General features: G+C 43.3%; 53 protein-coding genes and 1 other annotated feature (1 of these 54 running past the window's edge). Of the genes, 37 read left to right on the top strand and 16 right to left on the bottom strand.

All coding sequences use genetic code 11. From position 1 onward, the window contains the following. A protein-coding gene (locus CES82_RS08270) for an LCP family protein (RefSeq protein WP_098825316.1) crosses the window boundary here: on the bottom strand, positions 1-610 show its 5' portion. Its footprint begins 452 nt before the window's first position; only the first 610 of its 1,062 coding nucleotides appear in the window; it begins with the start codon at positions 608-610; its stop codon lies beyond the left edge, outside the window. Positions 611-860: 250 nt separating this feature from the next. On the opposite strand from CES82_RS08270, the gene CES82_RS08265 reads away from it, so the two are divergent. Continuing rightward, the gene (locus CES82_RS08265) at positions 861-2,255 is read left to right on the top strand and encodes an FAD-binding oxidoreductase (RefSeq protein ID WP_098825314.1); all 1,395 of its coding nucleotides are present in this window, start codon (positions 861-863) and stop codon (positions 2,253-2,255) included. 310 nt (positions 2,256-2,565) lie between these two features. Here CES82_RS08265 and CES82_RS08260 read toward each other — a convergent pair whose 3' ends face one another. The 3 genes from CES82_RS08260 to CES82_RS08250 all read right to left on the bottom strand — a co-directional run bounded on the left by CES82_RS08260 (position 2,566) and on the right by CES82_RS08250 (position 5,088). After that, positions 2,566-2,976 (bottom strand): peptide deformylase, encoded by a 411-nt coding sequence (locus tag CES82_RS08260; protein ID WP_098825312.1) that lies wholly within the window; start codon positions 2,974-2,976, stop codon positions 2,566-2,568. Between the two features lie 17 nt (positions 2,977-2,993). After that, positions 2,994-3,911 carry an NAD(P)H-dependent flavin oxidoreductase gene (locus tag CES82_RS08255; protein ID WP_098825311.1) on the bottom strand — a complete coding sequence of 306 codons (918 nt, stop codon included), beginning with the start codon at positions 3,909-3,911 and terminating at the stop codon, positions 2,994-2,996. Positions 3,912-4,071: 160 nt separating this feature from the next. Continuing rightward, positions 4,072-5,088: a ketopantoate reductase family protein gene (locus tag CES82_RS08250; protein WP_098825309.1), complete on the bottom strand. Its 1,017-nt coding sequence runs from the start codon at positions 5,086-5,088 to the stop codon at positions 4,072-4,074. 172 nt (positions 5,089-5,260) lie between these two features. Between CES82_RS08250 and CES82_RS12490 the strand changes: the two genes are divergently transcribed. Together CES82_RS12490 and CES82_RS08245 are read left to right on the top strand one after the other, a co-directional pair. Further along, positions 5,261-5,401, top strand: a complete 141-nt coding sequence (locus CES82_RS12490; protein WP_180245703.1) for a hypothetical protein — start codon at positions 5,261-5,263, stop codon at positions 5,399-5,401. 174 nt (positions 5,402-5,575) lie between these two features. Then, complete coding sequence (locus tag CES82_RS08245; RefSeq protein WP_098825307.1) at positions 5,576-6,307, top strand: hypothetical protein; 732 nt, start codon at positions 5,576-5,578, stop codon at positions 6,305-6,307. 87 nt (positions 6,308-6,394) lie between these two features. Here the strand turns inward: CES82_RS08245 and CES82_RS08240 are convergent, their stop codons facing one another. Together CES82_RS08240 and CES82_RS08235 are read right to left on the bottom strand one after the other, a co-directional pair. Beyond that, positions 6,395-7,012 carry a hydrolase gene (locus tag CES82_RS08240; RefSeq protein WP_098825305.1) on the bottom strand — a complete coding sequence of 206 codons (618 nt, stop codon included), beginning with the start codon at positions 7,010-7,012 and terminating at the stop codon, positions 6,395-6,397. A 148-nt stretch (positions 7,013-7,160) separates the two neighbouring features. Further along, positions 7,161-7,847, bottom strand: coding sequence for a DUF554 domain-containing protein (locus CES82_RS08235; protein ID WP_098825304.1), 687 nt, complete (start codon positions 7,845-7,847; stop codon positions 7,161-7,163). Between the two features lie 204 nt (positions 7,848-8,051). Between CES82_RS08235 and CES82_RS08230 the strand changes: the two genes are divergently transcribed. The 3 genes from CES82_RS08230 (at position 8,052) to CES82_RS08220 (ending at position 9,679) form a co-directional block, all read left to right on the top strand. After that, a complete protein-coding gene (locus tag CES82_RS08230) occupies positions 8,052-8,519 on the top strand; it encodes a Dps family protein (RefSeq protein WP_098825302.1) in 468 nt (155 codons plus the stop codon). A 102-nt stretch (positions 8,520-8,621) separates the two neighbouring features. Next, the gene (locus tag CES82_RS08225; RefSeq protein ID WP_098825300.1) at positions 8,622-9,278 is read left to right on the top strand and encodes a DNA alkylation repair protein; all 657 of its coding nucleotides are present in this window, start codon (positions 8,622-8,624) and stop codon (positions 9,276-9,278) included. Positions 9,279-9,388: 110 nt separating this feature from the next. Beyond that, positions 9,389-9,679 carry a hypothetical protein gene (locus CES82_RS08220; RefSeq protein ID WP_098825299.1) on the top strand — a complete coding sequence of 97 codons (291 nt, stop codon included), beginning with the start codon at positions 9,389-9,391 and terminating at the stop codon, positions 9,677-9,679. Positions 9,680-9,737: 58 nt separating this feature from the next. Here the strand turns inward: CES82_RS08220 and CES82_RS08215 are convergent, their stop codons facing one another. Together CES82_RS08215 and CES82_RS08210 are read right to left on the bottom strand one after the other, a co-directional pair. Beyond that, the gene (locus tag CES82_RS08215; protein ID WP_098825297.1) at positions 9,738-10,661 is read right to left on the bottom strand and encodes an AEC family transporter; all 924 of its coding nucleotides are present in this window, start codon (positions 10,659-10,661) and stop codon (positions 9,738-9,740) included. Between the two features lie 91 nt (positions 10,662-10,752). Next, complete coding sequence (locus tag CES82_RS08210; RefSeq protein WP_098825295.1) at positions 10,753-11,178, bottom strand: EamA family transporter; 426 nt, start codon at positions 11,176-11,178, stop codon at positions 10,753-10,755. Positions 11,179-11,436: 258 nt separating this feature from the next. Between CES82_RS08210 and CES82_RS08205 the strand changes: the two genes are divergently transcribed. The 9 genes from CES82_RS08205 (at position 11,437) to CES82_RS08165 (ending at position 26,048) form a co-directional block, all read left to right on the top strand. Continuing rightward, the gene (locus tag CES82_RS08205) at positions 11,437-13,332 is read left to right on the top strand and encodes a glycoside hydrolase family 2 TIM barrel-domain containing protein (RefSeq protein ID WP_098825293.1); all 1,896 of its coding nucleotides are present in this window, start codon (positions 11,437-11,439) and stop codon (positions 13,330-13,332) included. Further along, entirely contained in the window at positions 13,313-14,275 is a 963-nt protein-coding gene (locus tag CES82_RS08200) for a beta-galactosidase small subunit (protein WP_098825291.1), read from the top strand. The genes CES82_RS08205 and CES82_RS08200 overlap by 20 nt, the downstream gene beginning before the upstream one ends. 89 nt (positions 14,276-14,364) lie before the next feature. Next, positions 14,365-15,318, top strand: a complete 954-nt coding sequence (locus tag CES82_RS08195) for an aldo/keto reductase (protein ID WP_098825289.1) — start codon at positions 14,365-14,367, stop codon at positions 15,316-15,318. A gap of 550 nt (positions 15,319-15,868) precedes the next feature. Next, positions 15,869-16,369 carry an AP2 domain-containing protein gene (locus CES82_RS08190; protein WP_098825287.1) on the top strand — a complete coding sequence of 167 codons (501 nt, stop codon included), beginning with the start codon at positions 15,869-15,871 and terminating at the stop codon, positions 16,367-16,369. Between the two features lie 201 nt (positions 16,370-16,570). Beyond that, on the top strand, positions 16,571-17,548 hold the full coding sequence (locus tag CES82_RS08185; protein ID WP_180245702.1) for an aldo/keto reductase: 978 nt from the start codon (positions 16,571-16,573) through the stop codon (positions 17,546-17,548). 186 nt (positions 17,549-17,734) lie between these two features. Next, positions 17,735-18,346: a helix-turn-helix transcriptional regulator gene (locus CES82_RS08180; protein WP_098825283.1), complete on the top strand. Its 612-nt coding sequence runs from the start codon at positions 17,735-17,737 to the stop codon at positions 18,344-18,346. Positions 18,347-18,625: 279 nt separating this feature from the next. Further along, a complete protein-coding gene (gene ppdK / locus CES82_RS08175; protein WP_098825281.1) occupies positions 18,626-21,244 on the top strand; it encodes a pyruvate, phosphate dikinase in 2,619 nt (872 codons plus the stop codon). 145 nt (positions 21,245-21,389) lie between these two features. Further along, positions 21,390-23,321, top strand: a complete 1,932-nt coding sequence (locus CES82_RS08170; protein ID WP_098825280.1) for a sugar MFS transporter — start codon at positions 21,390-21,392, stop codon at positions 23,319-23,321. Positions 23,322-23,822: 501 nt separating this feature from the next. Further along, on the top strand, positions 23,823-26,048 hold the full coding sequence (locus tag CES82_RS08165) for an alpha-galactosidase (RefSeq protein ID WP_180245701.1): 2,226 nt from the start codon (positions 23,823-23,825) through the stop codon (positions 26,046-26,048). A gap of 65 nt (positions 26,049-26,113) precedes the next feature. On the opposite strand, the gene CES82_RS08160 is transcribed toward CES82_RS08165, so the two are convergent. Beyond that, on the bottom strand, positions 26,114-27,124 hold the full coding sequence (locus CES82_RS08160; RefSeq protein WP_098825278.1) for an aldo/keto reductase: 1,011 nt from the start codon (positions 27,122-27,124) through the stop codon (positions 26,114-26,116). Between the two features lie 167 nt (positions 27,125-27,291). Here CES82_RS08160 and CES82_RS08155 point away from each other — a divergent pair, with 167 nt between their 5' ends. From CES82_RS08155 to CES82_RS08110, 10 genes are all read left to right on the top strand, one after another. After that, positions 27,292-27,999, top strand: a complete 708-nt coding sequence (locus CES82_RS08155; RefSeq protein ID WP_098825276.1) for an AzlC family ABC transporter permease — start codon at positions 27,292-27,294, stop codon at positions 27,997-27,999. After that, the gene (locus CES82_RS08150; protein ID WP_098825274.1) at positions 27,986-28,312 is read left to right on the top strand and encodes an AzlD domain-containing protein; all 327 of its coding nucleotides are present in this window, start codon (positions 27,986-27,988) and stop codon (positions 28,310-28,312) included. Before CES82_RS08155 ends, CES82_RS08150 begins: the two co-directional genes overlap by 14 nt. Positions 28,313-28,446: 134 nt before the next feature. Beyond that, positions 28,447-29,232, top strand: a complete 786-nt coding sequence (locus CES82_RS08145; protein WP_225364874.1) for a DUF975 family protein — start codon at positions 28,447-28,449, stop codon at positions 29,230-29,232. 102 nt (positions 29,233-29,334) lie between these two features. Further along, positions 29,335-30,555, top strand: a complete 1,221-nt coding sequence (locus CES82_RS08140; protein ID WP_098825272.1) for an MFS transporter — start codon at positions 29,335-29,337, stop codon at positions 30,553-30,555. Positions 30,556-30,656: 101 nt separating this feature from the next. Continuing rightward, positions 30,657-31,205, top strand: coding sequence for a TetR/AcrR family transcriptional regulator (locus CES82_RS08135; RefSeq protein WP_098825270.1), 549 nt, complete (start codon positions 30,657-30,659; stop codon positions 31,203-31,205). Between the two features lie 185 nt (positions 31,206-31,390). Then, positions 31,391-32,041 (top strand): deoxyribose-phosphate aldolase, encoded by a 651-nt coding sequence (gene deoC, locus CES82_RS08130; RefSeq protein WP_098825269.1) that lies wholly within the window; start codon positions 31,391-31,393, stop codon positions 32,039-32,041. A gap of 13 nt (positions 32,042-32,054) precedes the next feature. Beyond that, positions 32,055-33,245 carry a phosphopentomutase gene (locus tag CES82_RS08125; protein ID WP_098825268.1) on the top strand — a complete coding sequence of 397 codons (1,191 nt, stop codon included), beginning with the start codon at positions 32,055-32,057 and terminating at the stop codon, positions 33,243-33,245. 11 nt (positions 33,246-33,256) lie between these two features. Then, entirely contained in the window at positions 33,257-33,964 is a 708-nt protein-coding gene (deoD, locus tag CES82_RS08120) for a purine-nucleoside phosphorylase (protein ID WP_098825266.1), read from the top strand. 100 nt (positions 33,965-34,064) lie between these two features. Further along, positions 34,065-35,363, top strand: a complete 1,299-nt coding sequence (locus CES82_RS08115) for a pyrimidine-nucleoside phosphorylase (protein WP_098825264.1) — start codon at positions 34,065-34,067, stop codon at positions 35,361-35,363. Positions 35,364-35,514: 151 nt separating this feature from the next. Then, positions 35,515-36,624: a VanZ family protein gene (locus CES82_RS08110; protein ID WP_098825262.1), complete on the top strand. Its 1,110-nt coding sequence runs from the start codon at positions 35,515-35,517 to the stop codon at positions 36,622-36,624. Between the two features lie 59 nt (positions 36,625-36,683). On the opposite strand, the gene CES82_RS08105 is transcribed toward CES82_RS08110, so the two are convergent. After that, positions 36,684-37,325, bottom strand: coding sequence for an SDR family oxidoreductase (locus CES82_RS08105; RefSeq protein ID WP_098825260.1), 642 nt, complete (start codon positions 37,323-37,325; stop codon positions 36,684-36,686). 187 nt (positions 37,326-37,512) lie between these two features. Between CES82_RS08105 and fabI the strand changes: the two genes are divergently transcribed. Both fabI and CES82_RS08095 read left to right on the top strand, forming a co-directional pair. Continuing rightward, entirely contained in the window at positions 37,513-38,271 is a 759-nt protein-coding gene (fabI, locus tag CES82_RS08100; protein WP_098825259.1) for an enoyl-ACP reductase FabI, read from the top strand. A gap of 402 nt (positions 38,272-38,673) precedes the next feature. Further along, positions 38,674-39,528 (top strand): SPFH domain-containing protein, encoded by an 855-nt coding sequence (locus CES82_RS08095; protein WP_098825257.1) that lies wholly within the window; start codon positions 38,674-38,676, stop codon positions 39,526-39,528. A 130-nt stretch (positions 39,529-39,658) separates the two neighbouring features. On the opposite strand, the gene CES82_RS08090 is transcribed toward CES82_RS08095, so the two are convergent. Continuing rightward, a complete protein-coding gene (locus CES82_RS08090; protein ID WP_098825255.1) occupies positions 39,659-40,507 on the bottom strand; it encodes an aldo/keto reductase in 849 nt (282 codons plus the stop codon). Positions 40,508-40,570: 63 nt separating this feature from the next. Beyond that, complete coding sequence (locus CES82_RS08085) at positions 40,571-41,017, bottom strand: NUDIX hydrolase (RefSeq protein WP_098825253.1); 447 nt, start codon at positions 41,015-41,017, stop codon at positions 40,571-40,573. Positions 41,018-41,244: 227 nt separating this feature from the next. Here CES82_RS08085 and CES82_RS08080 point away from each other — a divergent pair, with 227 nt between their 5' ends. From CES82_RS08080 to CES82_RS08040, 9 genes are all read left to right on the top strand, one after another. After that, on the top strand, positions 41,245-42,687 hold the full coding sequence (locus tag CES82_RS08080; protein ID WP_098825252.1) for an APC family permease: 1,443 nt from the start codon (positions 41,245-41,247) through the stop codon (positions 42,685-42,687). 69 nt (positions 42,688-42,756) lie between these two features. After that, positions 42,757-44,094 carry an aspartate aminotransferase family protein gene (locus tag CES82_RS08075; protein WP_098825250.1) on the top strand — a complete coding sequence of 446 codons (1,338 nt, stop codon included), beginning with the start codon at positions 42,757-42,759 and terminating at the stop codon, positions 44,092-44,094. 438 nt (positions 44,095-44,532) lie between these two features. Next, positions 44,533-44,799 carry a hypothetical protein gene (locus CES82_RS08070; RefSeq protein ID WP_098825249.1) on the top strand — a complete coding sequence of 89 codons (267 nt, stop codon included), beginning with the start codon at positions 44,533-44,535 and terminating at the stop codon, positions 44,797-44,799. Between the two features lie 2 nt (positions 44,800-44,801). After that, a complete protein-coding gene (locus CES82_RS08065) occupies positions 44,802-46,268 on the top strand; it encodes a glycoside-pentoside-hexuronide (GPH):cation symporter (RefSeq protein ID WP_098825247.1) in 1,467 nt (488 codons plus the stop codon). 227 nt (positions 46,269-46,495) lie between these two features. Next, a complete protein-coding gene (locus tag CES82_RS08060; RefSeq protein WP_098825245.1) occupies positions 46,496-47,002 on the top strand; it encodes an ECF transporter S component in 507 nt (168 codons plus the stop codon). Between the two features lie 3 nt (positions 47,003-47,005). After that, positions 47,006-47,872, top strand: coding sequence for a PfkB family carbohydrate kinase (locus CES82_RS08055; protein ID WP_098825243.1), 867 nt, complete (start codon positions 47,006-47,008; stop codon positions 47,870-47,872). 51 nt (positions 47,873-47,923) lie between these two features. Then, positions 47,924-49,096 carry a MalY/PatB family protein gene (locus CES82_RS08050; protein WP_098825240.1) on the top strand — a complete coding sequence of 391 codons (1,173 nt, stop codon included), beginning with the start codon at positions 47,924-47,926 and terminating at the stop codon, positions 49,094-49,096. A gap of 197 nt (positions 49,097-49,293) precedes the next feature. Beyond that, positions 49,294-49,530, top strand: a complete 237-nt coding sequence (locus CES82_RS08045) for a hypothetical protein (RefSeq protein ID WP_098825238.1) — start codon at positions 49,294-49,296, stop codon at positions 49,528-49,530. Positions 49,531-49,535: 5 nt separating this feature from the next. Continuing rightward, positions 49,536-49,766, top strand: coding sequence for a hypothetical protein (locus CES82_RS08040; protein ID WP_143466299.1), 231 nt, complete (start codon positions 49,536-49,538; stop codon positions 49,764-49,766). 64 nt (positions 49,767-49,830) lie between these two features. Here the strand turns inward: CES82_RS08040 and CES82_RS08035 are convergent, their stop codons facing one another. The 4 genes from CES82_RS08035 to CES82_RS08020 form a co-directional block, all read right to left on the bottom strand. Beyond that, the gene (locus CES82_RS08035; RefSeq protein ID WP_098825234.1) at positions 49,831-50,496 is read right to left on the bottom strand and encodes a histidine phosphatase family protein; all 666 of its coding nucleotides are present in this window, start codon (positions 50,494-50,496) and stop codon (positions 49,831-49,833) included. Positions 50,497-50,593: 97 nt separating this feature from the next. Continuing rightward, positions 50,594-53,662 carry a YfhO family protein gene (locus tag CES82_RS08030; RefSeq protein WP_180245700.1) on the bottom strand — a complete coding sequence of 1,023 codons (3,069 nt, stop codon included), beginning with the start codon at positions 53,660-53,662 and terminating at the stop codon, positions 50,594-50,596. 102 nt (positions 53,663-53,764) lie between these two features. Further along, complete coding sequence (gene gnd / locus CES82_RS08025) at positions 53,765-54,664, bottom strand: phosphogluconate dehydrogenase (NAD(+)-dependent, decarboxylating) (protein ID WP_098825230.1); 900 nt, start codon at positions 54,662-54,664, stop codon at positions 53,765-53,767. Positions 54,665-54,796: 132 nt separating this feature from the next. Beyond that, complete coding sequence (locus CES82_RS08020) at positions 54,797-55,555, bottom strand: YdcF family protein (protein WP_143466298.1); 759 nt, start codon at positions 55,553-55,555, stop codon at positions 54,797-54,799. Between the two features lie 128 nt (positions 55,556-55,683). Continuing rightward, positions 55,684-55,890, top strand: a binding site (T-box leader). 46 nt (positions 55,891-55,936) lie between these two features. Here CES82_RS08020 and tyrS point away from each other — a divergent pair. Continuing rightward, entirely contained in the window at positions 55,937-57,193 is a 1,257-nt protein-coding gene (tyrS, locus tag CES82_RS08015) for a tyrosine--tRNA ligase (protein WP_098825226.1), read from the top strand. Positions 57,194-57,671: the final 478 nt, after the last annotated feature.

The following is a 57,671-nucleotide window of genomic DNA, read 5'->3' as shown; positions in this document are numbered from 1 at the left end:
GGGCAAAGGCTAAGGCCTGTTTGCCATTTAAATGGGCATTACCCTTTTTAAACGACATATGCGTGTGTGAATCGTTCCATGAGAACGGTACCTTGACATCGATCCCACCGATGGCATTAACGACCTTTTCAAGGCCGCCCATGTTGATCAAAACGTAGTAGTTGATTGGAACGTTTAGGAGGTTTTCAACGGTCTTCATAGAAGTTGAAGCCCCGCCAACGGTGTAAGCAGCGTTAATTTTTTCGGTATCATTTGTGCCCGAAATTTTAACCAACGTGTCCCGAGGGATACTGACCATGGTTGCTTTTTTGGTTTTTGGATTAATAGTTACGACCATGATGGTATCCGTTCGGCCCTTATCTGTACGTCCTAAAGCACCCGTATCAGTTCCCATTAATAAAATACTAACGGGTTTTGAATTGGAAACCTTAGTCTTACTTGCGCCATGGGCAGCAGAATAAGTTTTATCGAGGCTTGCTTTAGTTTGATAGGCCACATAGGTGCCACCAGCACCGATCATGATAATTAATGCGAAGAGTATCCAAGTAAAGACGCGGCGTTTCTTGGAACGCTTTTTTGGCGTCAGGTGTTTAGGTTCTTGATTTGGCATAAATGACTCCTTAGTTAAGTATAATTAGTAAGTTGAGTATAAGGTTAATAACTATCTTTTACAAACGTAATTATTAAGAATATAGGATAAAAGCACTATTTTGAAGTAAAAACGCTGAATGTTAATAAAATTTAAAAGATGTAACCCTCAGAAAATTTAATGTTGTGATTAAGTGTAATTAATTCCAACCCGCTAACCATTGCATTATACTAATCTTCGAAGAACTCAGCTTAGAAAGGAATTGATCATATTGACAGTTTTTAGTGCCTTTAGTAATGAGCAAATCATTGAATTTTTAAAATCACAAGTCACTGACGGTGAAGTTTTTACCGACCCAGAGACTTTAAACAAGCAGTCATTTAGTTCGAAGATGACTAGTGATGATAGCGGGTTAGCATTGGCGTATATTGAAGCTAAGTCAACAAAAGACATCCAAGGCGTGATGCGCGCCGCCCGGAAGTTTCATATTCCAGTCATTCCTCAAGATCAGTACACGAGTACCGTGGTTGGCGCCGATGGTCTGACAGGGAGTTTCGTACTTTCAACTAAGCAGATGAATCATATCAAGGAGATCAGTAAGGCTGATTCCTTAGCTGTAGTGGAACCAGGTGTTATCAACGGCGATTTGGATAAAGCCGCTCGTGAGCAAGGAATGTTTTATGCGCCAGATCCAGGTTCTAAACCAATCTCTGGTATTGGCGGCAACGTGGCGACGAACGCTGGTGGAATGAGCACGGTGAAGTATGGTGCTACTAAGGATAACGTGCTGGGATTGAAAGCAGTCTTGGCGGATGGCCGTGAGATCAAACTTGGCGGACGTACCCTGAAACAGGCTTTTGGGTATGATTTAACGCAATTATTTGTGGGTTCTGAAGGGACATTAGGTGTTATCACAGAAGTTACGGTAAAATTAATGCCGATTCCAATCGGTCAGCCAACTATGGGAATTGCCTTCTTTGAAGACATGACCAAGCTAGCTGAAGCCGTTGCTGAAATCCGGATCTCTGGTGTTTACCCGACGATGCTTGAAGCGTTGGATAATGCAACCATTGAAGCCTTAGATAAATATGAAGGTACCCACTTCAGCGATAACAGTGGCGCCATGTTAATTTTTAAAGTTGATAACAGTGTGCCAGAAGTGGTGGATAAACTAAAAGAACTGATGGCTGAACATGGTGCGAAGAATGCCACGGTTACGACGGATTCTACAGAACAGGCTGCTTTGGAAAAACTACGGCGTGATATGCTGCCAGCGGTCTTTGCGGGCCAGAATCACATTATGGAAGATATGGCGATGCCGTTGTCTAAGCTGGCACCAATGATGGATTACATTCATGAAGTCGGTGAGCAAGAACACCTGAAGATTTACGTTGCGGGTCATGCGGGTGATGGTAATGTGCATCCAACCATCGTTTGGCCAAAGGAAGAAACGGAAACCCCACAGGCCGTGGTTGAAGCGTTGCAGCTGATGTTCCACAAGACGTTGGAACTGGGTGGCACGATTTCGGGTGAACACGCGGTTGGCACGTTGAAGAACCAGTGGAATAACGAAGAATTGGGCGAAGATGTGGATCAAATTCAGCATCAGATCAAGGCGTTGTTTGATCCGATGGGGTTGTTGAATCCGAAGAGGAAGATTAATTAGAGTGTGAGAGAGCGTGAGGGAAACCGTTTTGCTCCCAGAGCCTAAAGAGGCCCAGCATAAAATCCCGGTCTTGGATTTTGTGCTGGACCTCTTTAGGTGGCAGGGAGCAGGCTTTCCGAACGCGTTTAGTCAATGTAAAATAAAAGCACTGGAGAATTTTACTTAGTGCTTTCCTTTTCCTTTGACTAAACGCGCTCCACAACTCTGATTCCGGCCATATAAGAAGAAGCGGTGAATCCCCAAAGTACAGGGGACCCACCGCTTCTTCTTATATTCTGGAATCAACCCGAGTTGTTCCACGCTCTCTAATTTAAATCAAAACCCCATTCGTATGATCCACTTCATGCTGAATAATCTGAGCAGTGAAGTCTTTAAACGTCTGTGTATGTGATTTAAAGTTTTGATCTTGATACGTCACCTCAATATTTTTGTACCGAGTTGTCTTCCGTTGACCCTCCAGCGAAAGGCAGGCCTCAGTTGCTTCGTAGGGGTCGCTTTTCTTGGTGATTTCTGGATTGATCATGGGGATGGATAATACCCCAAGCTGGATGGCGATGATGCGTTTGTTCACGCCAATCATATTAGCGGCCAAGCCAACAGCCCGATTAGTATTGGCTTTTAGCGTATCGACTAAGTCAGTGACTGCTTGCATGTCCGCTTCAGTAGCACGCGTTGCTTTTCTGGAAAGAAATGCTTGGTTATGGGTGATTTGCTTGATCATAAAAATGAAACTCCTTCTTAAAATAAGTCGCCGATAATATCATCAGCAATAGTTGGTACACCTTTGGCGAGTTCAGTCACAATTTTCTTAGCTGGACGAATTTTGGTAACAGCACCAGCAATTTGACCCGCCATAAAGCTGCCATGCTCAACGTCGCCAACGATAGCTCGTTGTAAAGAACCGCTGGATAATTGTTGGAAGATTGTTGGATCAGTCGTTGCTAACAGTTTGTCGGTTAAGGGTGTTTTTAAACTCCGAACGCGATTTGCGCCGGTTCCAGTCACAACTGTACCATTATCGCTTGCTTGAATTACCAGGTGCTTGTAACTATAGGCAACGGGTGTTTCCTCTGCCACTAGGAAGGCAGTTCCGACCTGTACGCCGGCAGCGCCTAATGCGAAGGCCGCTTTGACACCAGCTTTAGTAGCAATTCCACCAGCGGCAATGACGGGAATATCAACCGCAGCAGCAACTTGAGGGACCAGTGACATGGTGGTTTCAGTTCCGATGTGCCCACCGGACTCTAGGCCTTCCGCAACTACTGCAGCAGCTCCAAGATCCGCCATTTTCTTAGCGATTTCAACGTTAGGAATGACGGGAATCACCGTTGTCTGAACCTTCAGCAAGTCTTCAAAAAACGGCGCAGGGTTACCGGCGCTGGTGAACACCACCGGGACTGGATCAGCTAGGAGTACTGGTAGCAAGTCTTTGATGTTGGGTTGTTGCAGCATCAGGTTCACGCCAAAGGGTTTGTCAGTAGCAGCACGGATGGTTTTTAAATCTTCTTGCAGTGACTGAGCGGTTGAATCGGCAGTGGTTAACACGCCTAAACCACCAGCGTTGCTGACCGCAGCAACTAAATCTGGCTTGGAGATGCGTGCCATTGCGCCTTGAATAATGGGATATTGAATGTGGAGTAAATTAGTTAATTGCATAAGTTGGTCCCCCTTTAACTAAAAATGAGATTAGTAATCGTCTTATCACCTAACAGAATACCATGAAATGGCTAGCTTTTAATTAAGTAATAGACAAAAAACGATGAATCCTGGGAATAGGGTTCATCGTTTTTTCATTAGTCAAACAATTATTCAAATATTATCTGCCAGCAACCTGCTGTTCTTCAGCAACAGTTTGCTTTGCAGCTTCTTCTTCACGCATCCGCTTAAGTTCACGTTGCTTGCCAAGTTCTGCCAAATGAACTTCGTGAGTCAAGAAAGCATGGGTTTTAGCATTGTAGTTGTGCTTTTGTCCCAACTTAACCAAGTAGCCGTTGATGTAGTCAACTTCAGTTGGTCGGTAGTTATGCATATCTTGATACATTGAAGGGTAGTGGAGTGGATTAGCAACCTTTGAAACGTAGTTGATGCTGTCCAACTCTTGCTTACGGGTATTTAGCATCTGGACACCATCACGTTCACAAACATCGTAAGCTTCGTCAATGAGTTGTTGGCTCATTTCATCAGCGCCATCATAATCAGCATATTCGCCCATGGTCATTTCAAACATGGTGCAAAGGGTGTTAACAACTGAGTTGAAGACCACTTTGGCCATTAGCGTACCACGGAAATTCGTCGTCAAATTTGGATTGAACTGTGCTTTTTCGAGCTGTTCAACTAGCTTGTGAGTGAAGTCGTCAGGTTTTTCAGTGTAGTTAGCAAGGTTCATTGAACCAGCGCCACGCTTACCGATAAAATCAACATCGCCAGGGCCATTCAAAACGGTGGCAACTAGGGCGGTCCCAGCAACTAGCTTTTCTGGCTTGAAGTACTTCAACAGCTTTTCAACGTGGCCCATCCCGTTCATGCAGGTGAAGGCGTATTGGTTAGGCTTGAAGAAATGTTCGCAACGCTTGAGCATATCTGATAGTTGCATTTGCTTGAGGAAGAAGATGTAGCAATCTGGGTTGCCATCATATTCTTCGGGATAGTAAACGTTCACTGGCACTAGATGCTTATCTTTATGATCTCGCGAAACGTAAACGCCACCTTGTTCGCGCATCTTTTCTACATTGGGCTTCCAGCCATCAACAAAGTCAACTTCATTACCAGCATCCTGTAGCAAAACACCATAACGTAAACCCATTGCACCTGAACCAACAACTGTGAATTTCATATGTATTACCCCTTTAAATAAGTATTTACTTTGAAGCAAAAAAGCCCTTCAAGCCATTTTTGACTTAAAGGGCACGAGTGCGTTACCACCTTTATGTTTTCTATTTGTCACCAAATAGAACTTACAATCTGCAAACACAGATCCAAGTTGATATCGGAGATTGACTCCGCCTTTGAATACTAGTTACCGTTCATCAAAGATGCATGGAGGTGATTTGCTGGTACGATTTGTCCGCTTACACCAAACCGAACTCGCTGAAGGTGTACCAACGCTGTCCTCGTTAACGCATTTGCTTATCAAGTTGACCTTATAATAACACTTAAATGTGAGATGTCAAATCTAATTTTAATCTTTGTATAATTATATTGGTGATGACTATTGGTCAGTTGCCGGTGTTAATTCTGGCTGCTATGTGCTACGCTTAATTGGGTAAGATTAATTTGACTAATAGCAACTAACAACCATGATTTTTAAGAGGATGAAGCTTATGACAAATAATGTTGAAACGTTAACAATCCCAATTATTAAGCATCAAAAGGGTTATAAGTTTGCAAAAATTATTGATCAAAATGAACCGTCTGAAGTTTCTTTTGCCAAACGACTAAGTGATGTTCAAAATGTCGACCTAGACGGTACTTTTAGAATGCCATACGACGACAGCGAGATTTTCGTGGCTCATGATAAAAAGCGGGCGACAAGTGTTTCCATTGATTTTGACGCTGGTTCCGGTTTCTCTGCTGACTTTTTCCCGGATCAAGTTAATTTATCTACGGGGTCGTATGAAAACCTCCGTAATTTCACACTTCGCGATGGTGATGTGCTTAAAACTAAAGAGGGTAAGAGCGAGTATGTTTTTATTTACAGCGGTGCTAAGTTTGAAGCCTTTCAGCGGACGAAGAGAGAGCTTTACCATTTTATTCTCCGCAAGAATGGTGTTTATGATTTTTCCAGAATGAGGATCGTAAAAAACAAGCTCAAGTTTGAAACGTTAAAGTACAATGCGATAAAAGAAAAGAAACTGTCAACGGGTTTGACTAAAAATGAAGATGCGTTACAGGTATTGAAGAAGTTATTCGCTCAAGTTATTGCGCTTACTAAAGAGAGCGTCCGGGGACGGTTTGTAACCGCTGGACGCGCTAAACTCGTTAAAAAAGGAATCAAGGTTGAACTGGTTGATAATGAGACTGTAGAACAAAAAAGTAAAAGCCAATCAGCCTAGTTTTTTATGATTTTGAAAGATGAAATAAATACGCATTATCCCGGACAATTGCCTCGGAATAATGCGTATTTGTGTACTTATTACAAATTAAAGTCTTAAAAACTTACCAGTATCACTCATGTTTTTCAAAAATGCAGGCACAGTCTCCGTTCGGTTCCAATCCCGTTGCAGTTCACAGGCTAATTGTGCATAGGAAGTTGGGTGTGCACCGGCCTGTTCAATTCGGCGTAACGCTGCATCATGAGCAGCCAAACTGGTACCGCCAACGGCATCAACCACAGGATAAACGTCGTAGCCTTCGTCAATGGCGTCAATTGCAGGAAAGGTCAAGCAAGCTTCGGTCCACAGCGCTGCCATAATGATGTTATGACGATTCGTTGACGTGATGGCTTCGTTGAACTCCTTGTCTTCCCAAGCGTTGATGGTGGTTCGGTCATACGACGGGATGTCGCCTAAGATCTCTTTTAGTCCTGCAATCGTATCTTGATTACGGCCGGTACCCACGTTTACCGTTGACAGAATAATGGGCACTTGAAAGTCCTGAAGCAGTTTGGTGGTGGCAATAATGTTTTGAACTAGCTGATAACGGTTCATTGATTCAATGGATTGAATCTGAGTGGGTTGATAGTCAATAATAGCAAAAACACTGTTTTCGGGTGCCAACAAACGGTCAGTCTTGGGATCTCTTGGCGCGTAGCTTGTCATACGTAATCATTCCTCTCCTCTTAATTACGCACATTATAATCAGGGAAATAGTTGATTCAAAGCATCTTAACTTATTTCAGACATTTTAATTTGAGTGTCAAAAAAACACACCTAGATGATTGTCAGCCAGATGTGTTTTGGAAGGAGACTATTTAAAAAGCGCATATAACAAAATCGGTATAAACGGCGCCAACAATAAGTTAGCAACTTTAATCTGAGTTAATTTCAACATGTTTAAACCGATGATTAAAATCAATAGCGAGCCCACACAGGTCATTTCGTTGATGACGGTGTGGGTAAACAGCGGTGCTACCCACTGTGCCAGCAACGTTAAAACAGATTCGTAGATTACCACTGAGATTGAGGAGAAGGCGACACCCAGACCAAGGGTTGTGGCTAAGATTAAGACGAAGATCCCATCAATCATTGATTTTGTGTACAGCACTGAATTATTGCCAGACATTCCGCTCTGCAAAGAACCAACGATTGCCATGGCACCCACGCAGATAAACAGGGTCCCCGTCACAAAGCCCTCGGAGAAATGATTATCACCTTGTAGCCCCATCACTTTTTCTAACCAATCACCGAAGCGATTAAACTGATGATCAAAGTTAATGAGTTCACCAATAATGGCACCGATGACCATCGATAGCACGACGAAAACGGTATTATTTCCCTTCAATGAGCCGCTAATACCAACGTAAACGACGCAGATACCTAAACTCTGTATCACTAAAGTTTTGACGCGTTCCGAGATTCCTTTTTTAAAGGCCAGGCCGATACCGCCACCTAAGGCAACGGCCAGACCGTTTGCTAACGCACCGAATAACATCATTTCAATTTCCCCTTAAGATTAAAAAATAATGAATATGTACATTTTTCTATCATAAATGTTTTGTGAGTAGCTGGCAAGCGTCTTTTCAATAGGCAGTGCGGAATTTTAAGCGCACTTTTCTATGACTGCATTCGGGATTTTGTTACACTCAATTTATAGATGTTACCGGTAGATGCCACTTGATCTGAAATTGGAGGGAACTATATGACACGGTATCCGAAGACTCAAGACCAACTCAATCAACTGATTGCTGATCTCAGCCAGCTGCATACTAATATTCAGCAGACCCATTGGTACATGCGCGGTTCAGAATTTTACAAGTTACACCCGCTAATGGATGATTATAACGATACGCTGGATGAACAACTGGATGCGGTAGCTGAGCGCCTGATTGCTATCGGAGGTAGCCCAATTGCTACCACTCATGAATTTATTGATCAGACCGGATTGCCAGACGAGAAGATCACGTTTGATCAACTATCGCTGCCTCAACTGATGGAACGCTTGGATGATCAACTTAAATACCTACGTGACCAGTACCAGAAAGGCATCGAGATCACGGATGATGAGCGGGATTACTCCACTCAAGATATGTTGATTGCAAACCATACTGAAATTGAAAAATTGATCTGGATGGTTTCAGCCTATTTAGGTAAGGGACCCTTAGATTAAAACGCGGAGCGCCGAGATGATGAAAACCATTGCGGCGCTTTTTAAGTGCTGAAACGTCAGTGTAAAAATGATACGCTATAAACAAAAAAGTAGGGGGGCAGTATGACGATGTTCGATCAATTTCAGCTAAATGGCGATTCAGCTTTACGCGCACCGATGGCACACTATATGCGCAATCAATTTACCTTCGCCGGTCTTAAAACCCCTGAACGTAAACTGCAGTCGAAGGCACTGATTAAACGAAGCAAAAAGGTTGCGATACCAGAACTGCTTACGGGTATTGAAGCTCTGTATCAACGGTCAGAGCGTGAATATCAATACGTTGCCATTGATTTAATCGTCGCGAACGTGAAACGGATGAGTTTTACTGAAATTCAGCAACTCGCCAAATTAGTCACTCAAAAGTCCTGGTGGGATTCCGTTGATGCTTTACGTAAAGGCTTTGGCGATTATATTCGGGTGCATCCTGATGATAAAAGCAACGTCTTCAATTTATTCAATGGCAATGACAACTTTTGGATGCGACGGGTTGCCATCACACTTCAATTGATGGAGAAAGACAGGACGGATACACGGATGCTGACTGAGGCAATCTTGCCCGATCTTGAAACGGACGAGTTCTTCATTCAAAAGGCGATTGGCTGGGCGCTGCGTAATTACAGTAAAATCGATTCACGGTGGGTGGCACACTTTATTGCCTCACATGACTTAAGCCGACTGGCAATCAGCGAGGGCAGTAAGTATCTGAAATCTGATTAGAAATAAGGTTAGCTAAGGATAATGATGATTGGTCAAAATTCTAATTGAAATATAACCGCCATCAATTTAAATCAGTGCTATCCTTAGTTCGTGGAAAGGACTGACTTAAATTGCCTGAAAGTGCAATCGCAACAAAGGCGCCAGTGGTACCAATGGATAATTGGCAGAAACTGGCACGTCAATATGGGTTAACTACTCTTCCAGACAGCTGGAGAGAAGCAAGTGAAAGCCTTCGTCATCAAAAGAATATTGGTTATTTGGAGACCTTCAATGATTTGAAGGAAATTTATTACACGTTGATTGGTAATGAATTCTTGCAAGACATTGTTTGCTATCATCCAGAGCAGGTTCATACTTACTGGTTAAAAGATTTAGAACAGTACGTTTTTATTACTGAATAGGCCATTAAAAATAGCGCTCAGTTGGCAAATTGCCAACCGGGCGCTTTTAATTTACAGACTATAAATGCCAAAGCCATTGTGCCAATCCCATAAAGAGCGGGATGGTGATTAGTGAACAAAGGGTAGTAAGTCCGACCACAGTGGTGCTAAAAAGGGAATTTTTATGAAAGGTATTGCTGAAGATTGCCATCAAAGCAGCAACTGGTGTGGCCTGGCCAAGGAGTACGACTTCTTTAACCATCATGAATTGATTGGGAACGAATTGCAAAATCACTAGGACAATCAATGGTGCGATGATCAGTCGAGCACCAATAGCCTGATATAATGCCTTGCTTTTGAGGGCACCGCGAACGTCACCTTCTGCAAGGTAGCAGCCCATGGCAATCATAACCAGTGGCAGGTTCATGTTGGCTAGATCAGAGACCGTAGTGCCAAGAATGTTTGGTAGTTTGACACCGGTAAGAGCAAATAATAGGCCAAAAATGAGGGCTAAGATTGCCGGATTGACCGCAAGCCGTTTAAGCTGAATCGTGCGTTTATCACCGGAAATCATGTAAATGCCGTACGTCCACAGTGCGAAGTTGGAAACGCCTACGAAGATACTCATGTAGAAGATGCTGCCAGTTCCCAGCACAGCCTTAGAGAGCGGCAAACCGATGAATCCTAGGTTGGCAAAAATAAGAGCGAAGCGGATGAACATTTGCTCCGGCTTTCTGAAAATCAGTTTAGCAATCACGATGGTGACTAGCATCATGATCACTAGAATGATTAACGTATACAAGCCATCAATCATTTGCGAGGTTTTTAGGTTACCAATAAAAGAATTCAGCAATAATGCTGGGTTAGATATGTAAATCACGATGTTAGAAATTTGCTGACTGCCTGATTCGTCGACTAGACCAACTCTAAAACAGAGAAAGCCAATCAACATCATCAGGAACATAATTGCAGTCTGGCCAAAGATGACCCTTACTATTGTCACGGCAGTTCCTTCTTTCAATTGCAAATAATTTTTATTATAGAACTTAATGTGAAAATAAGTAAGTGGTGATGCCCGTATCAAAGCGTATTCATTAAGAATTGATCAGATAGATGGCGATAATTGCTAACACGACACCAATCAAGTTTCTGAGGGTCAAACTTTCCTGCAGAAAAAGCAGACCGATTGGGATCAATAACAAGGTAAGCGTAATGTTTACCGTCATTGGCGTGGAACCGATTGGTGCACCAGATTTGTAGGACAGCATGTAACCAAATTCCACAAAGATGATTGAGAGCCCCATTGTGATGGAAGCCCAGTTCAGTTGGTGCAAATTAAAGCTGATTGATTGGTGATTGCCACTGATCAGGTAAAGTAGCAGTGACCCCAGTAAGGCAGCACCATAGGTAATAATCAGCGAAAAAAACGGGTCAACGGTGTGGGAAACGCCACGGGCTGATAGTTGGTAAAGCAGGTTGGCGAAGATGGTTAAAATAAGTGGCCAAAGGTAGGTAGGCATACTTTTTCTCCTTTAATGAAATTTCAGCTCTTATTATACCTTAATCAAGTAACGGTCAGGTAAATGTCAGGATTGCCGTTCAATTGAGCTGATTGCAATAGTATATATCGGGATAAGAGAGATAAATGACGTTTTGATAAATTGATTTATCAGTAAAATTTTAGTAAAAGAGACTGTTATAAAAAATCAAAATCATTTATGATAGTCTTGTAAGCGCTTCATATCATAAAGTGTTTTAGCATTAGGAGGGATTCATTGATGAAACCAGAATTAGGCTGGTTGGATGATCCACAGACGTTTCGGGTCAACCAGTTGCCAGCTCATAGTGACCACCGCTTTTATCAGAGTGATACTGATTTAGCGACTGGTCAGAGTCGATTCACACAGTCGCTTGATGGGACTTGGCAGTTTAAGTTTGCTAAACAGCCCAGCGAACGGCCAGTTGGTTTTTATGAGCCTGATTATGACCGTAGCGATTTCGATACGATCACGGTACCAGAGCACATTGAGATTGCAGGCTATGGCCGACTGAAGTATATCAATACGACTTATCCATGGGAAGGTAAGATTTACCGTCGTCCGGCCTACGCTTTAGGTCAAGACCAAAAGGGTGAAGGTATGTTCAGTGATGGTGAGGACAATTACGTCGGTGCCTATCTGAGGACCTTTACGCTGAACCCAGAACTGCGTAAACAGCAACGAGTAGTCGTTCAGTTTGACGGTGTCGAACAAGCGATGTATCTGTGGCTTAACGGCCAGTTCGTGGGTTATGCCGAAGACAGTTTTTCCCAGTCGGAGTTTGACTTAACACCGTATTTGAAAGACGGCGAAAACCTGATCGCGGTTGAAGTCTTCAAACGCAGTACAGCGGCTTTTATTGAAGATCAGGACATGTTCCGCTTTTCGGGTATCTTTCGGAGCGTTCGGTTAGTTGGCCAACCAGCGATTCACGTACAGGATATGCGGATCATTGGTAATTTAGCAGATGACATGACCACCGGTGACTTTAGCCTGAAGTTGCAACTGAATCGGCATGACAACGCTAAGGGCAATGTCAAAGTAGCCATTATGGATGCTGACGGCAACAGCCTGTTTGACACTACTGAAGCAGTTAACGATGACGTTGAAATCAATCATAAAATGTTTAAGAACGTGCATCTCTGGCAGCATACTGATCCGTACTTGTATCAGTTAAAAGTGACCGTTTTGGATGAACAGGGTGCCGTGGTTGAAATCGTCCCTTATCAATTCGGTTTCAGACGGGTTGAAATGAAGAATAAGATCATGCTGCTGAACGGCAAGCGGATCGTTTTAAACGGTGTTAACCGTCACGAATGGGACGCTAAATCAGGTCGTGTGATCTCTGTTGACGATATGAAGCAGGATCTGAAGACGTTTAAAGAAAACAATATTAACGCCGTCCGGACTTGCCACTATCCCAACCGCATCGAGTGGTACTACCTATGTGATCAAGCCGGTATTTACATGATGGCAGAAAACAACTTGGAATCACACGGGACTTGGCAAAAGATGGGCGCGGTTGAGCCGTCGTATAACGTACCGGGTTCGTTGCCAGAATGGCGCGAAGCTGTTGTAGACCGGGCTCGCAGTAACTACGAAGTCTTTAAGAACCACACGGCCATTTTATTCTGGTCACTAGGTAACGAATCCTATGCTGGTGATGATATTGCGGCCATGAATGCCTTCTATAAGGAGCATGATGATACGCGTCTGGTTCACTATGAAGGGGTTTGCCGCAACCGGAAGTATGAAGATCAGATTTCCGACATGGAAAGTATGATGTACGATCCGCCAAAGGAAATTGCGAAGTATCTAGATAATGATCCGAAGAAGCCATTCGTTGATTGTGAGTTCATGCATGATATGGGGAATTCGCTGGGCGGTATGTCGTCTTATGATGCGTTGATCGACAAATATCCAATGTATCAGGGTGGTTTCATTTGGGACTTTATTGACCAAGCGATTGAAACCAAAGACGAAGTGACAGGACAGACGGTTCTGCGGTACGGCGGCGATTTTGACGATCGTCATTCCGACTACGAATTTTCTGGTGACGGTCTCATGTTTGCTGACCGGACGCCAAAACCAGCTCTTCAGGAGGTGAAGTATTATTATGGCAAACACATCAACTAAACAAGTTCAAATTATTTATGGTGACGCAACGTTAGGCCTGCGTGGTGAAGGTTTCGGGTACATCTTCAGTTACGAGCGCGGTGGCATGGAGTCGCTGGTGCAGCATGGAAAAGAATGGTTGTACCGGACTCCAAAACCAACTTTCTGGCGGGCAACTACTGATAATGACCGCGGTAACGGCTTCTCAGTTAAATCAGCTCAGTGGTTAGGCACGGATATGTTCTTAAAGTGCACGAAGGTTGATGTAGCAGTCAACGGCAATGCGATTGAACTGCCAATTTCGCCTGAAAATAACAAGTACAGCAACCATGAATTTGCTGACAATGTGACAATTACCTTTACGTATGAAACCTTGACGGTACCCGCAACGACGGTGACTGCCGCTTATACGGTAAACGGCACCGGTAAAATTAAAGTGAGTGTCGATTATCACGGAAAGGCTGGGTTACCTGAGTTGCCGGCATTCGGTTTGCGCTTCATCATGCCAACGGCTGCTAAAGGGTTTAACTACGATGGTTTGTCGGGTGAAACTTATCCCGATCGAATGGCTGGCGGCGAGACTGGTCACTATACCGTTGATGGTTTACCGGTGACCAAGTATTTAGTGCCACAAGAATGCGGGATGCATATGCAAACGAAGCAAGTCACTGTGATTCGCAACCGTACCTTAGACAATACTGACCATGACAATCATGACTTTAACCTGACCTTTTTGCAGGCAGGGCAATCGTTTGCGTTCAGTTGTTTACCATACACCGCTGAAGAGTTGGAAAATGCCACTCACATTGAAGAATTACCAGCTCCAAGACGGACAGTTCTGACCGTTTTTGGTGCTGTTCGCGGTGTTGGCGGCATTGACAGCTGGGGTGCTGACGTCGAACAGCAGTACCATATTTCGGCTGAAGAGGACCATTCGTTCTCGTTTGCCATTAAGGGCGTTTAACTTAGAAAATTAATTTATCAAAATGTTTACTATTTTGTATACATTAACCGTTATAATAGAAAGTGTTGAGAAGGAGGCATTTTATCAGGATGAAGAATGTAGCATTGGGCAACACAAATTTACAAGCTTCTGCCGTTGCGTTAGGTATTATGCGGATGGTCAGTCTTAACGTCGATGACGCCGCAAAAGTATTGGACACTGTTACTGACAAAGGTGTTAACTTTATTGACTCCGCTGATATTTATGGTGGTGGCAAGTCCGAAGAGATTTTCGGGCAAGCCTTGAAGCAGTCAGGTGTTAAGCGTGAAGATCTGATTATTCAGTCAAAGGGTGGCATCGTCCTTGATCCTAAACGGAGTCATGGTGACTTAGTCTTTGGTCAACGGTATGATTTCTCCAAACAACATTTGATCGAGGCTGTTGACGGTATTTTGAAACGGATGGGAATTGACTATCTGGACTTCTTCTTACTGCACCGACCAGATGCACTGATGGAACCTGACCAAATTGCGGCTGCCTTTGATGAGCTGCAAGCAGCGGGTAAAGTTCGTCATTTTGGACTGTCGAACTGCAATCCAATGCAGGTTGAACTGATCCAATCAGCCATCAGTCAAAAGCTAATGGTCAACCAACTCCAATTTGGCGTCATGCATACCGGTCCGATTGATTTCGGTCTTCACGTGAACATGAGCGATGATCGCAGCGTTAACCATGATGGTGAAATCATTGAATATTCAAGACTTCATAACATGACGATTCAAGCTTGGTCACCGTACCAATACGGGATGTTTGAAGGGCCATTTATTGACAACCCTAAGTTCCCAGAGTTAAACAAAAAGCTGCAGGAACTCGCTGACGCAAAAGGCGTGACGAAAAATGCCATCGCCACTGCTTGGATTTTACGTCACCCAGCAAACATGCAGGTGATTTTAGGTTCAATGAACCAAGATCATCTCAAAGAGAGTATTGCCGGTGCTGATGTCGAATTGACGAAGCAGGAGTGGTACGACGTTTACTTTGCTGCGGGCAACACGTTACCATAAGCTAATAAATAATTAAAAGAAAAAGGGGCATTAGCCAATCTACCTGCATTTGGAAGATGACTAATGCCCTTTTATTTTGGTATTGTGTCCGTTGTAGCTTTTTTGACCTAGTTACCATAACAAATTAAGTATATTTTTATGATAATTTTGGAATATTTAATATCCGAAAAAGGGCTTACATTGCACTAGCAGCCTTAAAAATTGGTTGTTAGTTGCAAACAGATATTAAATTTTGTACCATTAATTGTAAAGAACAATATTTTAAGTAAATTTACTCCAAATATCGTCGAATTAATGATACAATAACTTCATTAAATGCGATATTCACGCGTTTAATTGGGGTCAAGAGTTTTGAAAGAGTTGACTAGGATTATTGGGCTTATATAATTTTTATGTGAAGTATTTATCATTTTAAAGTAATAAATCTTTTTGGTTGCTTATTTTCCTTAGATATCATTAGCATATTTGGCATCAAATTTGTTAATTGGGGGGATATTCTAATATTAGATTAGTAAGCAAAATTAGAATATTTGAAGGATGGCGTAAAGAAATGAGCAAAAGAATTGACTTGACCAACCAGCGATTTGGTCGGTTGGTTGTGATTAAATATTACGGTAATAACTCTGCAAACTCCAATGCAATGTGGTTATGCCAATGTGATTGCGGCAATAAAACGGTTGTTGACGGTGTTCGTCTACGTTCTGGAATTACTAAGAGCTGCGGCTGCTTAAGACGTGACCTTTCCAGCAAGCGGGTCTACAAGAACCCCAAGTTCGTCGACTACATGGGGCGGTCTGACCAACTACGCGATAAGAACGGTGTGTCACTGAGTTCAATCTCAGAGTCAGCTCGTAATAAGAGTGGCGTTATTGGTGTTTCTTATGACCGTCAAACAGGCAAATGGTTTGCCCGATTAATGATCGACCACAAGTACGTTCTGCTAAAAAGTTTTAAGACCATCACTGAAGCAATCGAAGCTCGCCGTGAAGCTGAGGAAACCTATCTGGGTATTAAACGGAACGATAAAACCAAAGAAATTGAAAAAGTTTAACGTATAAAAGGATAAGTTAGTGATTGACTAATTTGTCACAAACACCGTTGATAGCAATCTGCTGTTGACGGTGTTTTTTGGGTGCTCATCAAAGCGTATTAAATGACGGTTATTTAACCTGTTGCTTGACTTATACCCCACTCTAACTTCTATAATTAAACTGAACTAAGAAATCAATCGTGTGATGGAGGTAAGCTGATCATGAATTATCGAACGTTAGGTAAAACTGGTTTTAATATAAGTGATATTTCTTTGGGGACTTGGCAACTTGGTGGTAAATGGGGCGCACCATTTGATATTAAGGATGCCACTGCGACGTTGGAAGAAGCCTATGAGCAGGGCGTTAACTTCTTTGATACTGCTGATGGTTATCAAGATGGTAACAGTGAAAAGGCAGTCGGTGCGTTTGTTAAGGCTCACCCAGACGTTCATTTCACAACTAAGATTGGACGTAAAGAAATGCCATTATCCACTGAGCATTTTAATCCAGAACATTTAACACGTTACGTTGATGAATCACTGAAGAACATGGGCTTAGAAGCGCTTGATCTGGTATTGCTTCATTGCCCGCCAATGTCGATCTACTATACACCTGAGACCTTCTTCGCCATGGACAAGTTGAAGAAGGAAGGTAAGATCAAGAACTATGGTGTGAGTGTGGAACGTGTGGAAGAAGCCATTAAAGCGATGGATTATGACGTTTCGGCCGTTGAAATCATCTTTAACATGTTCCGGCTTCGTCCATCAAAATTATTCTTTGATCTCGCCAAGAAAAATAACGTGGGTATTTTAGCTCGTGTGCCTTTAGCAAGTGGTTTGCTGACAGGCAAGTTCACGGCTGACACTCAGTTTGGCAAAGACGATCACCGGACGACGAACCGTCATGGCGAACTGTTTGATAAGGGTGAAACTTTCTCCGGAGTTGATTATTTGACTGGAGTTAAAGCAGCGCAGGAGTTGAAACAGCGTCTGGGTACGGATAACTTGGCCGCTACGGCACTGCGGTATATTCTGATGTTTGATGCAGTGACAGCAGCGATTCCAGGAGCCAGCACACCGGATCAAATTGAACGCAACACGGTGGCTTCTGATCTCCCAGCATTAAAGCCGGAGCAAATGCAAATCGTACAGGATGTGTATGATCAATACATTAAGAACCCGGTTGATTACCTCTGGTAAACGGCAAAAAAATAATTATGTTTCAATCAAAGCCTGATGAACGACCAATAAAGTCGAATATTCAGGCTTTTTTGACGTACGGTAAAGAGATTAAACGAAATCGGGGAATAGTTACCACGTATTATCACGTTACATTAGTGCTATAATTTAGTCATAAATAGACGAGAAAGAAATGGAGAGGTATTAATGGAATTTACGGAGCGGCAGGAAACTATTATTCAAATGCTGAAGGCAAAAAGTCCATTAACGGGTGAAGAAATCGCAAATCAGCTAAAGTTGAGTGTTCCCACCATTCGTGGGGATCTGCGGTTGCTGACAGCAGTTGAGGTACTGACGGCTCGGCCCAAAGTGGGCTATGTCTATCATGGAAATGGTCAAGCAGGTGTTGACTACGCAGCCTTATATGACAAGCCGATTTCGGCGATCATGCAGCCGGCCCCGACAATCAAGGATGATGCTACACTGCAGGAAGCAATCAGCAAGCTATTCTTGCAAGACGTTGGCACGTTGTTTGTAGTGGATCCAAAGGGTCAGCTGGTTGGACTGATTTCAAGAAAAGATTTACTGCGGGCCAGCTTTAATAACTCGAAACCAGAATCGGTACTTGCCAGCATTATCATGACAAGGATGCCAAATATTGTGACTGTGACGGCTGATATGACCGTTAAACAAGCTGGTCAGTTGCTCTTGAAACACAAGATCGATTCGGCACCAGTGGTGGATAAAGCAGCACCGCAACGGGTAACTGGTAAAATTACTAAGAACCGTATTTTTCAGCATTTTATTGAACAAGCTTAATCTTATCTATGCCATCACAACTAAGTGGTGGTATTTTTTTTGCCTTTTTTTTAGAAAAGAAAATAGGCATACTTTTTCAATTTATATCTAACTATGACGTTATTAAAATAATATTTCATAATATTCTTAATTAAATGAAGCATGATGTAAAATTTTCAAATGCTGGTATATCAGTACTTTTAGCACTTTTACGATTAAAGTGCTTGAAATTTAAATTAGTTTAATATACATTATAAATCGAGCAAATATGACGTTTTATTAACGAGAAAGAGTGGTTATATGACAAAACTGATCTATGAATTTTCGGAAGGTAACATGTCAATGCGCGATTTACTGGGCGGAAAAGGTGCCAATTTAGCCGAAATGACTAACTTGGGGCTGCCAGTTCCCCATGGTTTTACCTTGACCACGGTAGCCTGCCATGAGTACCAGCAAACGCAGTCGCTAAGTGATGAAGTACTGCAGCAGCTTGATCAGGCACTCACTCAACTGAGTCGAGTCACCGGAAAACAGTTTAACGGTACTGATCAACCGCTGCTGGTTTCCGTTCGATCAGGGGCGGCCATTTCCATGCCAGGAATGATGGATACGATTTTAAACATTGGTTTAAACGACCAAACAGTAGTTGCTTTAGCAAACTTAACGCACAATGAACGATTTGCTTACGACAGTTATCGGCGATTGTTAGCGATGTTTGGCAACGTTGTATACGGTATCGAAGAAGATACGTTTGATCATGTTTTGACTGAAGTTAAACGCGTTAACGGTTATCAAAGTGATTTGGAGTTAACGGCGGATGATCTTAAGCAAATCGTTACGGACTTCAAAGCCATTTATCAGCAGGCTGGTAAAGGCGCATTTCCACAGTCACCTAAAGATCAGTTATTAGCCGCTGTTAACGCGGTATTTGAATCTTGGAATAATCACCGGGCCCAAGTTTATCGTCAGCAAAACCATATTCCGGAATCGCTAGGTACCGCTGTAAACGTTCAGGAAATGGTTTTCGGTAATGCCGGAGATCAATCAGGGACTGGGGTGGCTTTTACCCGAAACCCAGCAACTGGGGAGAAAAAAGTTTTTGGCGAATATTTGCTCAATGCGCAAGGAGAAGACGTGGTTGCGGGCATTCGGACACCGCAGTCGATTGAGGTGTTACACGACGACATGCCGGCTATCTATGATCAGCTGATGACGATTGCCGAAAAACTAGAAACCCATTACCGCGACATGCAGGATCTGGAATTTACCATTGAAAACGGTGAGTTGTTTTTACTGCAAGCTCGTGATGGTAAACGGACGCCATACGCAGCGGTGAAAATTGCGGTGGATCTGGTAGGTGAAGGATTAATCAACAAAAAGCAGGCGGTTCAGCGTGTTAGTCCAGAATCCGTTTCAGCGATGCTACATCCGGAATTTGATGTTGACGTGCTTGCTCAGCAGACACCGCTGACGACGGGATTGCCCGCATCACCAGGCGCTGCCACTGGTCAGGCTTACTTCACTGCCGAAGACGCTAAAAAGGCAGCAGACAGTGGTATAAAAGTCGTTTTAATTCGGCAAGATACCTCGCCAGAAGACATCGATGGCATGATTGTCAGCCAAGCCATCGTGACTTCTCGAGGGGGCATGACGTCTCACGCTGCCGTGGTCGCGCGGGGCATGGGCGCCACCGGGGTCGTTGGTGCCCATGAGATCAACGTTGATTATGCCGCCAAAGTTGCTAAGATTGGGTCGCAGGAAATCCATGAGGGCGACTGGGTTTCAGTTGACGGGACTTCCGGTAACTTGTATTTAGGCCAAATTGGGACCACTTCAGCCGGTGTGAAAGGTGAACTCTCTGTTCTGTTAGATTGGGCAAAGGACATCGCTCAGATGGGTGTCTACACTAACGCAGATACGCCGCAGGATTTCCAAAAAGCACTGGACTTTGGTGCAGATGGCATTGGCTTAACCAGGACGGAGCATATGTTCTTCAAACCGGAGCGGTTGGTTCAAATGCGGCGGCTGATTTTAGCCGAGGATGCCGCGGGTCGGGCAGAACCTCTGGAACAGTTATTACAAATGCAGCAGGAAGATTTCTACCAACTGTACAAATTAGCGGGTGATAAAGAAGTTACGATTCGGTTGTTGGATCCGCCACTACATGAGTTTTTACCCCACGATGAGGAGGAAATTCAGGCGGTTTCAAAGCAAATTCATTTGGCACCCGAGAAATTGCGGGAACGAACCCATTCATTGAAAGAGTTAAACCCAATGCTTGGTCATCGTGGTGATCGGTTGGCCGTGACGTTCCCAGACATTTACCAGATGCAAGTTAAAGCAATTCTTAGCGCAGTGATTCGTCATCATGATGAGGGGCTTGAAGTGCACCCGCATATCATGATTCCGTTAACGGATTCGAAGAGTGAAATGGCTTGGGTTCGCGAGCTGGTCGTCAACCAAATCGATACGATGATGGCTGATTTAAATTGGCAGCTTGACTACACGGTGGGGACGATGATGGAAATGCCTCGTGCCTGCGTTACTGCTGACCAAGTTGCTGAGGAGTCTGATTTCTTTAGTTTTGGAACTAATGATCTGACTCAACTGACCTTTGGCTATTCCCGTGATGATGTAGGTTCTTTCATGCCAGAATACATTAAACAGGGAATCTTGCCAGCAGACCCATTTCAGACCATTGATACAGAGGGGGTTGGTGCTTTAATGGAAATCGCCATTAATAAGGGACGTCAAACGAAACCTGAGTTACCAATCGGAGTTTGTGGTGAGGTCGGCGGTGATCCAGCATCGATTAACTTCTTTAACCAAATTGGCATTACCTATGTCTCATGTTCACCTTACCGAGTGCCAGTAGCACGGCTGGCAGCGGCACAAGCAACACTAAAACAGGACGCATAGCGGTGACTTATCGGGTGTAAGCCCGATTGAAATTATTTATTATTACTAACATTGAAACCGCTTACCGAATGCTTTAGGGGGATTTATTAAAATAACTAGCGTGGTGGTACAGGCGTTCCCCACGCGGTATTAAGGGAGTATTAACATGCAAGAAAAGAAAGAGTCAGTCTTAACTTCGCGGCTGTCGTATGCCTTTGGTGCTTTTGGACACGACATGTTTTACGCAACGCTATCAACTTATTTCATCATGTTTGTCACCTCTCACTTGTTTGATAAGAGTAGTGGCGGCATGAACGCAAAAATGATCAGTTACATCACACTGATTATTTTCATTCTTCGGTTTGTGGAATTGGCGATTGACCCGTTTATCGGTAATACTATCGATAACACCACGACTCGGTGGGGTAATTTTAAACCGTGGATCGTCGGTGGTGGTTTCATTAGTGCTGTGATCATCGCACTTTTGTTTACCAATATGGGTGGTCTCAATACGTCAAATCCATATCTGTACCTGATTGTTTTTGCGGTTCTATACATCACGATGGATATCTTTTATTCTTTCAAAGATGTTGGCTTTTGGTCAATGATTCCGGCGCTCTCATTTGATTCCCGCGAACGTGAAAAAACGGCGACGTTCGCACGTGTTGGCTCAAATATTGGCGCCAACATTGTGGGTGTCATGGTGATGCCAATTGTGTTGATGTTCTCGCAAGTCTCTAACAATGGCCAGGGGGATAACCGTGGCTGGTTTGCCTTTGCTGCAGTGGTGGCTTCGATTTCGTTTCTTTCCGCGGTTGTTGTCGGTTTAGGAACTAAGGAAAAGAATTCTGAATTACGGAAGAATAAGGAAAAAACAACCTTCCGTGGTGTGTTAAAAGTGTTAACCCGAAACGATCAGCTGATGTGGTTATCATTAACCTATGGCCTATATACGGCGGGCATGCAAATTACTAACGCACTGGAGCTCTACTACTTCACTTATATTTTAGGCGATGCATCGAAATTTAGTATTCTGGCGTCCATTAACGCGATTATTGGTGTGTTTGCTGTGATTGCCTTCCCACCAATGGCGAAGAAGTTCAGCCGGCGTAACGTTTTCTTCATTTCAATTGCAGTGATGATTATTGCGTTAGTACTCTTCTTAGTTGCCGGAAGTTCATTACCAATGGTGATTGCAGCCGCAGTGCTGTTCTACATCCCGCAACCATTGATTTTCTTAGTCGTCTTGATGATCATCACTGACTCGGTTGAATATGGTCAATTGAAGTTTGGTCATCGGGATGAATCTCTAACGTTGTCAGTTCGACCATTGTTAGATAAAATGGGCGGTGCTATTTCAAACGGGGTCGTTGGGTTAACAGCCGTTTGGGCTGGCATGACGGCTGGTGCCTCGGCTTCAGACATCACCGCACACGGCCACATGGTCTTTAAGCTCATGATGTTTGGCTTCCCAGCTGCATTAATTTTGATTGGCACGTTTATCTTCTTTAGAAAAGTCACTTTGGATGAAAAAGAACACGCAGAAATTGTTGAAGAACTGGAAAAGACTTGGGGCAAGACGCTGGGTGAAGACGTGGACTTTATCGATGCCAATGGGGATGTGAGCTATACCTATCCAGCACCAATTGATGGTGAGATTGAACCATTGAGTGCCGTAGCGGATGAAAATTTTGCGTCCGGAAAAATGGGACAAGGTTTCGCCATCAAACCAACGGATGGCCGAATTTATGCGCCGTTTAGTGGCACGGTTAAGGTGACCTTCCCAACGAGACATGCGATTGGGCTGGTATCGGATCAAGGCATCGCAACCTTAATTCATATTGGTATTGGCACGGTTAATATGCGAGGCACTGGGTTCATACAATATGTCGAACAGGATCAGAAGGTGGAAAAGGGTGACTTATTGATTGAATTTTGGCAACCGGCGATTAAAAAGGCGGGCTATGATGACACGGTAATCGTGGTAGTGACGGATAAGCAGACCCAGGTTGAGTTGCAAACCCAAAGTGGTAAAGTTGAACATGGGGATGAAGTGGCAAAGGTAAAGAGTGTGAAGAGTGTGAACCAAGGCGCTTAGAGACCGGAGTGTAAGGGGACTAGGGCCATAAACCCTGGTCTTTGGGGTTTGTGGCCCTAGTCCCCTTACATGCAGGTCTTTGCCTTGGAGAACACGTTTAGGCTAGATAAGAGGAAAGCCCATAAACCCTGGTCTTTGGGGTTTGTGGCCCTAGTCCCTTACATGCAGGTCTCTGCCTTGGAGAACACGTTTAGGCTAGATAAGAGGAAAGCCCATAAACCCTGGTCTTTGGGGTTTGTGGCCCTACCCCTTACATGCAGGTCTCTGCCTTGGAGAACACGTTTAGAAAAAGAGTGAGAGTCAGGGCGGTTAGAAATCGGAGTGTAAGGGGGCAGCGACGTAAACCCTGGTCTTGGGTTTATGTCACTGACTCCTTACATGCAGATTTCTGCCCTGAAGAACACGTTTAGGCTAGAGAAAATAAAAACGTCTATCATAAATTTACTTGGCACTCAATCCCAGTTGAATCACCACAAATTACACCCGAAAGGAGTAAAAACATTGGCAATTCACGTTGACGAAACCAACAAAACATTTCATTTACAAACGGATCATACGAGCTATATTTTCCAAGTGCTGTCCCACGGTATTTTAGGCCAGGTATACTATGGAAAGAAAATTCACGTTAAACCGCAGTATCCTGAGTTGTTACAGCGGGAAATGAAAACGGATACACCAGCTTATTCACTAGATGAACCAACTTTCCAAATTGGGGATCTGAAGCAGGAATATTCGGATACGGGGACTGGTGATTTTCGTCGGCCAGCCTACCGAGTCTTGCAGGCTAACGGGAGTCGCATTACTGATTTTAAGTATGATCATTATGAAGTTGTTCAAGGAAAGGAACGGTTAACGGGAATGCCATCAACCTTTGATGACACGGATGATGGTGCTGAGACGCTGATCATCCACCTGACTGACCAGTTGATTCAGTTGGATCTTGAGTTGAGTTATACCGTTTTTCCACATCAGGATGTGATTGTCCGAAGTGCTAACTTCAAGAATCACGGCGTTGAACCAGTGACCTTGGAAACAGCTCTAAGCGCACAGCTGGATCTGCCAGATAAACATTACGATTTGATTCAGTTCTCAGGTACCTGGGCGCGTGAACGACACTTGATTCGGACACCATTACGGTCTGGACTTCAGGCGATTGACTCAGTGCGGACAACGTCTAGTCCACAGCAAAATCCGTTTATGATGCTGGCTCGGCCTAACACCACGGATGATGACGGTGAGGCTTTCGGTTTTAATCTGGTTTATTCTGGTAATTTTCTAGATCAAATTGAAGTTGATCAATGGGATGTTAGCCGAGTGCTTGTGGGCATCAATCCATCGGAATTTGAATGGCAGCTGACACCTGATAAGGAATTTCAAACACCCGAAGCTATTTTAAGCTACACGGCTGATGGGCTGAATCAGCTGAGTCAACAGTTGGCGGACTTCTATGGCAAACACCTGGTTAATACCAAGTACCGGCGGATGGAACGGCCAATTTTAGTGAACAACTGGGAAGCCACCTATTTTGACTTTAATGATGAAAAGTTACTGAACATTGCTAAACAAGCTAAGAAGCTTGGAATTGAAATGTTCGTGCTGGATGATGGCTGGTTTGGTCATCGAAATGATGACCACACGTCGTTAGGCGATTGGTTCGTTGATCCGAAGAAGCTGCCAAATGGCATTGGTGCTTTTGCCGATGAAGTGCACGATCTGGGATTGAAGTTTGGCCTTTGGTTCGAACCAGAAATGATTTCAATTGATAGTGAACTCTATCAAAAACATCCAGAGTGGCTGATTCACGTGCCAAAGCGTCGGGAAACGCCCGGTCGTAATCAATATGTACTGGATTTTAGCCGTTCGGAAGTTGTGGATTATATTTACAATATGATGAGTCAAGTGATTCAGGATACCAGGCTGGATTACATTAAGTGGGACATGAACCGTTACATCACGGAGATGTTCAGTGCAGCTTTACCAGCAGATCGGCAGTTAGAGATGCCACACCGCTATATTCTTGGTGTTTATAACCTCTATGCGCGATTAACCGAAACGTATTCCGATGTGCTGTTTGAGTCCTGTGCTTCGGGCGGTGGCCGTTTCGATTTGGGCATGATGTATTACGCACCACAGGCTTGGACCAGCGACGATACGGATGCAGTGGAACGGATGAAGATTCAGTTTGGAACCAGTTATGGTTATCCGCAATCTATGATGGGCGCACACGTTTCGGCAGTGCCTAATGAGCAGACCGGTCGAATCACTTCCTTAGAGACGCGAGCTAACGTTGCCTTCTATGGTGCCTTTGGCTACGAATTAGACATTTCGAAAATGTCAGATGAAGAGGCTGAACAAGTTAAGAAACAGGTTGCCTTCTATAAGCAGCATCGGTCGCTATATCAATTCGGTAAACTGTACCGCTTAGACAGTCCCTTTGAAGGTGAGGGCAACGTGATGAGCTGGATCGTGGTTGATGAGCATCAGGATCACGCCATCGCAACCCGTTATCAGCTGTTGAATCATCCCAACGCACCGTATGATCGACTGTATTTGCGAGGATTAAATCCTGACAAGCAGTATCGCATCAATGATGGTAAGGAGACTTACTACGGTGATGAACTCATGAATGCTGGTATTTTTATTGGCAGTGAGTTTGATGATTCTGCGACGGTCAAGCAGTCGGCGGATTTTAGTTCTCGTAGATTTATAATTGATGTTGTTGAATAATAAAAAATCCGTTTATCAATCATTTGACTGATAAGCGGATTTTTATTGTCGTTTTTAACTCAACACTAAGCCCAATCAACTGCAGGTTGTTTACTCAAAATATCATCAATGGCTGAAAGTTCCTCGTCAGAGAATACCAAGTTGTCTAAGGCTTTAACGTTATCGACCAATTGCTGTGGTCGGCTGGCACCAACTAACACGCAAGCCAGTTCAGGTTTACGCAGGTTCCAGGCCAGCGCCATTTCGGCTAAGGTCTGGTGACGTGATTCAGCAACTTCATTGAGCGCCTTTACCGTTTTTAGTGTTTGTTCCACTTGGCTGGGTTCAAGGAAGGGACTGGTAGACTTTGCTGCCCGTGAGTCTTTAGGAATCCCGTTCAGGTACTTGTCGGTGAGCAGGCCCTGGCATAGTGAACTGAATCCAGCGGCTGCTTTATGGTACTTCTTTAAAACCGGGAAGAGGTCACTTTCCACGCCGCGGTTGAACATATTATAACGCGGTTGGTGAACCACGAAAGGCGTATGCATGTCTTCGAAACACTTAATAATGGCTTCAGTCTGGGCACCACTATAGTTGGAGATGCCGACATAGAGTGCCTTGCCTTCGCGGACTAAGCTGTCTAGTGCTTGAGCCGTTTCATAGACGTTAGTTTCCGGATCAGCACGGTGACTGTAGAAGATATCCACGTAGTCTAAACCCATGCGTTTGAGGCTTTGATCCGCACTGGCAATGATGCTCTTACGGGAACCCCAGTTACCATAAGGACCATCCCACATTTCGTAACCAGCTTTGCTTGCGATAACCATTTCATCACGGTATGGTTTCATATCAGTGGCCATGATCCGGCCAAAGTTTTCCTCGGCACTGCCGGGTTCAGGGCCGTAATTATTAGCCAAGTCAAAATACGTGATGCCAAGGTCAAATGCTTGCTGGACAATGGCACGTTGATTTTCGTATGCATCTACGCTGCCAAAATTATGCCAGAAGCCTAAACCAATGGCTGAGAGTTTCAAGCCGCTGTCACCTAGTCGGTTGTAGACCATATTGTCATAGCGGTTAGAATTTGCTTTATACATTGAAATGCCCCCTAATTAAATAAGTAAACGATTTCATTATAACGCATTTGTAGCGTAAAACTAAAAGCTGAATGAGAATCCAGTTGAGTGCGCTAAAGCCGTTATTGACATGATTATAGTGAACCCGTAGAATAAAAACATCGGTGCAAAATGAGGAGATGATGAGATTGACGGGTGACTTAGATACGAAGTCAGCACTGAAAGAAACCTTACCCACCGTTTTTGGTTACATAGGAATTGCCTTAGCTTTCGGGATTACTGCCCGAGCTAATGGATTGAGTGTTTTAGAAATTTTTTTGATGTCATTAATTACATATGCAGGATCAGCGGAATTCGTGATTGTGAGTCTGCTTGCCTTACATGCAGGTATTGGTTCCATTGTGATGTCTGTCTTTTTGGTGAACGCGCGGATGATTTTAATGAGCACGGTAGTAGCACCATATCTGTCACATGAAAGTATGGCAAAAAACATTTGGGCGGGCACCTTACTAACGGATGAAACGTTTGCCTTAAGTATGAACAAGTTAAATTATACGAGCCATAAGCTTAATTTTAGGTGGCTTGATACCGCAAACCTCTTTGCTTATACCGTTTGGGGAGTTGCTTCTGCAGTCGGCGGAATGCTGGGTAATTTAATTAATAATCCCGAGAGATATGGTTTCAGTTTTGCGTTAGTTGCCATGTTTATCGGTCTTCTTTATTTGCAAATGATTTCAGATCGAACCATCAAGTTGATGATTCAGTTTATAGTTGTTCTTTTCGTTGCTGTTTTGATGTTTTTAGGAATGAAATGGCTCCCGCAAAACGGGCTATTATTAATCGTGACGTTACTAGGTTGCGGATTTGGGGTGGTGTTAAAACATGGCACTAAGTAGTTATGTCTTATTCGTAATTTTAGGGAGTGGCTTAGTGACTTGGTTATCTCGGGTGGTGCCATTTATCCTATTAAAACAGTTTAAGTTGCCTAAAGTGGTGGTCAACTTTCTGGGGTTTGTTCCAATTTGTATTATGACGGCACTCTGGATGGAGAGCCTGTTTAATCAACATTTAGGTCAGTTTCCAAGTCTTAATGTGCCCAATGCGTTAGCTAGTATTCCAACGCTGATCAGTGCCATGATTAGTAAGAATCTACTGATTATTGTCATTGTCGGTGTGCTGTCACTAGCTGTCGTTAATCTATTAGTTTAAAACCATTAATTTGCTTATACTTCCATCATCAGTAAATTGACACATTTCTGTAATATTAGTATACTCTCGTAGGAGTGTTCGGTCCGATTGAACCTATTTGGAACAGTTGGCTAATATGAGAGGAGTATTTTATGATGAATGAGGAAACAATGGCAAGTCGGCGTCAACAGTTAAAACGTGATGCTCGGGGGTTCTTAGACAAAAACTTTACCTTTTATTTGCTCTTATTCTTACCAATTTATATTCTTGGTTTAGCAGTTGGCTTTGGTAATTTTGCTTTTAATTTAAACGGTAACCTTGCTGGTGGTGACTGGTTGAGCTTACTGAGTATTGTTTCATCGTTGCTATCAATTGGTGTTTCCTTCGTTATGATCGATCTGCAGCGGGGTGTCGGTGAGTTTACCGAACCCGTCAGCAAGTCCTTTACGATTTTTAACCGCGGTAGTTATTTTCTTGGTTCGTTAGCACTGATTATTCTGGTTGGTATTTTTACCTTTCTCTGGAGTCTGTTATTGATCGTGCCCGGAATCATCAAGACGCTTTCCTATTCGCAGGCAATCTTTATTTATCGGGATTACTTGGATCAAGGTAAGAAAATTGGTTTCTTAGAAGCCATTACTTTAAGCCGAAAAATGATGGATGGTCATAAATGGGAATATTTCGTGATTGGCTTAAGCTTTATTGGCTGGGGCTTAGCATGTATCATTATTATTCCAATCATCTGGGTTTATCCGTATATGAACCAAACACTTGCTAACTTCTACGTTAAATTAGCGGCTGAAGATGTTCAGGGTACTGATGAAGAGGATGAAAAGCCAACGTTGGTCACGTCCGATAAGAACTCTGAAGCAGCACCCACTGAGACTTTTTATCCGGATTCGAAATCAAAGTCGGATGATTCTTCACATAATGACCAGTAAGATAGTATTGAATGAAGGTGCCAATTGGGGCGCCTTTTTTGGTTGACCTAAATGATAAAATGAATTCATATCAATAAATACATACATATTGAGGATGGTTGAATGTCAAAAATAGAAAAAGCGCCACAGTGGCAGCGAAATCTTTATGCTTTGTGGCTGGGTAACTTCATTACGGGTGCCGGTGCAAGCATGAGTTTACCGTTTTTACCACTATTTATTAGTGAAATGGGTAACTTTCCTAAATGGGAACTGACGCTGTATGCTGGCTTAGCATTTTCTGGTACGTTTTTAAGTCAAGCAATCGTGTCACCATTTTGGGGGAAACTAGCTGATAGGACTGGACGGAAGCCTATGCTGATGCGAGCGGCTCTTGGGATGACCATTACGGCAACGTTAACGGGATTTTCACCAAATGTTTGGGTCTTGATTGCATTACGTATGATTCAAGGTGGTTTCTCTGGCTACATTAATAACGCATACGCATTGATGGCCAGTGAAGTTCCAGCTGATAAAAGTGGTCGAACTATGGGAACTTTAACGACTGGTAATGTCGGTGGCACGCTGATTGGTCCTATTATAGGTGGCTATATGGCCGGGATATTTGGTTATCGGATTCCGTTCTTTATGTTTGGTGGCATGATGCTGATCGCGTCAATTACGACCTTGGTGTTCGTGAAAGAAAACTTTCACCCGGCAGATGACCCAAAGTATGCGGAGCGGAGTGCTTTTACGGGTATTAAACACGTGCGGGTAGTTTGGGCAATGATTATTTCTTCTATGCTAATCCAGGCTGCTACCACGTCCATTAACCCGATTATTAGTCTGTTTGTGAAGGAATTGATGCATAACCACGGTAACATTGCCATGGTTAGTGGGGTTATCGCAGCGCTACCAGGGATTGCAACCCTGATTGCTGCCCCGCAATTAGGCGCCTTAGGGGACCATATTGGGCCACGGAAAGTACTGGTTGCGGGTTTGATTTTTTGTGCAATGATGTTTTTACCCATGTTCTTTGTTCAAAGCGTTACTAGTTTAGGTGTTTTTCGGTTCCTAGTGGGGATTTCGGACGCTGCCTTATTGCCGATAACTCAGACCGTGATGACGCTAGCTACACCTAAAGAATCGATTAGTCGAATTTTTAGTTATAATCAATCCGCTCAAGCAATTGGTTCAGTTATCGGTCCAATGCTGGCTGCAGGAGTAGCTGGGGTTTTGGATTATCGATACGTCTTTTTGATGACAACTGGTCTAGTCCTTATTAACCTTGGAATCGTGATGTGGGCTTATAAAGCTGATTATAAAACGGTTAAAGAAACCCGATAACAAGGGCTTTTTGCTTGCTTAACGGTAACGAAATTAGTACAATTCTTCTAGAATTGATTGATAATGGCAATCAATATTAAGAGAGAATTGGAGAATTGACCATGGGTAAAGCACAAGAAAGAACCCGGCGCCAAATTTTAAGTGCCTTTTTAGATTTGCTTGGTGAAAAACCATACGACATGATTAGCGTATCAGAGATTTCTGCAGCGAGTGTGATTACTCGTAGTACTTTTTACCGTTATTTTTCTGATAAAAAAAGTTTGCTGATGGCTGAAATTGAAGATACAGTTCAAAGACATACACCAGATCAGCCATTGCTAGTTCAATTTGTTGAGTATGTTGAGTCCTACTGGACAGTATTAAGAAATCTAACACCGACCCGTCAAAGTCGCTCAGACCTTCACGAAATATTGAATCAGATTCTATGGGAACTCATTCAGCGCCGTGTCGTTGCTGGTTCAAAAAATGATCCAGTCATTGAGACGATTCAGCAATCGCACAATAAAGACGTCATGATTAGTGCTATTGAAGGGATGCTAATGGGAATTTTAGAGCGCTACGTGGTTGAGGGGACGGCTAAAATCGACCATAAGCAATTAGAAGCAGCCATACTTGAAATTAATAGTTTGTTTAAACAAAAACAGTCATAATTAAAAGTAAACCGTGCAGTCAAACTGTACGGTTATTTTGTCTCATTTATTAACCACAAATGAGAAAATGCACAAAGTTTGCTGTAATTTAGCATATTTATATACAGGGCAATTGCTACATGATATTATGGAAGCGGTTACAGTAAACTAATCGAACTAATAATTAATGTAAAGGGGTATTTACCATGAAATTAGCCAAGTACATCGATCACACCATTTTAAACGCTGATGCCACGGAGACAGATGTCGATAAAGTTATCGCAGAGGCCATTAAATATGATTTCGCCTCAGTATGTATCAATCCGTACTGGGTCAAGCATACTGCCGCTAAATTACAAGCGTCAGATGTGAATACTTGTACCGTCATTGGGTTCCCTCTGGGTGCAACGTCAACACAGAGCAAAGTCTTTGAAGCCAAACAGGCAATGAAGGATGGTGCCGATGAGTTAGATATGGTGATTAATATTGGTGAACTCAAGGCCAATCATGATGATGCCGTTTTAGCGGATATCAAAGCATTGGCAGATGCCATTCATGCAGAAAACAAACTACTTAAAGTCATTATTGAAACAGCGTTACTAACTGACGAAGAAAAGGTCCGTGCTTGCCAGTTAGCTGAAAAAGCAGGTGCTGATTTTGTCAAAACCTCCACAGGTTTCTCAACTGCTGGCGCCAAGGTGGCAGACGTTAAATTAATGCGTGAGACCGTTGGCGACCGTTTGGGTGTGAAAGCTTCTGGCGGTGTGCACTCTAAGGCAGAAGCGGAGGCCATGATTGAAGCCGGAGCTACCCGAATCGGTGCCAGTGCTAGTGTCAAAATTGTGACAGAAGAGTAAGGAGGGGTCAGCAATGACTTTTAAACGTGTATTTGGTATCGTCATTGATTCCGTTGGGATCGGTGAAGCAAGTGATGCCAATAAATTTGGTGATGTGGGAGCCGACACATTGGGTCACATCGGTGAGTTTTATAAAGGTGATTTAAAACTTCCTAATCTTGCCAAAATGGGGTTATCAAACATTCGCCCCAGCAATCCCATTGAAGGAGTACCCATAGTGAACAATCCGATTGGGTATTTTGGCAAAATGCACGAAGTTTCGGTGGGGAAAGACAGTATGGACGGTCATTGGGAAATGATGGGTCTGCCTGTTACGGAACCGCTGGGCTTCTTTCCTGAAGGGTTTCCAGCAGAATTAATCAAACAAATTGAAGACTTTAGTGGTCGTCACGTGATCGTTAACAAACCTTATTCAGGTACTGATGTCATCCATGATTATGGTGAACAGCAAATGAAGACGGGCGATTTGATTGTTTACACTTCTGGTGATTCCGTTCTGCAGATTGCTGCTCACACGAATGTGATCCCGCTGAAAGAACTCTATAAGATCTGTGAATTTGCTCGATCCATTACCATCGATAAACCTTACCGAATCGGCCGAATTATTGCGCGACCATACGTTGGACCGGATAAGGATCACTTTACCCGGACTTCTGATCGGCACGACTTTACCTTGGCACCAACTGGTGAAACCGACTTAGATCGGTTAAAAGCTGCTGGGCTGGATGTTTTAGCGGTTGGTAAAATCAACGATATTTTTTCTGGTCAGGGCATTACGGACGGTGTTCACACCGTTAGTAACGATGATGGCATGAAGCGGACGTTAGAAAACGCCGGCAAAGATTTCCACGGGTTTAGCTTTACCAACCTCGTTGATTTTGACGCGATGTATGGTCATCGGCGCAATCCAGAGGGCTATGGCAAAGCGTTAATGGCCTTTGATGAACAGTTAGGTGATTTATTAGCTTCTTTGAGCGATAGCGATTTACTGATGATTACTGCTGATCATGGGAATGATCCCGGTTATAAAGGGACTGATCACACCCGTGAATACGTACCGTTACTAGTATATTCACCACAGTTTAAGCAAGATGGTTCGCTGGGGATTCGGCGCACGTACGCTGATTTTGGTGCAACTATTCTGGATAACTTTAACGTTAGCGGTAATTCAACGGGAACTTCATTCCTAAAGTCATTGAAATAGGAGGAAAACGTATGAGTACACACATTGGCGCTGAAATGGGCGATATTGCTGAAACGGTTTTACTACCCGGGGATCCATTACGGGCAAAGTACGTGGCAGATAACTTTTTAGATGATGTTGTTCAGTATAATTCGGTGAGAAACGCTTTTGGCTATACCGGAACCTATAAGGGACATAAAGTTTCTGTTCAAGGCACGGGTATGGGCATTCCCTCGATTTCAATCTATACCAACGAGCTAATTCGTTTCTTTGGTGTGAAACACTTGATGCGGATCGGCAGTATTGGCGGCTTCGGTGAATCAGTGAAGATTCGTGATATTCTCATCGCTGAATCTGCCAGCACCGACTCGGCAATCATTCAAAACACCTTTAAAGCGGGTGTGATCTACGCACCAACCGCCGATTTTGATATGCTGTTGAAAGCTTATGAGTCGGCTAAAGAAGCCGGCGTTTCGGTGAAAGTCGGTAATATCTTCAGTGCGGATCGCTTCTATAATGATGAAATTGATTATCAGCAGTTGATTGACTATGGCGTATTGGGAACAGAAATGGAAACCGCTGCGTTATACATGCTGGCTGCTAAGTATGGTGTGCAAGCATTATCGATCAACACGGTTAGCGATAACCTCACTACTGGCGAAGCACTATCAGCTGAAGATCGTCAGAATTCATTCAGTGAAATGATGACCGTGGCGTTAGAGACGGCGATTAAGTTATAGAATAAATCACTAATCACAAACAAAGAGGGGGTAGCGACTGGAATAACAACGAATTTCAGTTGCCACCCCTTTTATATTTTTAGTCAGGAGGAATTTGACGATGAGAATGGTAGACGTAATCGATCATAAGCGAAATGGTGGGGTCTTGACCAACGAAGAGATTAAGTTCTTTGTTGATGGGGTAGTAGATGGCAGCATTCCCGACTATCAGACTAGTGCACTACTCATGGCGATCTATTTCAACGGAATGGCAGATGGTGAACAAGCTGAACTTGCCATGCAGATGTTGAAGTCAGGGGATCAGCTTGATTTGTCAGATATTCCGGGTATTAAAGTCGATAAGCATTCCACTGGCGGTGTGGGTGATAAAACTAGTCTGCCACTGGCCCCAATGATTGCGGCATTAGGCATTCCGATTCCAATGATTTCTGGCCGTGGCCTGGGGCATACTGGCGGTACGTTGGATAAGTTAGAGGCCATTCCGGGGTTTAAAGTGGAACTTTCTGAAGCAGCGTTTAAGCAACAAGTGAAGGACATCCACCTGGCCATTGTTGGCGCAACGGGTAATATTGCACCTGCTGATAAGAAGATTTATGCTCTGCGAGATGTGACCGACACCGTTGATTCGATTCCGTTGATTGCTGGTTCGATTATGAGTAAAAAAATTGCCTCAGGGACGGATGCGTTAGTTCTTGACGTTAAGACCGGATCAGGTGCCTTCATGAAAACGGAAGATCAAGCCCGTGCATTAGCCAAAGCTTTAGTTTCAATCGGTAAAAATGCCGGTATGGATTGCATGGCACTGATTTCTGATATGAATCAGCCCCTAGGACGGATGATTGGTAATGCGTTAGAAATTCAAGAAACCATTGATATTTTGAAGGGTGAAGGGCCGGATGACATCACTAATTTAGTATTAACCCTTGGCAGTCAGATGGTGGTGTTAGCGAAGAGGGCTAAGACCCTGGATGAGGCGCGCCAGATGCTTGAAGAAGTCGTCGCTGATGGGAAGGCCTTGGAGAGTTTCCGACAAATGGTGATTGCGCAGGGCGGTGACGAACGCGTTATTGATGATCCAACCATCATGCCGCAAGCGAAATATAAGGTTGATTTACCTGCTAAGTCGAGCGGCGTTGTGGCTAAAATGACAGCTGATGAGATTGGCGTTGCTAGCATGCTGCTTGGCGGCGGTCGTCAAAAGGCGGATGATCAGCTGGATTACGCGGTGGGTATCGAACTTAAGAAGAAGGTTGGCGACGCGGTTAGTGAAGGAGAGCCCTTACTGACGATTTATGCTGACCGTGAAGATATTGATGATGTGAAAGAATTATTGTATAACAACATTGAGATAGCGGATGCGGCAGAACCGCTCACGTTGATTCACGAGATTATCAAATGATTTTCTTGATATGAAGACCAAAAACCTGATTGCTCATCGTGGCAATCAGGTTTTTTAGTACGGTTAAAATAGCCCGGTTTGCAATTATTGACACCAATAAGCCTTAAGTCGTACATTATGAATATCACAACTTATTTTGGGGGATACTTCAATGGTTTACTGGTTCGATATTCGTATGGCAATGCTAACTTTCCCGTTAGTGGCGTTATTAATTACCTTTCCAATTTTACTATGGCATTATCATCGTTTTGGGGCGATCTCACGTTGGTCAATATTGATGCTATACAGTTTCGTTTTTTATTTACTTTGTGCGTATTTTCTAATTATGTTGCCGCTACCCAGTGTTGCTTCGGTGGTCAAACTGACGACACCCAGGTATAATTTGCAGCCGTTTTTGTTTATTCGGGAATTTGTTGATCAAAATCCGTTACAGCTTTCTAACCCGCATACTTGGGTGGCTGCAGTTAAAGCGCCAACGGTGATTCAGCCGTTGTTTAACGTTGTGCTGACGATTCCGTTTGGTTTTTACCTACGTAGTTATTTTCATAAATCGTGGTGGCAGACAATATTGCTCTCATTTTGCTTATCATTATTCTTTGAACTGACTCAGTTGACCGGAGATTATGGTATCTATCCGCGTTCGTACCGATTATTTGACGTGGATGATCTGCTTTTAAATACGATTGGTGGGTTAGTTGGATTTGGTTTGACCAGATTTATTTTACCCGTGTTACCTACGTCCCAACATATTAAAGAAAAACTACGGATTCAATCCCGACAGGTGTCAGTGTTTCGCCATGCAACTACGTTTGTAGTTGATTGGTTCAGCTTTTCCATCGTAACGATGATTGGTAACGGCTTATTGGGAAATGTAAAGGTGTTAGCGCAGCCAGTTTCGTTAGTGAGTTTGATGGTAGTGGTTTTGCTGCCGCAGCTTGTTTGGCGAAAAACGTTAGGAATGCGATTAGTTCACCTGAAAGTAGTGAAGAGTAATAACGAACGAACAACTGCTATGCACGTTTGCCAACGCTGGATTGCGGGTTATAGTTTGTTTTTGGTACCAATCTTGATTGGTGGTGGCTTAGCTTTTGTGAGCCCTGGCAGTCAGTTTTATATGTACGGCAGTATCGTAATGGTTCTAATATTAGCAGTCATTGTGATTCTGCTGGGACTAGATATGATGATTGATGCTTTTCGACCACAGCATGCGCTGTTATTTGAACGGTGGAGTAAGACCAAATTAATTTCAGATTACCGTTAGACATGAATAGGGACCGGAAACAGTCACTCGTTTCCAGTCCCTATTTTAATTTAGCATTATTAGTAAAATGAAGGCTTATCGCCATCCGTACCCGGTTGATCAACCCCAACTGAATGACCGATTTCCTTGGTTGGCTCATTGATCAGAGATACAACGAAGTCGGCAATACTCTTACGAGAAACTTCGGTGCCCTTAAACGGTTCACCTTTCTGCGTGGTTTCGTAACTAACAATGTCCTTATTTGAAAGCCATGCAGGACGGACAATAGTGTAGTCCAAACCAGAAGCTTCGATAACTTTTGCTGCTGCAGCATAGGTTTCCAAATAACCGCCATCAAGCATTTGATGGTTCCACTTACCGTAGTTACCAGGAACTTCATCGTAAATGCCCAGTGTTGAAATCCAGATCAAACGCTTTAGACCCATTGCTTTCATAGCCGCAACGACTGTTTTGGCCTGCTTTTCAATGTCGTGGTTACCAAGGTTGGCGTACACGATGTCTTGACCTTCCATGGCTTTTTTCAGGCTAGCTTGATCTGTAGCATCACCTTCAACAATCGTTTCTCGGGTCGCATCCGAAACGCTTAATCGACTAGCACGACGCAGGAATAGTGTCAGTTGGTGATCGGTTTGCGCCAATAGCTGTGCTTCTGCTAATTTGGCAATTTTACCGTTGGCACCTAAAATTAATACATTAGTCATTTCACATTCACTCCTATCTGATTTACGTGTTTATTATAGGACTACTACGGCTAAAATTGAACGGACAGATACTAGACCTTTGTCCGCCACTTGTGTTTGAACGGTTAGATAAGGTAAAATAAGTGTTATAGTCCAGGTAGTTAATGGCATGACTTATATTCAAAATCTTAACAAAAGAGGTATTATTATGAGTGGCATTTTAACGGGTAAAAAAATTGTAATTATGGGGGTCGCTAATAAGCGCAGTTTAGCTTATGGCTGTTTTCAAGCATTAGAATCACAAGGTGCTGAAATCATCCTAACTTATCAAAATGACCGGATGCTGAAAAGTCTAAACCGGTTCATCGATGAGAACGTGACCAAAGTTCCTTGTGATGTCAGTGATCCTGAGAACGTTGAAAGTGCCTTTAAGACGATTCACGAACAAGTTGGTCAGATTGATGGTATTATTCACGCGATTGCGTATGCTGATCCTGAGGATTTAAAGGGTGAAACGACGGATGCCAGTCTAGATAGTTTTAATAAGGCACAGAGTATTAGCGTCTACTCGTTGATCTCAGTGGCTAAGTATGGCCGCCAAATCATGAACGAGGGCGGTTCAATCGTTACGCTAACCTACATGGGTTCTGAAAGAGCAATCCCTAACTATAATATTATGGGGATTGCTAAAGCTGGGTTGGAGGCTTCAGTGCGTTACCTTGCCAGAGACTTAGCCAGCCAAAATATCCGGGTCAACGCGATTTCTGCTGGTGCCGTTAAGACGCTGGCAGTTACCGGTGTCAAGGATTACAGCACTTTAATCAAGCTTTCAAACGAACGCGCAGTTAACGGAGTCGGTGTGACCATTCAAGAAGTTGGAAACACGGCAGCCTTTTTGATGAGCGACTTGAGTAGTGGCCTAGTCGGAGACACGATTTATGTGGATAAGGGCACGCATTTGATTTAATAGATGACTGCATTGTAGTCGAGATGTATCAAAATTAGAGGGTAACTATTTGCAATAACCCCTCAACTTCATTTCCAAATCTTGGAGATTAAGTTGAGGGGTTATTTGTGTTTTGTTAATTCTGTATTAATTTTACAACTAAAAAACCAGCGAAACGGAGAGATTTCGCCGGATGAGTAACTACTCAATTTTAATGTGAGTAGGTGAGTTCGCGTACCAAGCGGGAGTCACTGCGCAACTTTTAAGTTGAAGGGTAGGGGGAGCAGTACTCAATACGTTAACTCTATTTAGGATTATAATAGAAAATGAGAAAAATCAAAGAATTTACACTCCAAAACGCCATGTTTTTTAAAATCATTTTAGTGACGTATAATGAAATTAACAAATTAGAGGAGGTTTACCATGACTGAAAAAAACGTTTTTCACGTTAACGGGTATCTCGGACTCATCGTTGCCATTTTGTTAGTACTAGGTGGTGGCTGGCTATTTCTTTTACGGTCAGTATTTAGCATTACTTTAGGCGTGATTTTAATTTTCATTGCTCTCATTGGAAGCAGTTCTTTAACAATTATTGCACCCAATGAAGCAAAGGCGATGACTTTCTTCGGTAAATATATTGGGACTATTCGAACGGCCGGTCTGTTCATGACGGTGCCGCTAACGAATAAACAGTCGATTTCACTGCGGGTGCGAAACTTTAACAGTAATTTGCTGAAGGTTAACGACTCTCGTGGTAATCCAGTTGAAATTGCGGCAGTCATCGTGTTCAAGGTTGTCGATACCAGCAAAGCTTTATTTGATGTTGACGATTATGAACAATTTGTTGAGATCCAAAGCGAGTCTGCTATTCGACACGTTGCTTCGGAATTTCCCTATGACGCTTTTAATGAACAGGAAACACTAACGTTGCGCAGTAATCCCACTGAAGTTTCTAATAAACTAACTGCAGAACTTCAGTCGCGTCTCCAGATTGCCGGTGTTAAGGTGATAGAAACGCGGTTGACCCACTTGGCTTACGCAACTGAAATTGCTAGTGCCATGTTGCAGCGACAACAATCGTCAGCTATTTTGTCAGCTCGGAAAATCATTGTGGATGGTGCCGTTTCAATCACGGAAGATGCCATCGCAAAGTTAGAAAAGGATACGGATCTAAAGCTTACTGATGACAGAAAGCTTCAACTAATTAATAACGTAATGGTCACGATTATTTCTGAGCGGGGGACGCAACCGGTTATCAGTACAAGTGATACTAAGTAAGCAGGTGTGACAAAGCTCGGTAGAGTACAAAATATCATACTAAAACGCCATTCCGGTGGGATTCTTATCGGAATGGCGTTTTTGGGTGTTATATGACCGTGATCAGACTTGTGACATAGCCTTTTAATTGTTAGAGAACATCTAATGGTAATTTTTCAGTAGGTGCTGGGTAAGCTTCATCCAAAAGCTTCAGGTCATCAGCGGTTAGCTGAATGTCGCCAGCTAACACGTTTTCCTTTGCGTGGTCAGGATTGCTACTTTGCGGAATGGCTAAAACTTGCTGGTGAGAGACAACCCAAGCTAATAAAATCTGATAAGCAGAAGCGTTGTGTCGTTGAGCAACCTTGAGGACGTTCGGGTTGCGGTCCAAGTGAGCGTTTAATTGATCCGGTGCACCAACGGGACTGTAGGCGATAAAGGGTAACTCATGCTTGGCTTGCCAATCTAGCAGGCTATATTCGACACCACGGCTGCCTAAGTTAAATAAATCTTCATTAGCAGCAGCTTTAGGACCATTTGGTAGCTGCCAGAGTTCTTCGAGGTCGCTAACATCAAAGTTTGAAATCCCCCAAGCTTTGGTTTTTCCCACCGTTGTGAGTCGTTGCAATTCGTCGATCGTTTCGGCCAGTGGGGTGGTTCCGCGCCAATGATAAAGGTAAAGGTCGACTTCATCAACGCCTAATCGCTTCAAACTAGCGTCTAGACTGCGTTCCATGTGCTGCTTCGAAGCATTCGTTGGCAGAACTTTTGAAATGAGGTACAGCTGGTCACGGGGAATATCTTTAATGGCTTTGCCAACCAACGTTTCTGCACGGCCCGAACCATACATTTCAGCGGTGTCGATTACCTCTGCACCAGCAGCTAAGCCGGCGTGAATGGCGTTAATTTCCTGTGTTTGCAGCGACGGGTCGTCCCCCATATGCCAGGTACCCAGGCCAATAGCTGGGACTTGATTGCCAGCGATGGTAACTGTTTGCATACAATCGTCTCCTTATGTTTTAGAAATATACATGTAATGTCTATTGTAGAATTTTTGACAGTATTATACCAACTCAGCTGCCTCTAAAATTTGCTGTGAAAAATCAGTCATCTGTTCAGGTAAGTTGTCCAAATCGAAAAAGGCCACTTTATCCGTCTCGCCGGCTTGTGGAGTAAGCTGGTTATCCTGAGTGAAGGCTTGATAGACCGCTATTACAGCATCGATTTGATCGCCATTGGGGTAACTGAATTGCATGGATGGGCCACTTAAAAGGGTTTTAAATTTAAAGTTAACTGCGTGAACCCCGGTTTCTTCTGTGACTTCACGGTTAGCAGTTTCGGCGAGCGACTCTCCAATTTCCTTCGAACCAGAAGGCAGCCCCCATAAATGAGTGTCACTGCGGTGAACAAACAGTAGCTGCGCACTAGCGTTATAGACAAGACCGGCGGCACCGGTTGAAATTAATGGTTGGTGACCAACCTTTTTCCTTAAATTTAGAATGTATCCCATAGGATCACCTCATTAATAATAACTTCTTCATTAATTTCATTATGCGTGATAGACGGTGATAATTAAAGCGTTTTATTAGGTTTTATGGTTGATTATACAACCGGAAAGCCTTGCACTATATTAAAATAGTTGTTAAAATATACTCATTTATTTCTAATGTTCCTTTGAGGACAAGATTTATTGTTTCGAATACATAAGCGGTTAGTTACCGCTACAGGAGGAATCTTATGAGTTTTAAGAGTACATTCTTACGCCAGGAAGATCCGGCTGTCTATCAAGACAAGGATTCGCATTTGGCTCGTGTATTAGGCGTGAAGGATATCTTAGCCTTAGGTGTCGGTACGATTGTTTCGACTTCTATTTTTACTTTGCCCGGTGTTGTTGCTGCACAGCATGCTGGTCCAGCCGTAGCCTTATCGTTCTTAGCTGCAGCCGTTGTTGCTGGCTTAGTGGCCTTTGCATACGCTGAGATGGCAGCTGCTATGCCATTTGCCGGATCAGCTTATTCGTGGATCAACGTTGTTTTCGGTGAAGGCTTTGGCTGGATTGCCGGCTGGGCACTGTTAGCCGAATACTTTATTGCGGTGGCTTTCGTTGGGTCTGGGCTTTCAGCGAACTTCCGTGGGTTGATACAGCCTTTGGGGATTACGTTTCCAAAGGCGTTAGCTAACCCGTTGGGAACTGATGGCGGTATCATTGATATCACTTCGGTTGTCGTTGTTTTAATGGTTGCCTTTCTTCTGTCGCGAGGCGCTTCTACAGCTGCACGTGTCCAAAATACATTGGTTGTTTTAAAAGTTTTAGCTATTTTGCTATTTATCGTGGTTGGTGCTACGGCACTTCATCCACAAAATTACGTGCCGTTCATTCCAGCTCACAAAGTTGTTAACGGTAACCAGTTTGGTGGCTGGCAAGGAATTTACGCTGGTGTTTCAATGATTTTCCTGTCTTACATCGGGTTTGATTCCGTTGCTGCCAACTCTGCTGAAGCGAAGGATCCACAAAAGACCATGCCTCGTGGGATCATGGGGTCATTGGTTATTGCGGTTGTCTTGTTCGTTGCCGTTTCCCTAGTACTTGTAGGGATGTTCCATTACAGTGACTACGCTAATAACGCTGAACCCGTTGGCTGGGCACTGCGTCAAAGTGGTCATACCTTAGTTGCAACGATCGTTCAGGCGATTGCTGTTGTGGGGATGTTTACCGCGTTAATCGGGATGATGCTGGCTGGTTCACGTCTCGTTTACTCATTCGGCCGTGACGGTTTACTGCCAAAATGGCTGGGTGTGTTGAACGACAAACAGCTACCTAACCATGCGCTGTCAACCATTACCATTGTTGGTGTGGTTATCGGTTCATTGTTCCCATTTGCCTTCTTGTCACAACTGATTTCTGCAGGGACTTTGATTGCCTTTATGTTTGTTTCTCTAGGAATCTACAAACTGCGTCCACGTGAAGGAAAAGATATTCCTGATCCTTCGTTTAAGATGCCGTTTTACCCAGTACTGCCATTCGTTGCTTTCTTAGGGGCACTCGGTGTTTTCTGGGGATTGGACAAAGACGCTAAAATCTATGCCTTAGTCTGGTTTATTTTTGGACTGCTTGTTTACCTGCTATACGGTGCTAAGCATTCTTCGTTAAATACAAGACCAAATACTAAACAAAAATAGTTTAATGAGGACCCCAAAGCACTGTGTTTTGGGGTTTTCGTTTAAATCAGGATTGATGGAGGAAATATCATGAGTGAAAATGAACGAATCTTAAAAAGCGAAGCGCCGGCACTTTCTAACGCTGCGCGGGTAAAGTATTTCAACATTGTGATCGAATCGGGCAAGGGCGCCACTGTCACTGATGCTGATGGCAAAACTTACATTGATTTGCTGGCAAGTGCTTCAGCAACCAACACTGGTCATTCGCATCCTCACGTGGTTAAAGCAGTTCAGGATCAAGCGGCTAAATTATTGCAGTATACACCGGCGTACTTTGCCAACGATGCAGCTGCTAAATTAGCTCCGCGATTGGCAGCGTTGGCACCTATCAGTGGTCCGACAACTTTAGGCTGGGGCAATTCTGGTTCCGATGCTAACGATGCCATCATTAAATTTGCCCGGGCTTATACCGGACGACCTTACATTGTGAGCTTTACGGGGGCTTATCATGGTTCAACGTATGGTTCAATCAGTGTGTCATCGGTGAGCTTGAATATGAGCAGAAAGATTGGTCCGCTGTTACCAGATATTGTTAAGGTGCCATTCCCAGATCCTTGGAAGCGCCTAGATGGCGAATCCGAAGAGGCCTTTGTTGACCGAATGTTTGACGCCTTTAAGCTGCCCTTTGAAACTTATTTGCCAGCTGAAGAAGTAGCTGCCATTTTGATTGAACCGATTCAAGGTGACGGTGGGATCGTTAAAACACCAGATGCTTATATGCACAAGATTTATGATTTTGCCAAGGCTAACGGCATTTTATTTGCAGTTGATGAAGTTAACCAAGGCATGGGCCGAACCGGTAAGTGGTGGTCCATTCAGCACTTTAATTTGGAACCAGACCTCATGTCGGTCGGTAAATCGCTGGCTTCTGGACTGCCATTAAGTGCGGTTATCGGCCGTCAGGAGATCATGAACTCGTTAGGATCACCAGCCAACGTTTACACTACGGCAGGCAACCCTGTGACTACGGCGGCAGCTATGGCCACTATTGACGTGATCGAAGACGAACACTTACTGGAACGCAGCACCGCGCTTGGTAAAAAAGCTAAGGCCTTCTTTGAAGACGAGAAAAAGAAGTTTAACTTTATTGGCGATGTTCGGATGTACGGTTTAGACGGTGGTATCGATATTATTGATCCTGAGACGGGTAAACCAGACGCTGACGCCACAACTAAGATTATTTACCGGGTGTTTGAACTGGGTGCAATCATTATCAGTTTGAAGACCAATGTGCTTAGGTTTCAGCCACCGTTGGTCATCACTGAGGAACAGTTGCAGTCGGCGTTTGATATTCTTGACCAGGCCTTTAGCGAACTGGCAGCGGGCAAACTTTCATTGCCTGATAATGCGGACGAGATTGGCTGGTAGCAGTTAAAATTTAATTGAATTGACTTTAGTAGGAAGAGGCCGCACCAAAACTCAGATTCCAACCATTTAGCGTAAATAATGGAATCTGCCGAGTTTTGGCGTAGCTTCTTTTCGTGTTTTCATTGTTTTTCATAGCGTACTTTCAACACCAGCTTAAAATGTTTACGAGTGATAAAACACCAGTATGCTGGTAGTAAACAATTTTTTCCCTTTAATTGACTAAAAATTGGGTAAAATTTTATTGAAATTAAAGTAAGCGTTTACAAAGTTTGCACAATTGTGCTAGAATGTTCCTAGGCTATCGAGGAAGGGTAGCAAAATGAATATTGGAAGCGCTTGCTAAAGCGAATGACGATTGTCGTATTTGAAATTTATCCTGATTATTGATTTTATCGTTTGCTTTAGCGGGTGGCTCCCAAAATACGGGAGGCATGAGTCATGGCAAGTAAGAACAGTGACAAGATTACACTGAATCCTGAATCGTTTGCAGAGGCGGTCCTTGGTGGTAATCCTAAGCGCGATGACGAAGAAGATAAAGTTTATATCAAACGTCAGTTAACGCTTTATCTAGAATCATTGTTGTTGGCACAAGACTTTAATGATCTTGAGGAAACTCGTTTTGACGTTGCTAAGTCAGAACAGCGTAGTAAGATCCTTTCAAAGATCATTGAGCATCGTTACGAAGGTTCAGGAAGTGGCGAATAATCATGAAAGAAAAAACAGAGAGTCATGTTAAACAGTATACATCATACGCATTAGGGGCCTTTGGGCATGATGCGTTCTACGCAACATTAAGTACTTATTTGATGTTGTTCATTACCAGTGAATTATTTAACGGCGCTGCAAAAGGTGTCAAGTCACATATGATTTTGACAATCACCACGATGATGATGATTATTCGGTTAGTTGAAATTGTATTTGACCCAATCATTGGTGGTATTATCGATAACACCGAGACTAAATATGGTAAGTTTAAGCCATGGTTGCTAGTTGGTGCCGGTGTCAGTGCTATTTTCTTAGTTTTGATTTTTACGGATTTTGGTGGCTTAACTAATTCCAATCCAATGCTTTACGTTGTTTTGTTTGGTATCTGTTATGTCATTATGGATATTTTCTACTCGTTTAAAGATATTGCACTTTGGTCAATGCTCCCTGCGTTGAGTGTTGATGAAAAGGTTCGTAATAACTTTGGTACTACTGGTCGTTTAGGATCAACTATTGGTGCCCAAGCGGTTCCAATTATCATTTTCCCTCTGATTGTGTTCTTCTCACACGTGTTCTCAGGAACAAGTGGCCAGACTAAGACTCAAGCTGGGTGGATTGGCTTTGCCGTTGTTATCGCAATATTCTCATTCGGTGGTGCTTTATGCACGGCTTTGGGAACTCATGAAAATACCAGTTTGATTCGTCAAAACACTGAACGTACTGGTGTCATCGGTATTTTCAAAGCGTTAGGTAAGAACGACCAGTTAATGTGGTTGGCAGCTTCATACTTCCTATTTGCTTTAGGTTACGTTGTTACTAACTCATTGTTAGCTTACTACTTCACTTACGTATTGGGTCAGTCAAACAAGTTCACCTTTGCCGGCTGGATCATGGCCATCTTGGGTGTCATCTCAGTTTCTCTCTTCCCAGTGATCGTTGCAAAAGTTCACCGTAAAGCGATTTATGTCGGTGGTATTTGCATGATGTTAGTCGGTTACGTTCTGTTCTTGTTTGCGGGACACAGTTTACTCGGTGTCTTGGTTTCCGTCGCTGTCTTCTTCTTCCCATACCCAATGATCTTCTTGGCCGCGTTGATGACCATTACTGATAGTGTTGAATATGGTCAATGGAAGAACGGTACCCGGAACGAATCCGTTACCCTTTCTATCCGACCATTGATCGATAAGTTGGCTGGTGCGGTTGCTAACGGTGTTGTTGGTATCGCTGCCGTTCACTCTGGTATGACTGGCAATGCTGCTCCAAGCAGTATTAGTGCAGCTCAATTGTCAAACTTTAAGATGTACATGTTCTATGGACCAATGATTTTGGTTGCAGTTGCCGCTATTGTCTACTACACCAAGGTTAAGTTGAGTGAATCTCGACACGAACAAATTGTTAAAGAACTTGAAAGCAAGTTGAAAGCTGAAAAAGCCGAAAAAGATGCTAAAGGTGCAACTGACGCACAATAAGCGTTGACTAAAAAGCCGTAATGATCACTACAGAGATAGTGACGTTACGGCTTTTTTGTGGTGTAAGCTTGAAATAAGTGCCGCTTTCCAATAAAAGGGTACACACGTTCGCTTCTACTTGGTATACTATTCAGGTATTCTAGAGACGCAGGCTTGTATTTTCACGATAAGCGTGTTGTAATATGATAAGTAGATTAAAATTTGTTAAGAGAAGAGAGCGAAGCAGAATGGAAAATAAACGACATATTTCAACCCGAGAAGTGGTTTACTTGGCGATGTTGATCGCAGTTACCGTTGTCATTTCAAGGTTTTTCTTAATTCCTGTTCCAATGACCCATGGGAACATTAATCTTTGTGATGCTGGGATATTTATTGCAGCCATTTTACTAGGCAAAACGCAGGGTGCAGTTGTTGGTGCCTTCAGTGGTTTACTGCTTGATTTAATTTCAGGATACACCCAGTACATGATTTTCTCGTTTATTGTCCACGGCTTAGAAGGCTTTGTTGCTGGCTGGATTGGTGGTAAGAAGACTAAATCTGCCAAGATCGTTGCCATGAGCATTGGTGTTTTAGTCATGGTAGCTGGTTATTGGGCAACTGATAGTTTGCTATATGGTTTCAAAGTCGGTCTGATCGGTGTACCTACCAACTTTATTCAGGGAATTGTTGGCGGTGTTGTGGCTTACGTGGTTTCCGTTCCGCTGGAAAACCGGTTACCCAGACTAATTGGTTAAGACATGGTAAAAACTTTGCATAACCAGCCCTTTTTAGTTGCGGAAGATCTTTCCGCTATTGGAACCATGTCACTGGGTGTTGCCGTGCCAATCTTAGCAGTCTTTGGTGTTCCAGCAGCTATTTTGCCGACGCAGGTGTTGTCTACCCAAACGGAGGGCTTTGGTACACCAGCCAAACAATTTTCAGCAAAATGGCTTAGTCAGACGATAGATCATTGGCAAAATGAAGATATTCAGCTTTCTGGTGGTTTGATCGGCTATGTTGGTCAAGTGGGGCTGCTCAATCGTTTAATTCAGTTAGCAACATCTCAGCAGTTGCATCCATTAATCGTTGATCCCGTTATGGGCGATGATGGTGCTCTTTATCCGGGATTACCGGCGGATTATGTATCGACCATGCGGGAACTGATTGCTGATGCGGATGTGATTACGCCTAATTGGACGGAAGCACATTTATTAGCTGACGTGCCATTAAGTGATCAACAGCCTAGTGAAGCTACTGTGACGGCTTTATTTGCAAAACTATCATCTGTTTGTGGGAAGCGAACACGGGTTGTAGTCACCGGTATTCCAAGCGATGACGCTGTATTAACGGCTTATCAAGACAATCGTGGGCTGCAAATGGTTTCTACAAAATTGCGCGATGGCCATTTTTATGGCAGCGGCGATGTTTTTTCGGCGCTACTTGGTGCTGCACTGATGCGTGATGTAAACTTTGAAACGGCGGTAAAAATTGCGGTAAAAGGGGATGCAATCTGTCTGGATCAGACTTCAGAGGCTGGTTATCAGCGTCGATTTGGGATGCAGATGAGCGAGCTATTGAAGTGGCTGACCCAAGAGGTAATCCCAAGTCTTGATTCGTCCCGATAATTGGTTCAAACTAGGCTTAAACCAATACTCATCGGAGAAGGAGAACTGGACATGATTGATACTAACGTAAATCGGCGCCAAGACAATAACGTGAAGTGGTCAGTTACGAAGGATGACGACCAACTGTTGCCCATGACTGTGGCTGATATGGATATTGCGACACCTCAGTTTATTAGAGAAGCGATGCAACGCGTGTTAGACCAAAAAGTACTGGGCTACACAATGCCTAGTACGGCTTTTTATAACGCTATTATTCACTGGCAAAAGACGTACCACAATGTTAGTCTCAAACGAGATCAGCTGATCATCGTTCCCAGCGTGGCCGTTGGCTTATCGTTCGTTATTCGTCATTTAACCCAGGTCGACGACGGTATTATTGTCATGTCGCCATATTATCCGCCGTATCGGCAGTTAGTGATTGACAATCAACGTCAGTTTATTGAATTTCCGTTGGTTCAACGAGAGGGGCAATACGTCATCGATCTTGATCGCTTGGATCAAGTGATGGCTGAATCCAATGCCAAAGCAATAATTGTTTGCAACCCGCATAACCCTGGTGGCTGTGTCTGGACCACATCCGAATTACAGCGGATTCAAGATATCGCAAACGCGCACAACGTCTTAGTGTTGGCAGATGAGATTCATGATGACGTTGCTTTTTCTGACAATCTGCCGGTTTCGATGATGTCTGATTTGATGGGTGAAGAGGCTTCTGATCAAACGATTTTACTGAAGTCAGCAACTAAGGCGTTTAATTTAGCGGGGATCAAATGTGCCTTCTTGGCGGTTAAGAACCCTAAACTGCTGGCAATATTAAAGCAGGCGGCCGCTGCTGAAGCGATTGAAGAAGTAAATACGTTAGGACTAGTTGCCACTCGAGTCGCTTACGAACAGGGTGCTGACTGGTTAGCGGAAGTGAATGCTTATTTGGAAGCCAACCGTAACTTTGCTTATGAATATTTGCGTGAAGAAGTGCCAATGATTCGGCCAATGTATCCTGAAGGAACTTATCTCATGTGGCTTGATTTCATGGCCTATGGTTTAACGGATGCTGAACTGGATCAGAAATTGCGTGAACTTGGTCACATCTGTCTTAATCCTGGCATTGATTATGGCAAGACGGGCAGTGGCTTTATGCGTCTTAACTTTGCGGTGGATCGTGCCGTTTTAACGGATGCTTTAAAACGCTTGAAGACTTTTGATCAAGCAGTAAGAAAAAAATAATTTTTAACATAAATAAAACATAATAATAAAAGTGCCTGATTTTTTCGGTTTTATAGCCGTAAATCAGGCACTTTTTTATTTGTGTCTTGTTTGTTACTGAATTGTAAACCGATTTCAAGAAATGTTCATCATTTGGTCGTAACTATTTCTTATTGATTTGATAATTTATACACATAAGAAAAAAGGAGGCGGCGTGAATGAGTGAAGCACCGGAAATTGTGGTAGGTCGACTAGTTCGATGTCACCATGCGCAAATGAGTAGACCGTTTATTGCGCGAGTATGCCAGGTATTTGGAAATCGGCTAGTCGTTGAGGTGATGAACTTTCACTTTCATGATCGCCGAATAGTTGAAGAAAATCGATATAAGTTAGTTGTTGAGGCTAACGACGCTAAGACCATGGCAATTGTCCAATGCCAACGAAGGAAAGGATGATCAACATGATTAAAATCAACGATATCGTAACGTGCGAACCTAATGGTAATCTGACGTGTGCCTTTGTAGGCCGAGTAGAACATATTTATGAACGGACGGTGATGGTGACTGTGTTGGATCATCAACCTTGTGACCGGTTTAAAGTAGCTGAATTAATGGGCCGAGTGATTGTTGCTAAAACCAAGGTTAAAACTCAGGCGGAAACGGCTCAGCCACGTAAAGTAGCGAAAATATAAAAAGGATCTGCAAAATCAGTTTTAAAAACTGATCCGCAGATCCTTTTTATGATGCTGAGTTTAACTATTTAGCAACAAAGTTGGTTTTGTTAAAGAAATCCACTTTGATATCATCGTCTGTAATGGTTAATTTTGAAATACTGCCATTAATGGTAGGTACGCCCACATCGAGTTCTGGCGCGTAACGGTCAATGATTGAACGAATCGTCATACCGTGAGAGACCACCAGAACTTGATCACCATCGTTGGTGTTATCACGCAGTTTATTAAAACCGCGATCCAGCCGTTTCCAAAACATGTCGTTACTTTCTGCTTCACCATAGAGGTCGGCTTTATGAATAAGGTCCCGGGCCTTTTCCAAACCGTATTTACCTAACACGGCTGATTCGGAAGTTAACTGCACCTGTTCGCCAACGAACTGCCACATCTGATTGGCATCGTTGCCCTCGAAGTAACCGTGGCACTGCTCGCGAAATTCAGGATATTGATAACTGATGATATTGATGTTTTCAGGATTAGCCTTCAAGATGTAAGAAGCCGTTTCAATTGCGCGGCCTGAATCACTGCTGTACGCGGCGTTGAAATTAATCGCCTTCAGCTGCTGTCCAGCACGTTTTGCATCAGCAATTCCCTTATCAGTTAACGGGGAATCGATCCAGCCCTGAATCTTATTATAGTGGTTCAGCATTGTTTGACCGTGCCGAACGAAGTATGCAGTAAAAGTTTTCACAGTTAAGCCCTCCTAGGATGAAAAGCGAATTTAATTCACATTCATTATAGCAAGTTACCAATTAATTTCCAAAGTACAACTGTTTTAGTCACTTCGCCTAGTTATTTTTAGTTGGTTTATGAGAGGCTAGGGACCAGACACCGGCCATGAGTGCCAACAGCACACCAACGATGGAACTCCAGATGCCAACTTTGAGACCAGGTGTACGATAAGTCAGTTTAATGTGGTGGGTACCACTGGGAAGTGTAGCGCCAATAAAGCCAGCGTTAACGAGTTGTGTTTGTTGCGGTTTACCGTCCACACTTAATTGCCAACCCTTGCTGTAGGGAATACTGGTAGTTAGGATACGTTTACGATTGCCAACGGAAGTCCCTTTAACCTGATTATTGGTGACTCGTTGATGAACTAAACCAGTTTTCTGTAGTTTGGTAGTTTGCTGACGGTATTTAGCGCCGTACGGGACAGCGATCACTTTGACGTGTTTAAAATGAATCTTTTCTGCGGTAGTAAACGATAAATTGATCGTTTTTCGGAGCTTCGTGGAATAGCCCAGGTTGATCAGCAAGTGGTCCTTAGGTTCATAATCAGAAAGGTTATTGATACCAAATTGGTTATAGACGGTTTGACCGCGACTGGTTTTGATGTTCATAGTATAAGCGTTAAATAGCGGATGATTGATGATCGAGCGCCAATTATTTTTTTGCTGCCCCTTTGGCAACGGTGTGCCAGCAAATTGTGATCGCGTGGCATAATAGTTTAATCGTTTTGCGGTATCCGGGAAACTGGTTGAAATACCCGAGAGGTCTAAATAGAGCTCAGTACCCTGAACTTGCTTGGGATGTTTTAATTTCAACGCATAAGTTTGCTGCTGACCAAGCGCATCACTGGTCATTTCATGCAGTCCATTTTGGTTAGCCTGTGTATTATTGTCAATTATCGTTTGGTTTTGAGCTAACAAGTTGTTGACCTTGGTTGAAGGCTTATCCAAACCGGTAGTTGCGGCGTAATTAGCGGCATCCTCTGGTGATAGGGGCTGCTTACCAATAGCGGCTGACTGAGAATGCTTAGTATTATGTTGCAGGCGATAGTTAATTAAATCAGGTATTTTTAGAATTGGCTCACTAGTTAATTGAACATTGTATCCTACATGTTTAGTGGCCGTTTTAGGTTGAGACGTTGGTACGCCAGCAATTTTCTTGTTAACGCTAACACCTTCCAGCAAAGCTTCTTGACGTTGGAGAGCAGTGAGCTTTTTAAAAACGTTTGGCGTAATTTGTGAATCTTGCATGTAGACCAACGGTAACGCATAGCGGTTTTTTAAAATTGTAGTCCCCGTACCGTTACCTACCGAGTAAACCGGGTGATCTTCGATAACAGCTGGTTTGCCACCCTTCGTTTTTAGCGGTTTAAAGCCATAAGGAACGGCTTTTTGATTTAGCGTGTCGTCTTCGCGAGCAAACAAGTATTTGACGTTGAGTAAGGACAGCATTGCACCGCGTGTATCAGCTTCACTAGTAGGGTTATTCATGCTATTTTGGACATTCGCCAGTTGCTGATTAAAGTGATTGACGTCCCCGTTTTGAACCGAATAGTACGAACTGATGGTATGCGTATTTAACAGCATGGGAAGATTATTACCCACGGTTGTCATCGTGTAGTAGTCGTTGGTGGTGGATGTTCGGTAGAAACTTTTATCATGTTTGCTCAGATACTGATCAGCACCGTCAAAGTACCACTTAGACCACTGACTAGCTGTGTTAGCAGGAAGTTCATTTTCGGGTGACCCACTGTAATTATCATCGTAAAAGCTTAGACCAGTGGTAATGGCATTGAGCATAACTAGGCCTAATAAGCCAACTTTTAACGGTCGGTAAAACTGGGGCCTTAGTAGCAGTAAGCTAAAGAGCCAGATGAACAGCATAAAGATCAAGTAGGTCAGCAATTGAATCTGACGGAATTTGAATAGGTAGCCGTTGGCAATCCAAATGATGATGATCAGACCAGCAATAACACCCGTCAGCCAGATGAAGTCCCGTGTCGTATAGTGAGTTAAATGATCAACCAGCGTGGCAGCTGTTAAAGCAAAGACCAGTTGCGCCATCATCAGCCAACGGTTGGAAGGGGTACTCATGACGTTCAGCGTAGCCGCTACAGCTGGGAACAGCAGACCAATGGCAATTAAAATCAGGGTCAGGTTGAGTGCCAAGTAGCGTTTAAAACGACGTAATGTCCAAACCATGGCAATTAGTGAAAGACCGCTGGTTGCAATCAATGCCCAATAATAGATATTACCGTTAGACGTTAGCAGATTGTCGGGCAGTGTGCGGTAATAAACCTCTGGATACCAACGCAGATTATTCGCAAAAATCGATCCACCCATCCGTGAACTATTCATCATAGAAATAACGTTCGGCAATAGGATGACGGCTGATACGAGTAAAGCGATAATCATGGCCAGCATCAAGCGTAGCAGTAGCTGCCATAATTTGGGTAACAGCACTTTTTTTTGCTTCAAGTCAAAGTATCTAATGATCAAGAAAATTAGTGCACCAAATACCATGAGATAAGCGAAATAAACGTTGCAGATTAAAATAACGGCGGTAATGATACTCAGCCACCACCAAGATTTTCCCTGTAGTACCCGATCAATGCTCAGGCAAAGCAGAGGAAAGAAAATCATTGGCAGCAAAAAGAACGGATGGTGGTAACTAACGTAAAAGGCAAACCCGTTAAAGGTGTAAATAAGGGCACCAAAAATTTGGCCAGCGGGTTTGAAATGAAAGTGTTTTGCCAGTGCGATGAACGATAGACCAACAACGTATAGTCGAAGAATTGTCAATAACGTATAGCCAAATTCAATTTGATGGACTGGAAATAGTGCGATTAAGTAACTAAAGGGATCACCAACGAGGTAGTAGGCAAAAGTTGTCATTTGATCCGCACCCAGGCCCAGATTCCAAGACCAGCTAAAGAGTGATTGATGGCCGGTACCATGAAGGATGCGATAGAATTCTTTTAAAATGGGGTAATGCTGGGCGATACCGTCCAAATTCCAGATTGTCGAGTGGCCAGTAGCACGCAGGGTGCCAAAAGTAACGGCTGTAATAATCATAAATGCTAGCGAGTAAGCCAACCACACTTGCATTTGGTAGGTTTTACGTTTCAAGATGAATTCTCCCTGTTTATCGTGATAATTCATTATCGCATATGTTGTGACAAATAAAAAAGGCCACGCGGATGCGCAGCCTTTCTAGTTAGTGATTTAAAATTAGTTCTTGTCCATTGCGTGGCCACCGAATTCGTTACGAAGGGCAGCAACGACTTTACCGTTAAAGGTATCGTCTTGTAGTGAACGGAAACGAGTCATAACAGCGTCAGCAATAACGGGAGTTGGAACACCATGAGCCATGGCGTCTTCAACAGTCCATTGGCCTTCACCGTTAGAGTGCATACGACCCTTGATAGCATCAAGCTTAGGATCTTTGCTGAAGGCGTCTTGGATCAATTCCATGAGCCAGCTACGGATAACTGAACCGTGGTTCCAAACCTTAGCAACGGCTTCGTAATCGTAATCAAAGTCTGAAGCGTCAAGAACTTCAAAACCTTCACCCATAGCAGCCATCATACCGTATTCGATACCGTTGTGGACCATCTTCAAGTAGTGACCTGAACCGGCTTTACCAGTGTAAAGGTAACCATCTGGTAACGAAATGTCATCAAATAATGGACGAATAACTTCGAAAGTAGCGGCATCGTCGCCACCGATCATGAAGTTACCACCGTTAAGGGCACCACGCCAACCGCCTGAAGAACCGCAGTCAAAGTAGTGAATCCCTTTTTCGCCAAGAAGACGGTTGTGACGGAGTGAGTCTTTCCAGAAAGTGTTACCACCATCAATTAGGATGTCGCCTTCGTTTAAAGCTTCAGCTAAAGAGTCAATCGTAGCATCAGTTGGCTTGCCAGCAGGCACCATTACCCAAACGATCTTTGGTGATGGTAATTGGCTGACCATGTCTTCCAAACTAGTTGCTTTGGCAGCACCATAAGTAGCTGCTTCGTCAACTAAGTCAGAGTTCAAGTCGAAACCGACTACTTCATTATCGTTACGAATCATGTTTTGGGCTAAGTTAATACCCATCTTACCTAATCCAATTAAACCTAATTTCATTAGAAAAACTCCTCATTTCTTTTTTCAGGGAATTTACAACAGAATCAGTATATAAGATTATCTCAACTTTCGCAAGAGCAAATGTAAAAAAATTACAGTTTTATTTTCAGAAATGAAAATGCTCTAAACGGTCTAATGACTAATAGATTGGGCTAGAAAGGTCAGTTCAATCCAAAAAATGACTAAAGGCCATTTTAATTGTAGCAATAGTGCTGCAATTTCTCGCAACATAGCGGGAATCAATGCTTCAGTGGTAGTCCAAGAGCCTGCTAGACTGACTGGTAGATGTTGCTGCAAAGCCAACAATTTACTGCGTACTAAGTGATAATCGCTGGTAACGATTAAAATAGTTGGTTTTCGTGATGCTTGCCAGTCGTTTTCGATTACCTGCTTGGAGAATTTGATGTTAGTCGCAGTTGAAGTAGCAGCCTGTTCTAGCAGTAGTTGGTGTGGTTGAATTTGTTGTCGAACTAAATAACCAGCCATCGCAGCGGCTTCACTTTGTGGTTCGTCGCTGCCTTGTCCGCCAGTTAACACGAGTTTGGGTGGGACGGATTGGTCGGTGTAAATTGCAATTGCAGTTTGCAAGCGCCTAGTTAAGGTTTTAGAGGGCCCACTGGAAGTCACTTTGGCACCCAACACAACTAAATAATCAGGCTTTGTGGATTGATGAGATTGCCGTTTGTACCAGTTGGTCAGCCACAAGTAGAGTGTGGCAACCGTGTACCAAGTAACGAACCCCATACTGATAGCGTTAGAAATGAGGTGAGCAGGCCAGATAGTGATTGGTAGGATGATCAGTAGGCTGATTGCAATTAGTAAAGCGAGTAAGGGAATCCAGACAAGCCGTTGGTTGGTTTGCCCTTTAACTAGTGGTGCTATGGCAACCAAATTCAGCAGAGTTACTATGATTAGGACAATGAGCAGGGTAACCACCTCCTACGTTTCTTCTATTATAGTATAGTTTAAAGTTCATTTTGACCGCAGCTTGACTTTTACCGGTAGTATTTGTAGTATTAGTGACAGCTAAGAAGCACCGAAGTAGGTGATGGGCAACGGTATAGAAACTTGACGGCTGCTGTGAGTCAAGCGTCCCGGATGACCGAATTACAGTGTGGAGCGGTCTAGTGAGTAGCTAGCGGGTCATTCCGATATTGATGTCGAGCGACGTTGTCATAATACAACGTAACTTGGGTGGTAACGCGGAATTAAATTTCGTCCCTATTAGTCATTGACTAGTGGGGACTTTTTATATTTTAAGGAGGTTTCTTTGTGACAATTTTAGATGAGCTTAAATGGCGTGGTGCTATCAATCAGCAAACCGATGAAGAGGGACTGACCGACCTTGTTAAAAATAAGTCTGTCGGATTGTATGTAGGGATTGACCCTACTGGTGACTCAATGCACGTTGGACATTTGATTCCCTTTATGATCTTGAAGCGGTTTCAGTTAGCCGGACACCGGCCTTACATTGTGATTGGCGGTGGTACTGGTTCTATTGGAGACCCAAGCGGGAAAAAGTCTGAGCGAGTTTTGCAGTCAATGGAACAAGTTCACCATAATGAAGCGGCAATTACTGCTCAAATGGAACACTTATTTGGTCAAGATGGCAGCTTTAACATTGTGAATAATTACGACTGGTTATCAAAAATGTCGCTGCTTGATTTTCTTCGTGATTACGGCAAACTGTTTAACGTTAACAACATGCTGGCTAAGGAAGTCGTTGCGTCTAGGCTGGAAGTTGGTATTTCATTTACTGAATTTACCTACCAAATTTTACAATCAGTCGATTTTCTTCATTTATACCAAGCCGAAGATGTACAACTGCAGGTTGGTGGTGCCGACCAGTGGGGCAATATTACGGCTGGGATTGATTTGATTCATAAAATTGAGGGTGCGGATGCGAAGGCCTATGGGTTAACCATTCCACTAATGCTGAAAGCAGACGGCACCAAGTTTGGTAAAACTGCTGGTGGTGCTGTTTGGCTTGATCCAGAAAAGACAAGTCCGTATGAGTTCTATCAATTCTGGTTAAACCAAGATGATCGTGATGTTGTTAAATATCTGAAATACTTTACTTTCCTAAGTCAAGATGAGATCGCCGATTTAGAAAAGAAGGTTGAAACACAACCAGAAAAGCGTGAGGCTCAGCGTCGTTTGGCTGAAGAAGTGACGGCTTTCGTTCATGGTAAGGAAGCAGTGACTGAGGCAGAAAATATTTCTAAAGCACTTTTCTCGGGCGATGTTGCTGATTTATCTGCCAACGAAATTGAACAGGGCTTTAAGAACATGCCTTCCGTTGAAGTTTCTAAAGAGAAGCGTAATATTGTGGAATGGTTAGTAGATGTGACGTCGATTGAACCATCTCGGCGTCAGGCACGTGAGGACGTTAATAATGGTGCAATTCGGATTAACGGTGAAAAAGTAACGGACGTTAATGCTGAAATTGATCCAAGCACCCACTTTGATGGTAAGTTTGTCATCGTTCGCCGTGGTAAGAAACGTTATTTCTTAGCAAGAGTTAAATAGTTAATAGGTAGTTAAAGGCCGGTTCATTAAAAATGAATCGGTTTTTGTGTTTTCATATGTAGAATTTGGGGTCTTATAAGTTAATCAATAACGGTTTAAAGGCACTGGCAAAGTTTTTACGTATTTATTTGAAAAAGTAATTGACCAACTGGGTAATACTTGGTATGATGTTATTTGTTGTCGCGAGAGATTTGAAACATATATACCGATTGAATATTTCAAAAGTTATGTGTTGACATTTCAAAACGATGATGGTATTCTTAATAAGTTGCCTCAGCGAAAGACGTTTCCATGAGAAATGTTGATATGAAAGTTTTTATTGACTTTCTCAAATCGATGAGATACAATATAGAAGCTGATTCGTAAAAGAATTTGCTTGGTAGACCTTTGAAAACTGAACAAAGTTTTGTTTCACAAATGTGCAGGGTATATCAATTTCGGTTGATATCAAATGTAATTTGCGAAGTCAATTTCGCTA

This window comes from Secundilactobacillus silagincola, assembly GCF_002583405.1.
GTDB lineage: Bacteria > Bacillota > Bacilli > Lactobacillales > Lactobacillaceae > Secundilactobacillus > Secundilactobacillus silagincola.
Note: the sequence above shows the minus strand (reverse complement) of the source record. Positions and strands in the feature narration are given on the sequence as shown.

Bases quoted from the DNA above. Each gene is read 5' to 3' on its own strand.
- CES82_RS08260 (WP_098825312.1), bottom strand. From the start codon at position 2,976: ATGATCAAGCAAATCACCCATAACCAAGCATTTCTTTCCAGAAAAGCA.
- CES82_RS08255 (WP_098825311.1), bottom strand. From the start codon at position 3,911: ATGCAATTAACTAATTTACTCCACATTCAATATCCCATTATTCAAGGC.
- CES82_RS08250 (WP_098825309.1), bottom strand. From the start codon at position 5,088: ATGAAATTCACAGTTGTTGGTTCAGGTGCAATGGGTTTACGTTATGGT.
- CES82_RS08245 (WP_098825307.1), top strand. From the start codon at position 5,576: ATGACAAATAATGTTGAAACGTTAACAATCCCAATTATTAAGCATCAA.
- CES82_RS08240 (WP_098825305.1), bottom strand. From the start codon at position 7,012: ATGACAAGCTACGCGCCAAGAGATCCCAAGACTGACCGTTTGTTGGCA.
- CES82_RS08235 (WP_098825304.1), bottom strand. From the start codon at position 7,847: ATGATGTTATTCGGTGCGTTAGCAAACGGTCTGGCCGTTGCCTTAGGT.
- CES82_RS08230 (WP_098825302.1), top strand. From the start codon at position 8,052: ATGACACGGTATCCGAAGACTCAAGACCAACTCAATCAACTGATTGCT.
- CES82_RS08225 (WP_098825300.1), top strand. From the start codon at position 8,622: ATGACGATGTTCGATCAATTTCAGCTAAATGGCGATTCAGCTTTACGC.
- CES82_RS08210 (WP_098825295.1), bottom strand. From the start codon at position 11,178: ATGCCTACCTACCTTTGGCCACTTATTTTAACCATCTTCGCCAACCTG.
- CES82_RS08205 (WP_098825293.1), top strand. From the start codon at position 11,437: ATGAAACCAGAATTAGGCTGGTTGGATGATCCACAGACGTTTCGGGTC.
- CES82_RS08200 (WP_098825291.1), top strand. From the start codon at position 13,313: ATGGCAAACACATCAACTAAACAAGTTCAAATTATTTATGGTGACGCA.
- CES82_RS08195 (WP_098825289.1), top strand. From the start codon at position 14,365: ATGAAGAATGTAGCATTGGGCAACACAAATTTACAAGCTTCTGCCGTT.
- CES82_RS08190 (WP_098825287.1), top strand. From the start codon at position 15,869: ATGAGCAAAAGAATTGACTTGACCAACCAGCGATTTGGTCGGTTGGTT.
- CES82_RS08185 (WP_180245702.1), top strand. From the start codon at position 16,571: ATGAATTATCGAACGTTAGGTAAAACTGGTTTTAATATAAGTGATATT.
- CES82_RS08180 (WP_098825283.1), top strand. From the start codon at position 17,735: ATGGAATTTACGGAGCGGCAGGAAACTATTATTCAAATGCTGAAGGCA.
- ppdK (WP_098825281.1), top strand. From the start codon at position 18,626: ATGACAAAACTGATCTATGAATTTTCGGAAGGTAACATGTCAATGCGC.
- CES82_RS08170 (WP_098825280.1), top strand. From the start codon at position 21,390: ATGCAAGAAAAGAAAGAGTCAGTCTTAACTTCGCGGCTGTCGTATGCC.
- CES82_RS08160 (WP_098825278.1), bottom strand. From the start codon at position 27,124: ATGTATAAAGCAAATTCTAACCGCTATGACAATATGGTCTACAACCGA.
- CES82_RS08150 (WP_098825274.1), top strand. From the start codon at position 27,986: ATGGCACTAAGTAGTTATGTCTTATTCGTAATTTTAGGGAGTGGCTTA.
- CES82_RS08145 (WP_225364874.1), top strand. From the start codon at position 28,447: ATGAATGAGGAAACAATGGCAAGTCGGCGTCAACAGTTAAAACGTGAT.
- CES82_RS08140 (WP_098825272.1), top strand. From the start codon at position 29,335: ATGTCAAAAATAGAAAAAGCGCCACAGTGGCAGCGAAATCTTTATGCT.
- CES82_RS08135 (WP_098825270.1), top strand. From the start codon at position 30,657: ATGGGTAAAGCACAAGAAAGAACCCGGCGCCAAATTTTAAGTGCCTTT.
- deoC (WP_098825269.1), top strand. From the start codon at position 31,391: ATGAAATTAGCCAAGTACATCGATCACACCATTTTAAACGCTGATGCC.
- CES82_RS08125 (WP_098825268.1), top strand. From the start codon at position 32,055: ATGACTTTTAAACGTGTATTTGGTATCGTCATTGATTCCGTTGGGATC.
- deoD (WP_098825266.1), top strand. From the start codon at position 33,257: ATGAGTACACACATTGGCGCTGAAATGGGCGATATTGCTGAAACGGTT.
- CES82_RS08115 (WP_098825264.1), top strand. From the start codon at position 34,065: ATGAGAATGGTAGACGTAATCGATCATAAGCGAAATGGTGGGGTCTTG.
- CES82_RS08110 (WP_098825262.1), top strand. From the start codon at position 35,515: ATGGTTTACTGGTTCGATATTCGTATGGCAATGCTAACTTTCCCGTTA.
- CES82_RS08105 (WP_098825260.1), bottom strand. From the start codon at position 37,325: ATGACTAATGTATTAATTTTAGGTGCCAACGGTAAAATTGCCAAATTA.
- fabI (WP_098825259.1), top strand. From the start codon at position 37,513: ATGAGTGGCATTTTAACGGGTAAAAAAATTGTAATTATGGGGGTCGCT.
- CES82_RS08095 (WP_098825257.1), top strand. From the start codon at position 38,674: ATGACTGAAAAAAACGTTTTTCACGTTAACGGGTATCTCGGACTCATC.
- CES82_RS08090 (WP_098825255.1), bottom strand. From the start codon at position 40,507: ATGCAAACAGTTACCATCGCTGGCAATCAAGTCCCAGCTATTGGCCTG.
- CES82_RS08085 (WP_098825253.1), bottom strand. From the start codon at position 41,017: ATGGGATACATTCTAAATTTAAGGAAAAAGGTTGGTCACCAACCATTA.
- CES82_RS08080 (WP_098825252.1), top strand. From the start codon at position 41,245: ATGAGTTTTAAGAGTACATTCTTACGCCAGGAAGATCCGGCTGTCTAT.
- CES82_RS08075 (WP_098825250.1), top strand. From the start codon at position 42,757: ATGAGTGAAAATGAACGAATCTTAAAAAGCGAAGCGCCGGCACTTTCT.
- CES82_RS08070 (WP_098825249.1), top strand. From the start codon at position 44,533: ATGGCAAGTAAGAACAGTGACAAGATTACACTGAATCCTGAATCGTTT.
- CES82_RS08065 (WP_098825247.1), top strand. From the start codon at position 44,802: ATGAAAGAAAAAACAGAGAGTCATGTTAAACAGTATACATCATACGCA.
- CES82_RS08060 (WP_098825245.1), top strand. From the start codon at position 46,496: ATGGAAAATAAACGACATATTTCAACCCGAGAAGTGGTTTACTTGGCG.
- CES82_RS08055 (WP_098825243.1), top strand. From the start codon at position 47,006: ATGGTAAAAACTTTGCATAACCAGCCCTTTTTAGTTGCGGAAGATCTT.
- CES82_RS08050 (WP_098825240.1), top strand. From the start codon at position 47,924: ATGATTGATACTAACGTAAATCGGCGCCAAGACAATAACGTGAAGTGG.
- CES82_RS08045 (WP_098825238.1), top strand. From the start codon at position 49,294: ATGAGTGAAGCACCGGAAATTGTGGTAGGTCGACTAGTTCGATGTCAC.
- CES82_RS08040 (WP_143466299.1), top strand. From the start codon at position 49,536: ATGATTAAAATCAACGATATCGTAACGTGCGAACCTAATGGTAATCTG.
- gnd (WP_098825230.1), bottom strand. From the start codon at position 54,664: ATGAAATTAGGTTTAATTGGATTAGGTAAGATGGGTATTAACTTAGCC.